The sequence below is a fragment of the Brucella pituitosa genome, from assembly GCF_003049685.1.
GTDB classification, from domain to species: Bacteria; Pseudomonadota; Alphaproteobacteria; order Rhizobiales; family Rhizobiaceae; genus Brucella; species Brucella pituitosa.
In genome coordinates, this window is the sequence record NZ_PYSY02000002.1 from 1,657,672 (window position 1) to 1,714,317 (window position 56,646).

Here is a 56,646-nt window from a genome sequence, read left to right on the forward strand (position 1 = left end):
GCGCTTGAGACGGCCGGGACTGTGTGCCGGTTGCAGCCATCCAGCGCGGCTCAAATCGCAATCGATCCTGTAACGGTTGGCGAGTTCATAAAGCTTGTCGGCAGCGCCCCTCACAAGCTCGATAAAACGTTCCGCCTGTTCTCCCGGCCAAACATTCCGTAAAGCATTGGGCCCATGGCGTGTTAGCGCCGAAATGACTTGCCCGTTGGCGCGCCCGGAAGCGCCATAGCCGACCTTGGTTGCTTCAAGTACGGTGACTTTGCGACCACGCCTCGCGAGCTCGATGGCTGCAGCAAGACCAGCAATGCCGCCGCCAATGATCGCGATCTCGGTTTTTACAATACCTTCAAGAACATTACCTTCAAACTGTTCGCGTGAGAGCGACATCCACAAGGATGAAGGTTTATTCGATGGCCAGGATTTCATGCGCGAACCATCACGATTTCCAATCCGCAGCTTTCCCGTAAATCGAAAACAGCATCACTGTTTCCGCTGATCGTCAGGCGATCCCTTCCAGCCGATATCGGTATATCTGCGAAGCTGTCGCTGGATAGCACTTCAAGTTCCGAGACGTTCGGTGCGGCAACAGATATCAGACGCTGCGCACCGTTGGGGTGTTCTATTGCGTCAGATGTCCAGAGAAGTTCAGGTGTGTGGTGCTGACAGAGCAAACATTGATAGGCTGGGGTAACGCTATCTTTGAAACGGCTTATCGAAAACCGTAACTCGCCAGCGTCGGTTTGTCGTGAAAAGTGCCTTACCGCTTCAGTTTCGATGTTCTTATCTTTGAAGGCTTGAGCGTCCGCCTCTACATCTTTGCTGCGCAGCGCAATCCCATGCAATCCAGAACCATTTTCGAGAAGTTTGCGCCATTTGGAATTGGCTTCTGTGTTCTCAATGATTGCAAGGATTTCGATATAGGTGTCATTGAGCATGACACAGCGATTGGCCGTACCCATGGCAGCGCTGTGTTTTGCGATTGGTGTGACATGGAATCCGGCTTTTTTCAAAGGCGGTTCCGGCAGCATCCAGATCGCCTGTGAGAACCACAACATGGTCGATGGGTAAGTGAAAAGTCATGCGGCCACCGTCATTTTTTCTGATGCCATAGATGCGGTCGACAATGATGAGCGTTGCAACCGCCATAAGCAGTTGCAGCGTACTGAGAGCTGCAATTGTCGGGTCGAACTGATGTTCGAGATAGCTGAGCATCACAACCGGCAAGGTGTTCGTGCTTGCGCTGGCAAAGAAATAACTCACAGGCAAGTTGTCGAACGAGGTGAGAAATGAAAACAGCGATCCAGCCATGATGCCGGGGCGTATGAGCGGCAATGTTACATGCCAGAAGACCTGCAAGGGATTGGCACCCAGAATGGCGGCCGCTTCTTCGTAGCTTTTGGGCAGACTGCCATAAACGCCCGCAACCGTGCGGACGACATAAGGAAGGCAGACTATAGTATGGGTGATCAACAGTGCGCTGAATGAAATGCCCAGCCCAAGCCTGCTCATGAAGAACAGCGATGCGAAGCCAATCACAATCATCGGCATCGACAAAGGTGACAGCAGAAACGCCATGACGGCGCTTGCCCAGCCTGTTCGTGAACGCGCCAGATAAAGGCACGCGGGGATGCCGATCAGACAGGAAAGAATGGTCGCGCCGATTCCAATCTTAAAACTGACGATAAGGGCATCCACGAAGGGCTGATAAGCGAAAATATTCGCAAACCATTTGAGCGACCATCCGGGAATTGGAAAGGCCACATAGCCCGCAGACGTGAAGGACACGAGTACCACAACAAGAATGGGTGCCAGCATGAAAATGAAGAACACGACCACGAAGGTGGTCAATGCAATGTCTGTCCAGTCTTTGCCAAAGAGTTTCATCGTTTAAGCTCCCCGGCGGCGCACGAGACGCAATTGCAGGAAGAGACAGGCAACTGCGATCACCAGAAGGATCGAACTCATGGCACTCGCCATGCCAAAATCACGTGTGGTGTTGAATTGCTGGTAAATGAGCAATGGCAATGTTTGAAGACCGCCGCCGAGCATTACCAGCGTTACGAAGCTTCCATTGGCAATCATGAAGACAAGTATCGCGCCGGTTCCGATGCCGTCGAGTGAGAGGGGCAAAGTCACCTCCCAGAAGGTGCGCAGACGCCCGGCACCGAGAATTTTTGCGGATTCCTCCAACCTGCGATCAATCCCTTGTAAAACCGTGCTGATCGAAAGAACCATGAAAGGCACGAGCACATGCACGAGAGCGGCTATGGTGATTTCCGGCGAGTTGGTGAACCGCAACGGCACCGAGATGAGACCGAGCTGGTCGACAAGCAGATTGTTGATGAGGCCACGGCGGGCAAACAGAACCTGCCAGCCGAAGGTGCGCATGATGATTGAAGTCAGGAGTGGAGCGATAAGCAGAAAGACAATCAAGCCAGCCCATCGGCCTGCTTTGCGCACCAGAAAATAGGCAACCGGATAGCCGATGATTACGCAAATCAGCGTCACACCACCTGAAAGCAATATCGTCTCGCCGATGACGCGCAGATAGAAGGGATCGGTCAGCAGCGTGGCGTAACGTGCGAAAGTTAAACCGCCTTCAGTATCGACAAAGCTGCGGACGCTGTTGTCAAACAGTGGCAGGACGAAAAAAGCCAGCAGGAACGCCAGAGCAGGCAAGACAAGTAGCCAGCCCGGTAGTGCCAGCCCCTTTCTTGTCGTAACCTTTGATGTTTCTGTCTGGCTCATATCCGTGCTCCGCGACCTTACTGACCGATTTCCCGGTTCCAGCGATCCACCCATTCATTGCGAACCTGAGCAATTTGCTCATATGGCGGGAAGGCGGTTTTCTGCCATGGCGTGATACGGGGCTTGAGCTTTTCGCTGTAAACCACATCCACATTGGTGACACCGTAATTCATGATGTCGGCAAATTGCGTCTGGTTGGCTGCGTCGAGCACTTCATTGATATAGTCCCAGGCGAGTGGGTTGGCGTTTTTCGCCTTCTGGACTGCCAGACCGTTGAGTGAACCGCCTTCTTCCGGATTGATGAAGTCGATCCAAGTTGCGCCTGCATCGTAATGGTTCCAGGTGCGGCCATCGAAATAAATACCGATATCCGCTTCGCCGGAAGAAAGATGATTGAAGAAATCGTTCGGCCCAGCCCAAAAGACGAGGTTGTCCTTCATCCGCTCGACGGCCTTGAAGAACGGATCGACGTTGTCAGCTCCGCCACCAAATGCCTTGGCCATGGCCCAGATCAGCATGATCGGTGTGACGGCATAGCTGATGGACGGGATAGAGGCCACGAATTCACCAGCTGCAACCCTGTCGACAAATTCGGCAAAAGACTTTGGAGGATTTTTTACGCGGTCTTTATTGTAGGTGATGCCAGCTACACCATAGTCGAACAGTGTACCTTTTCCCTCGACTGAGTCCGTCAGCTGCTGAGGAATTTTCGCGAGGTTCGGCAGCTTCTCGACCGTAAAGTCTTCAACAAGACCTGATCTTGCTGCGGTCAACGCAAGGTCCGGCGTCATGATGAGCACATCGACCGGCGGTTTCGCTGGCGACGCTTCGACCTGCGCCAGCCATTGCGGTGGGCCACCGAGAGAGACATTGGCTTTTGCGCCGGTTTTGGCTTCAAATGGTGCAACAAAGCACTTGCGAACAGCTTCTTCCCATATGCCGCCAAAGGCAGTCACGGTGATTTCTTTTGCGGCCTGCGCATTGGCGATGCGCGGGAATCCGCCTGCGGCAAGACTCAGACCAAGCATGGCGCCTGAGCCGAGGAAGTTTCGTCTGGTAATCAGTGTCATTGCGATACTCCTTATCTGGAACAATCAGGCGTTTGCGGAATTGGAAATTGTGATGAGCTTCTCAACTGCCGCCCGGAATGCGATAGCCGCTGTATGTGCGTTCGAGGCTTCTGCCTTTGTTCGTGGAAAGCCTTCGGGTAGAGCAGGCAAAACGGCGTCGAATATAGCTTTACGCTGGCGCTGCCGCACGGATCCGGGAAGCTGCACAAGCGCACGGTTCAGACTGTCCATCACGGCGGGTTCGAATACTTCATCCCAGTGCTTTCGCTCAGGGCCAAATCCGTCGGTGGCGCCGTTGTCTGTCAGTGATTGACGCTTGGCCTCGGTGGCATCCTTATCGATCGCGCCATTGTGTATCACCACGCCATACTCGGTATGAGCGGCGTCGCGCGTGACAAAACCATCCAGAACGTCGCCCAAAACGGCGTTTGGATCTCGTTTATGCGGATTGCCCCAACCACCCGCTCCGGGGGTCAGAAACGTTACCGTATCGCCTGCATTGACGTTGAGCACATCGATTTTGCCAAGCCTGCGTTCATCAGGACGTCCGCGATTAACGATCAACGCGCCGGGCAGACCTGCCTGGCCACCATAGGAACCCCATGGACGGAACAGCAGGCGCTCCATGCCTCGACCGAGTACATTGGTATCATCGGTCAATGCGCGAAAGGTCAGTTCCATGCCGCACCCGCCGCGCCATTGGCCGGGGCCACCGGAATCCGGACGCAGGCTGTAGTGCAGGATTTCAACGCCGAGCTCGGCTTCGACCGTTTCAACGGGATTGTTGGCGAGATTGGAGATACCGCTGTCTCGACCGTCAACGCCATCGCGACCAAAACGTGCGCCGGTGCCGCCGATCATCGGTTCGATGACCTGTACGCGACGCCCGCCTTTGCCATCTGGTTCCGCCATGACAACGGGAATGACTGTGCCGGATGATGCGGCAGGCATGACATCAGGCAATGCTTTTCCGAAGGCACCGTTCAAAACGTCATTGACGCGAATGGCTGCTGCATGACGGACACCTGTTGCGGCGGGTTCCTGCGGGTTGACCAGACTTCCCTCAGGTGCAGTGATCCGAACCGTATCAAGCAGGCCGACATTTAACGGTGCTGTTGGATCAAGCGTGTTGACCAATGCGAGTACCCTGAGTGTCAGCCATGCATGGGGGCGTCCGCGCGAAGGAATATTCATGGCGGTGGCCACTTGCGGATCAGTTCCGGTGAAATCCAGATGCACTTCTCCGTCTTCGAATGTTACGGTCAGTGCGATGCGAACAGGCAAGTTACCTGCTGCGTCATCATCAAGATAATCCGAAAACGCATAGGAGCCAGCGGGAACCTTGCGCAGAACCGAACGTGCCTTTTCAGCTGCGTAGGTAACAAGATCGGTGCTGGCTGCCGAAACCTCGTCTGCTCCGTGTTGGGCTATCGCCTGTTCGAAGCGACGACGACCGGCAGCAAGAGCTGCCAGCATGGCACGGATATCACCCATATTGGCTTCAGGCGTGCGGCTGTTTGCTTCCAGAAACAGGCGCACTTCGGGTGACATCTCTCCGCGCTTCAACAGCTTGACGGGCGGGATGCGCAAGCCTTCCTGAAAGATTTCGGTATTCATTGGGGAGATGCTGGATGGCACGCGTCCGCCGACATCCGAGCAGTGTACGAAACACCAGCCATAAGCAATCACGCGGCCCTCATGGAAGTAGGGCTCAATCATATGAAGGTCGGGCAGATGTGTGGCGAGACCTTCTGAACGATAGGGATCGTTGGTCAGGATGACGTCGCCGGGTTCGAGTGGTCCCACTGCTTCAATCGTCGGTCCGCATTCAAGGCCCACAAATCCTGAAACACCGATAGAACGCGGATAGGCGAAAAAGCGTCCGTCCAGCCCGGCAAGCGCACAGGCAAAATCCGCAGTTTCCTTGACATAAAGCGTGCGACCGGTGCGCTGAAGTGTCAGGCACATTTCTTCGCTGATAGCTGCAAGCTTGTTGCCGAGAATGGCAAGCGTGACTGGGTTGAGTTTCATTGTGCCAGCCTTTCAAGATGCAGATTTCCGGCTTTGTCGCAGTTGGCTATCCAGCCGGGAAGCAGAATAGTGGTGGTGTCATCCTGCTCGATAATTGCAGGGCCACTGACTTGATCATTTGCCCGGAAACTGTGACGGTCGTAGATATCTGCATCAAGCCATGCACCCTTGTGAAACAAGCGGCGCTTGCCTTTGATGCCCGGTTTGCCGTCACCTGTTGGAAACTCTTGCGCGGCAAGGTCCGGCGTGACGCCAATAACCGCGAGACGGGCTGTCCCCAACTCGACTTCGGCTGCGCTGTCGCGGAAACCATAGATGCGCTCATGTTCGCGGTGAAAAGCTTCGGAAATGGCATGAACGTCGGCATCGACATCATTTAATGCAACGCGCAGTTCATAAGCCTGTCCGACATAACGCATGTCAGCAGCCTTTTCGAAAAGGCGTCCGGTACTTTGCTCGCCTTCCTGATCCAGCCAGTCATTTCCTTCTGCTGCGAGAGCTTCGAATGTCTCAGCAAGCGTTGCTGCGGTTGCTTCATCAAGCTCTCTGCGCAGGCTGCGAACGAAATCACGCCGTAAATCTGCTGCCGCCGCACCCAATGCACAAAACGTTCCCGCTGCCGGGGGGACAACAATTCGGGCGATGCCCACTTCTTCTGCCAGAAGGTTGGCGTGTGTTGGGCCTGCGCCACCAAATGGAACGAGCGCAAAGGATGCCGGATCAAGGCCGCGTGCGGCGAGCGTTTTATAGAGTTCAGTCGCCATGCCCGCTGTGGTGACCGCAAGCGAACCCTGAGCGGCTTCCGCCGCAGCATTTTCATCCTGAAATCCGATGCGATTGCCAATCTGTGCAAGCGCTGCAGCAGCAGGCGCGCTCTCAAGCTGCATACGTCCACCAAGGAAACCGGCTGGATCGATATAGCCAAGCGTCAGATAACAATCGGTGACGGTTGGCTCTGTGCCGCCGCGACCGTAAGAGATGGGGCCGGGCATTGCACCAGCACTGCGAGGGCCGACTTTCAGCACGCCATGGTCATCAACCCATACGATTGAGCCGCCACCTGCACCGATGGCCGAGACATCCACCACAGGCAACACCAGAGGCAGACCGCCAATATCAGTTTTGGTGGCGAGCGCAGCAGAACCATCCTGTGCAACGGCGATGTCTGACGACGTGCCTCCCATGTCGAATGTGATGATTGCGCGCACGCCCGATGTTGCGGCCAAACGTGCGGCTGCCATCACACCGGAGGCCGGTCCGGAGAGGATCGTTTCAACCGGACGTTCCTGTGCAGAGCCGATGCTTAGCGAACCGCCATTAGAGGCTGTGACGAGGATCGGCGCATGAACACCATCGCGAGCAAGGCCCGTTTTCAACCCCTCAAAATAGCGCTGCATCAATGGCTGGATATAGGCGTTGAGACAGGCGATCAGTGTGCGTTCATATTCGCGGATTTCTGGCCAGATCGCTGCGGCGGATGTAATGGAAAGCCCATTCGTCTTGTCCGATATCTTCTGCGCCAGCTCTTTTTCAACCGAAGGATTGGTATAGCCATTGATCAAGACAAGTGCTGCCGCATCGACATCCAGTGTATTTAGCTGTGCTGCAACTTCTTCAAGAGCTGTATCGTCGGGGAGTTGGGTTGTCGTGCCGTTCGCCGAAAGTCTCGCGCCGACTTCGATGATGCGATGGCGTGGCACCAGTGGCTCTTCCTTGCTTGCATGAAAATCAAAGGAAGAGGGCATACGACTGCGCGCGATTTCCAGAATGTCGCGATAACCTTCGCTGACAATGAGTGCGATCTTTGCACCGCGCCGCTGGATTATGGCATTGAGACCGATTGTCGTGCCATGCATAAGCGTGTCGATCTGGTCGGCTCCGAGATCAGCTTTCTTCAGCAATGACTGCAGGCCCACGATCAGCGCCTGAGACGGATCTTCAGGCGTCGATGGTTCCTTGTAATGGATCAGGCTTTTGCGGTCGGGATCGAACAGAACAAAATCGGTAAATGTTCCGCCCACGTCGATGCCGATACGTGCGCCATTCTTCTGCATATTCGGAGCTTTCAGTTCATTCTGGTGTTACGACGACGGCATCCTGCGGGTTCCAGCCGAGTGTGATTTCTTCATTGAGATGATAAGCGAGCTCGCCAAGGCGGCTTTCAGCTTGCCGGTAGATGAATATTTCCCGGCCGAGGGCCAGAACGTCGATCTGATAGGCAGCATAATTTCCGCGGAACACCGCGCCGACTACCCGGCCATTCAACAGGCCATTGCCATCTGAGACCGGCACGATCCTCTCTGGCCTTATAGAAAGTGTTAGCGGCTGTGATGAGGGATACCGGGTGGCGAGGGGAATAGTTACACTTCCCTTGCGTCCGCCGATCAAGAGTGATGAGCCGTCCGGGGATGTCTCACCCTCGAAAATGTTGGAGGCTCCCAGAAATTCGGCAACGAAACGGCTCTGCGGTTTGTCGTAAATTTCCCCGGGCGTTCCAAGCTGAAGAATGCGCCCCTTGTTCATGACTGCGACTTGGTCGGCCATGGAAAGCGCTTCTTCCTGATCGTGTGTGACAAGAAGAGTGGTAATGCCAAGTCGCGCCTGCATGGCACGGATTTCAAACTGCATGCTTTCGCGCAAAGATTTATCGAGTGCGCTCAAAGGCTCATCGAGAAGCAAAACTTTTGGATTGACCACCAGTGAACGTGCAAGCGCCACGCGCTGCTGTTGACCACCCGAAAGCTGCGAGGGAAAAGCGTCGCCACGACCAGACAGCTGGATGAGATCAAGCATCGATTTGATGCGTTCATCGCGTTCTGCTTTTGCGGCACCCTGCATCTTTAGGCCGAAGCCGATATTTTCTGCGACTGTTCTGTGTGGAAACAGGCTGTAATTCTGAAAAACCATGCCGAGACGGCGCCGGTGAGGCGGAAGATTGGTTACATTGGTTCCGCCAATTTGGATCGTGCCTGAATCCGTGCTTTCAAATCCTGCAACCATGCGCAGCGTGGTTGTCTTGCCGCATCCCGAAGGACCGAGCAATGAAACGAGTTTTCCGGCCTCGATGGTCAGATCGAGACAGTCGACAGCAATGTTCGAGCCAAAACGCTTCGTGACGGCCCTAAGCACGAGCGCGCTTGCTCCGTCTTGCGAATGCAAACTCATGAGCACTTCTCGCGATTTGCCCTGTTGCCTGTCAGAAAGATCATGTGCATTTCCAGCATTACAATATATTGTAGCGCTACAATCGACCGTAAAGTCGATTTCGTCAAGGATGAGTTTTCTACAGATATCCTGTTTGTGAGTATAAAAAACCTTGGAAATTAGCATTGATGAGAATAATTTGTGCGCCAAGCCATGAATAACCTTGTTCGCAGCAAAAATATTATAACGATGCAGTCGGTCGCCCAGGCCGCTGGTGTGTCGCCTATGACCGTATCCAATGCATTCCGTTACCCCGAACGGGTGCTGGAGGAAACGCGGTTGCGCGTGTTTCAGGTCGCGGCGGAACTTGGTTATGTTCCGAACCATTCTGCAGGCATTCTTTCGTCCGGGCAAAGTCGGGTCATTGGCGCGGTCATTCCGTCGATGAAGAACTCAAGCTTTTATAAATATGTGCGCGGAATGCAGGATCGCGCCAGCGAGAGCGGTTATGAACTGATACTCAAACTTGCGGAAACCAGGCAGGATGAAACGGCTGCAATTCAGACATTCATCGGTCTGCGCGTCGCCGGTATTTCGCTGGTCGGAAATCAGCATTCCGAGGAAGCCATTGATCTGCTCAGGAAGACCGAGACGCCTGTCGTGGAAGGCTGGGTCACTGACAATGTCCTCGATATGGCGGTTGGCTATTCCATGACAGATGCAACACGGACAATGGCTTGTCTTCTGCTGAAACGCGGTTGCGAGCGTATCGGATTTGTCGGTTATGGTGGCGCGTCTGCGCGTCGATATAGTGATCGTCTCCCAGCTTTTGAGGAGGTTATGGCTGCGGCAGGTCTGGAACATCACCGGGTCTGTATTGTGGATGAGGCCGACGGTTTTGGTGCAGGCCCCAAGGCGCTTGAAGCGCTGCGTCGTATCGATCCCGATATAGATGGTGTAATCTGTCCCACGGATATCGTGGCAGCTGGTGTGATATTCGAATGCACGCGCCTTGGGTGGAAAGTACCGGAGCGTCTTGCTGTGACCGGATGGGGTGACTACGAAATCGCGTCGGAAATAACGCCGGGCCTGTCGACGATCCAGCCGAACGCCTATGAAATGGGTGTAAAGAGCATGGAAATGATTGTTGACCGCGTCTCTGGTGTGACGGCGGCCAATGCGATCATCGATATCGGTTATGATGTCGTGAAGCGCGAGAGTGCTTAAGCACTCAGCCGCTGCCGTTCGTTTATGTGGCGCCTTTTTTGCGGAATGAAGAAGCGTCTATGCCGAGTCGGTTCAATCGGGCGTAGAGACTACGACGCGGTAGCTGTAGCGATTCGGCAGCTTCTCCGACGTCGCCATTCAGGCGTGCAAGTGTGTCTTGCAGAACCTTGGCTTCAAACTGATCCATCTGCTCTGTGAGCGGCAGAGAGCTGGATTCACTGGCTGGATCGTAGCTTAATCCGAGCACCACTTGCTTGGCGAAATTTCGCAACTCGCGTACATTTCCCAACCACTCATCTGCATTGAGCCGGGCCTCTATCGTTGCATTGATGTCCGGACGCGGTTGGCCGAATTGGTTTGCAGCCTCATCGAGAAAATAAGCGAATAAAAGCCCGATATCTTTGCGGCGCTCACGCAAAGGCGGGATGCGAAGCCGCACGGTTTCAAGCCTGTAGAAAAGATCGGATCTGAAGCGTCCAGCATTGACCGAGCCTTCGAGATCTCCTTTGGCAGCAGCGATAACGCGCAGATTGACAGCGCGAGGCTCCCCCGTCATCGACGGCAATTCGCGTTCTTCGACGACACGCAAGAGTTTGCCTTGTAAGCTTGCTGACATGCTGTCGATTTCATCTAAGAAAAGGGTGCCGCGGTCCGCATCGGCTATGCGTCCGCGTTGAATTCTATTGCCGAAAAGCACGTCATCGGCAATCGCGTCGGGGAGTGCTGCACAGTCGATTGCGACAAAGCCGCGAGCATGGCGTGTGCTCCAGCGATGAAGCAGTCGGGCAACAAGTTCCTTTCCGGTGCCAGTTTCGCCTTCGATCAGCACATCTACATCGACACTTGCAAGCTGGCGGATAGTCTCTCGCAATCGCACCATAACGGGTGTTTCCCCCAGCAACGGGAAATCTTGCTCAGCTTCCGCAGCGGCTTTGCGAAGTCTGCGGTTTTCGAGAACCAGACGGCGCATTTCCAATGCCCGACGAACGCTTGAAACCATGTGATCGGCAGAGAAAGGCTTCGCAATAAAGTCGAAGGCACCTTTTTTGAGTGCTGCCACTGCCATGCTGATGTCGCCATGTCCGGTCATGAGGATGACTGGCAACTCGGGGTCGCGTGTCAGCAGCGCTTCCATCACGGCATGACCATCAATGCGTGGCATCCGGATATCTGTGACGACGATCCCGGGAAAGTCGGCACTCAGATTGGCAAGTGCCGATTGTCCATCACCATAGGTCTCTATATCCAGACCAGCGATCTCGAAAGAATCCGCAAGCGCTGTGCGAAATGCCACGTCATCATCGATCAACATGACGCGGAGTGGTTCAGTGCCTGTCATGCTTGTTTTGCTCGCTTTACCGTGGCTGAGAAGGCAGCGCCGCCCAATGGCGAAGGCACGATACGCAACGTGCCTTCGAGTTCTGTCATGATGTCGCGTGCAATACCCAGCCCGAGGCCCAAACCTTCCGGCTTTCCGGTTACAAAGGGGCTAAACACTTCATCGCCCAATGCCTGATCTATGCCGGGTCCATTATCCGCGACAATCAGGGACACAAGTTGTTCCTCTTCTGAGATGAACAAAGCGATGCGCGGTTCAGATTTTTCAGCAACTGCATCAAGCGCATTTTGCAGCAGATTGACCAACACTTGTTCCAGCCGGACGCGATTTGCGAGAACCTGAAAATTGGAACGGTTGGGCATTTCAAGTGTCACACCAGTATTGCGAAAGCGGTCGCCCATCAAAAGAAGCGTGCCTTCGATCAGCTCATCAAGACGGACCGGGGCCAAATCCCGGTGTCCGCGTCGGGCAAAGCGCCGCATTTCCTGCGTGATGGAACCAATACGGGAGGTAAGTTCGATGGAAGTGACCAAATTGGCTGCGACTTTGTCCAGCTTGCCCTTCGCCAGGTGATGTTGTGCATTTTCTGTAAGTGTCTGAATGGTGGCGACGGGTTGGTTGATCTCATGGACAAGACCTGCGGTGATAGACCCCAGTGATGCGAGCCTGTTTGCCTGCCCCAGCTCTTCACGTGCTTCCCGAAAGCGTTTGTCGGCGCGTTCGCGCTCTGCCATTTCAGCGCTGAGTTCGGCGGTGCGTTCTGCAACTGCAGATTCAAGAGCAGCGCGGTCTGCAGCCAGACGTGCCGCGCGCGTTATTCGCCAATAAACCGCACCGGCAATCACGATGAGGACCAGCAATGCCGACACAGTTATAAGTCGTGCCAGATCATGTGCTGCTCGCATTGATGGGGCTACGGGTTCAACATGGAGAAGTCTTAATTCTGTTCCGGCAATCGGCTCGCTCACAGTGAGAAACTTTGCACCGGATGGTCCGCGCATCATGCTTTCAGGCTCGAAAGCATAGTGACTGGGTTGCAAGTCTGCGACGTTGAACTGTCCGCTCTGGCCTATCTTTGTGCGTTCCGCTTCGGAGATTGGTAGAAACGAGCGAAGGTCTTCTGCCTTATCCGTGGATGCCAATATGATGCCACGAGGATCAACGACGAAAGTTTGGCCGGGATCGTTCGACCACGTTTGGACAAGCCGGTGAAACTCAAATTTGACGACTACAACACCAACCGGATTGGCTTCATCGCCAATGCGCCTTGCGAGGAATAGGCCAAAGCGCCTGCTAAGATCGCCTATGGCATAATATTCAGCAGCCCCTGCAGCCATCGCGCCTTGAAAATAAGGACGGTAGCCGTAATTGCGCCCAACGAAACTTTCAGGCGTATTGGCATTGGAAGAAGCAATGACGGTGCCATCGCGTTTGACGACATAAATGATCGGTGAGCCGATCTCATAGGCAAGGAATTTCAACTTTTCGTTTAGTCGTTCTGTAGATTCTCGCGTTTCACCAGCAAGGACGTCGTGAAGGTCGCTATATTCTTTCAGAACAACCGGAAGCAGGCGGAACTTGGCCAGTTCGCTATCGATAAGGCGGGTTTGCTGACGCGCTACAAGCGTCGCATCCTCGCTCAAACGATCAAGTGCACTTGTCTCCGTCCACGACCGTGCAGTCGTCCAGAGGCCTATCGCCAGCAAGAACGCGAGCGCAATCATCAGGATTCTGCTGAGCTGCCGCCGTTTTTTCATTTGTGCAGGATTATGCATTTATTTGAATAATGTCACGCAGATTTTTGCATAAATGGCGTGTTCAGAATGTGTCAAAATCGAGATTCTGCGAGTTAATTCAACAAACTAAAATTTTTAATCCACTGCTCTGGCGGTCGGCAGCCAGGTCCCGCATTTTGGTACCACTTCGAAAATGGGAGTTTCGTAGGGAGGAGCTAATCCGTGCAACCACAAAACCATGTCTTTGTTCTCGCCCAGTTTCTTGAAGGAGATTTGGGTGTTGCGATACAGGCTCAGGAAACTGAAAGTCGGCCTGACTAAGGGGCGCGGATCCAGAAACCAATCAATCAAGCCCATTTCCCAATAGGGGTTTTCGCCTTTTTAAGCCCGTCCTGGGCGCTGTCGCGACAATCCTCAAGGAAATCAGAAACACCCGGAAATATGTGCGGCTACTGACGCGCTCACCACGGGTGAACCTCAAAAATCGTGAGATTTGAAGGAGTGACCGCATGGTCTCAATAACGTCCGAACAGAGTGCTGCGCCGAGCACCAACAGCCGACTGAAATCCATTATTGGCGGATCGACCGGTAATCTCGTCGAATGGTTTGACTGGTACGTGTACGCAGCCTTCACGCTCTATTTCGCACCGCATTTTTTTCCGTCGGAAAGCCAGACCGCGCAACTTTTGAGCGCTGCTGCAGTTTTTGCCGTTGGTTTCATCATGCGCCCGATCGGTGCGTGGATCATGGGCATCTATGCTGATCGCAAGGGCCGTAAGGCAGGTCTGGCGCTGTCCGTGACGCTAATGTGCGCAGGTTCGCTTATTATTGCCCTGACACCCGGCTATGAAACTATTGGCCTTGTTGCCCCGGCGCTTCTGGTTCTTGCACGCCTGATGCAGGGTCTGTCTGTTGGCGGTGAATATGGTGCCAGCGCGACCTATCTATCCGAAATGGCGGGCAAAGCCGTCGCGGCTTCTTTTCGTCTTTCCAGTATGTGACGCTGATCTCCGGCCAGCTTTTGGCAATTCTGCTACTGATCGTGCTTCAGAGCACAATGGAAACTTCTGCTCTTGAATCCTGGGGCTGGCGTATTCCGTTCTTCATCGGTGCATTGCTTGCGGTTGTTGTCTTCTGGCTACGCCGTGGCCTTGCTGAAACCGAGAGCTTCAAGAATGCTAAAACCAAGGACGCCCCGAAGTCTGGCTTCTGGACGCTGATCAAGTATCATCCGAAGGAAACCGCACTGGTCATGCTTCTGACCGCTGGTGGTACGCTCGCCTTCTACGCATACTCAATTTATATGCAGAAGTTCCTGGTCAATACATCTGGCTTCAGCCGCGAAGTGGCGAGTCAGATCAACGCGGTCACTCTGTTCATCTTCATGTGCCTTCAGCCTGTCGCCGGTGCATTATCGGACAAGATTGGCCGCAAGCCGCTGATGATTGCCTTCGGTGCGGCGGGCGTACTGTTTACCTATCCGATCTTTGCGACGCTTGAGCAGACGCGTGACCCATGGGTTGCCGGGATGCTCGTCATGGGTGCTCTGATCATTGTAACTGGTTACACCTCGATCAACGCAGTGGTGAAGGCAGAACTCTTCCCAGCTCATATCCGCGCACTTGGTGTGGCGCTGCCTTACGCTCTTGCGAATACGTTGTTTGGCGGAACTGCGGAATATGTAGCGCTGAGCTTCAAGAATGGTGGTTGGGAGCGTGGCTTCTACTGGTACGTAACCGTCATGATCGGTATTTCACTGATCGTCTATCTTCGGATGCGCGATACCAGCAAAGACAGCATGATCAAGGAAGACTAATCGACACAAATACCGGGCTATTAGCCCGGTATTTTTTATTCCGCTTCCGCTCTTTTGCTGCCAAAAGGAGGGGACTTTTCTGAAATCGTTTGGGCTGCATTCTGAATGAGCGGCCCAAAACTTTCGCTGAAGCCTTCGGCCGTCCATTCCTGAAGGCTGCCTGCTACATGGATTGCGCCGACAGGGGCGCCCCTCCAATCAAGAATCGGAGCGCCAATAGCAACTTCATGATTGAGAAGCTGCTTGCACAATAGGGAGTGTCCGCGTTCACGCGCTGCGCGAACATGCTCCATCACCCCTTCCAGATCGCGGACAGTGTGCTGTGTGAATGGTGTCATATCCGACCGGTTAACGATGTCGGCAATTGTGTTGTCAGGCAGCCGCGAGAGAATGGCCACACCACCCGCCGTGCAATAAGTGGGAACTGCATTCCCGACGATGGTCGCACTGAAAACTTCGTGTTTTGACGGCATACGCAGGGCGTAAATTACGCGAACATCGTCAAAAAGAGACAGATCAACACGCTCGCTGACCCGGCGCCGGAGTTCCAGCATGACCGGATTTGCGCGCTGCAACATGGGGTTGAGCCGCAACAAATCGTAAGTCATGTCGAGAATACGCAAGCCCGGCAGATAACCACGATCTTCAGGGTCGCGTGCCAGCATATTCAACTTCAGAAGCGAATGAACAATGCGCTGGGCAGCGCTGCGATCAATGCCTGCTGCGGTTGCAACCTGACTGAGCGACAAGGGATGTCGCGCGCTTTGAAATGCAGACATGACTGCAACCGTTCGTGCGACCGAGCGCAAAAACAACGGGTCATCCTTGAAAGCTTCCGCTTCATCCGGATCGAAAGTGGATATGCCGCGCAGGTCTCGAAATGTGTTCATGGGAAAAAGCTTTAATCCAGATTCAAGGATTGACAAGGATCAAAATTGGTCCCTATCATAAAAAATCAATATAGATGTATCGCTGACAGATACACATCACAGCCCGAGGGGGCAAATCAGAAAAATGGGAGTACGCTCGTGTCAAAACGCGTGGCTGTAGCTGGCTTTTTGCATGAAACAAACACGTTTGCTGCCGCTCCTGCAACCATGGCAGCATTCGTTCAGGGCGGCGGATATATCCCGCTTTCGCGTGGTGAAGCGATTATCGAGAATGCTCAAAACGTCAATCTGGGCATTGCTGGTGCACTCAAGTTCGCACAGGAAGCCGGTTGGGAAATCGTGCCGATCCTGTGGGCCGGCGCTATTCCCTCTGCTCCGGTCACCAAAGACGCTTACGAGGCAATCGTCTCCGAGATTGTTGAAGGGTTGAAGGATTGCGGTCCGCTTGACGGCATTTTTATCGACCTGCATGGCGCGATGGTTGCCGAACATGTGGACGATGGCGAAGGCGAACTTCTTGAGCGCGTGCGTGCGGTTCGTGCAAGTGAGCCGTTGGCGGTAGCGCTTGACCTGCATGGCAACATCACGCGTCGTATGTTCGATCATGCCGATGTGATGGTCGGTTTCCGCACTTATCCGCATGTCGATATGGCCGAGACCGGCTATCGGTCAGCTAAAGCCTTACAGGCATTAATGGGCAAGTCCGATGGCTGGCACAAGGCGATGCGGCAGGGTGATTATCTCATTCCTATCGCATGGCAATGCACGGATGAGGAACCGGCCAAAGGCCTGTATGGCATGACGGTGGATGTGCCGGAAGATGTGCTGACAGCTTCTCTTTCATGGGCTTTCCGCTGCCGATTTCGCGGAATGCGGTCCTTCAGTCTTTGCTTACGGGTGGGATAAGCAAGCGGTCGAGAATTGTGCAGATGATATCATGGCGGCACTTTCTGCAGCCGAGCAGTCTTTCGCAGGTGTCTCTTATCAACCAGAAGAAGGGGTTGAGAAGGCAATCGAGCTGGCACGAGATGCTTCTCGTCCTATCATCATTGCTGATACACAAGACAATCCCGGGGCAGGCGGCAGTTCGGATACGACCGGGATGCTTCGTGCGCTTATTGCCTGCGATGCAAAACGTGCGGCGATTGGCTGTATCCACGATCCTGAAGCGGCAAACATTGCACATCAGGCAGGCGAGGGTGCGGAGATTGAAATCTCCCTTGGCGGCAAGTCGGGAATTGATGACGATCAGCCATTCACGGCTACGTTCACCGTAGAAAAACTCTCCGACGGCAAGGCCCATGCGACGGGACCTTATTACGGTGGCACCTGGTTAAACATGGGGCCATCTGCCTGCCTGCGTCTTGGCGGGACACGTGTCGTTGTAACAACCAATCTCGCGCAGATGGCCGATCGCGCGCTCTATCGGATGGTTGGTATTGAACCGGAACAGCAAGCCATTCTGGTCAATAAGAGCTCAGTACATTTCCGGGCCGACTTCGCCCCTATTGCTGAAAAGCTCCTTGTTTGCACAGCCCCCGGTGCAATGCCGCTCAGCCCGGCACAATTGTCATGGAAGCACTTGCGCTCAGGTATCCGGCTTGAGCCGTTGGGAGAAGAATTCAAATAAAACAATAATAACAACCTTCAGAGGAACCAAGTAGATGCAGTTTTTCAAATCAACACAGCCTGGCCCCATCCTCCGCAAACTGAAATATGGGATAGCTGTTTCCCTGATTGCGCTTGGCGCAGGCAATGCATGGGCGGAAACAACGCTCACTGCAGTCATGCATTCCGATTTGCGTATTCTCGATCCGATCATCACCACCGCACATATCACGCGTGATCATGGATATATGATCTATGACGTGCTGATTGCTGTTGATGAAAATTTCAAACCACAGCCACAGATGGCAGATTGGACCGTTTCGGATGACGGTAAGACTTACATTCACGCTACGCGATGGTTTGAAATTCCATGATGGCGCACCGGTAACGGCTGCAGATGCGGTGGCTTCACTTGAACGCTGGGCCAAGCGCGATGCCGGTGGCCAGCTTATCATGGATATCACAGATTCTCTGAAGGCCACTGACGACAAGACCCTTGTCTGGACATTAAAAGAACCGTTCGCTCCCTTCCTCGATACGCTTTCCAAGCAGGCAGCTTTGCCTCCGTTCATTATGCCAGCGCGGATTGCAGCAACGCCCGCTGATACTGCGATTACCGAACATATCGGCTCTGGCCCGTTCAAGTTGGTACCGGCAGAATTCCAGCCCGGCGTTGGCGTCAGCTATCTCAAGAATGAAGATTATGTACCGCGCAGCGAGCCTGCCAGCTGGATGGCAGGTGGTAAGGTTGTCAATGTCGATAAGGTGCGCTGGGTTACAATGACCGACGCCCAAACCGCTGTGAATGCGCTGACAAGCGGTGAAATCGACTATGTCGAACAGATCCCGGTCGATCTCGTGCCGCTGTTTGATGGCGATGATTCCGTTGTTCTGGAACAGCGCGATCCGCTTGGCTATCAGACAATGGGACGCCTCAATTTCAAGCATCCACCTTTCGACAATCCTGACATTCGCCGTGCCGCCTTCCTTACCATGTCGCAGGAACCAGTGCTTGCAGCGCTGATGGCTGATCCGAATTACTACAAGGTTTGCGGTGCGATTTTCGGCTGCGGCACGCCCAATGCTACCAATGTCGGCGCGGAAAGTATCATCGCGCAGGGCAATGTTGAAGAGGCAAAGGAACTGCTCAAAAAGGCTGGTTATGATGGCAAGCCGGTTGTGTTGATGCAGCCGACCGATGTTACCAGTCTGTCGCCTCAGCCAGTCGTTGCAGCACAGCAACTCCGCGCTGCCGGATTCACCGTCGACATGCAGCCGATGGACTGGCAGACGCTCGTCGGTCGTCGTGCGTCAAAAGATGAGCCTTCAAAGGGCGGCTGGAATATTTTCTTCACGAATTGGCAGATTCCAGAAATCGCGACACCGCTTAATTCAGTGATGCTGAATGGCCGCGGCGATCAGGGTTGGTTCGGCTGGCCGAAGGACGACAAGATCGAAGAGTTGAAAAAGGAATATATCGCCGCCAAGACGCCTGAAGAGCAGAAGGCCGTTGTCGAAAAGATACAGGCTCATACGTTGGAGAACGTGCTCTACATTCCGCTTGGTGAATATAACCCACCACAGGCACGCCGCTCCAATGTCATTGATATGCTCGGCTCACCCGTTCCCGTTTTCTGGAACGTGAAAAAGACCGAAGAATAATCTGCCCGCCGCTATCGCGTTCAGTGCGGTAGCGCCCAGTTCAACGCGGAGTCGGTTTTGTACCGGTTCCGCCTCAAGCGGGACGCGCATATGGCTGTCTATCTGTTAAAACGTATCTTTGCGCTCGTGCCGGTGCTGCTGCTGGTATCGGTATTTGTGTTCCTCCTCCTCAGACTGACGCCGGGTGATCCGGCAGCAATTCTGGCAGGCGATGCCGCGACCACCGAACAGCTCGAACGCATCCGCGAGGCAATGGGCCTTAATGAGCCGATCCTCACTCAGTATTTTACCTGGATGGGCAAGATATTGCAGGGTGATCTCGGTGTTTCGCTGATTTCCGGCGTTCCAGTGCTCGATATGGTTTCACAACGTATCGGCCCGACGATTTCGATCGCTGTTCTCACCATTATCATTGCAGTTCTCGCTGCAATTCCGATGGGTGTGATCGCCGCCTGGCGTCATCGTTCATGGATCGACTATCTCGTCATGAGCTTTTCGGTTCTGGGTTTCTCCGTTCCGGTCTTTTTGGTCGGCTATGTTTTGCTGCTCATTTTTTCGGTTAATCTGGGCTGGCTTCCAGTGCAGGGTTTCAAGCCGATTTCATCGGGCTTTGGCGGCTTTATGGAGCGCGCAATATTGCCCGCGCTGACACTGGCTTCGATCTACATCGCACTCATTGCTCGCATGACTCGCGCAGCAATGCTGGATGTTCTGGGCGAAGACTATATTCGCACAGCACGTGCGAAAGGTGTCAGTGATCGCCGTCTTCTGTTCGTCCATGCGCTGAAAAATGCTGCTGTGCCGGTCGTAACTATTGTCGGCACCGGCTTCGCATTGCTGATTTCTGGCGTGGTCGTGACGGAGAGCATCTTCAATATTCCCGGAATTGGCCGCCTGACGGTCGATGCTGTGCTGGCGCGCGATTATCCGGTCATCCAGGCCATGATCCTTCTGACGAGTGCACTCTATGTTTTCGTCAACCTTCTGATTGACCTTTCCTACACACTGTTCGACCCAAGGATACGCTATTGATGCGCTCAGAACCGACATCGGCAGGCATGCACTGGATGCTCCGTCTGTTCTCGCTGCCGCGCGTTACACGTGTTGGTATCGGGCCAATGATTGCCGCTTTTCTTCTCGCCGCAATCCTCCTCCTAACCCTTGTTTCCCCCTGGATCGCTCCCCACGATCCGCTGGCAATGAATCCACTGATGCGGCTGAAGCCGCCTTCCGATGAATACCTGCTCGGAACAGATAATTATGGCCGCGATCTCTTCTCGCGCATGATCCTTGGGGGGCGCATCTCGCTGCTGATCGGATTGTTTGCTGCGGCTGCTTCAATTGGCGTCGGTGTGTTTATCGGGTTGATTGCCGGCTTTTTCCGCACGGCCGATGCAATCATCATGCGCATGATGGATGCCTTGATGGCGATGCCATCGATCCTGATCGCTATCGCGCTGGTTGCGTTGAATGGGCCTTCTATTGGCTCAGTGATTGTCGCCATCACCATCCCGGAGATCCCGCGCGTGGTGCGCCTTGTGCGTTCTGTCATCCTGACTGCGCGTGAAGAGCCTTATGTGGAAGCGGCACTGGCGCTAGGTTCAAGCACACCGAAGATCCTGTTCCGGCATCTTCTTCCTAATACGATGGCACCGCTCATCGTGCAGGGCACTTATATTGTCGCTTCTGCGATCCTCACGGAAGCGATCCTGTCGTTCCTGGGTGCTGGCATCAGCACGGAAATTCCAACCTGGGGGAACATCATGGCTGAAGGCCGTCAGTTCTTCCGCATCAAGCCATCGATCGTGCTCTGGCCGGGCCTGTTGCTGACGCTTTGCGTTCTGTCGATCAATCTGCTGGGCGACGCTGCACGCGACACACTCGACCCACGTCTGAAAAAGCGGGAGGGCTGATATGGAACTGCGTAATCGTGATTTTACACATGAGTCCGTCGTTCTGGAAGTGGAAAACCTTGTGGTGGCGCTTCCCGGTGGTACACCCGTGCTTCGCAGCGTGAGCTTTGATATTCGCAAAGGCGAGACGGTCTGTCTCGTAGGCGAATCCGGCTCAGGAAAGTCGGTGACGTCGCTCACAGCCATGGGACTTTTGCCGAAAGATGCCCTGCTGGTCAAATCAGGTGCAATAAGGCTGGATGACACTGATTTGCTCAAGCTTTCACCCTCTGACATGAAAAGATGCGCTACGCGCATCTCCATGATCTTTCAGGAGCCGATGACTGCGCTCAATCCGGTTATGCGGGTAGGTGAACAGATCACAGAGGTTCTGGACGTTCACACCAGCCTTTCGGCAGAGGCCAAGCGCGCTAAAGTTATCAACATCATGGAGCAGGTGCATCTGCCGGATGTGGAGCGCATTTATCAAAGCTACCCGCATCAGCTTTCGGGCGGTCAGCGTCAACGCATCATGATCGCCATGGCGCTCATTCTTGAGCCTGTGGTGCTGATCGCTGATGAGCCAACTACGGCACTCGATGTGACGACACAGAAGCAAATCCTGTCGCTGATTGCGGAATTGCAGGAAAAGCACGGCACTGCGGTTTTGTTTATCACGCACGATATGGGGGTGGTGGCGGAAATCGCTGACCGTGTCTGTGTTATGCGTCATGGTGAAATCCTGGAGCGCGGAACAATCCGGGACGTTCTGTCGTCACCGCAGCAGCAATATACCAAGGACCTGTTGGGCTCTGTTCCCAGCCTCGTTCCGCGTCTGGCGCGTGAGCCGCAGGGAAGTGAAGCTGTGATCCGCGTTCGCGATCTTGGCATGACCTATCGCAGTGGCGGGATTTTCAGCGCAAAGCCGGGAGTCCATGCCTCTCGCGAGGTGAACTTCGAGCTTCAGCCGGGGCGTACACTCGGTATTGTAGGGGAATCCGGTTCGGGTAAAACTACCGTTGCCCGCTCAATCATGCGGTTGATCGAGCCCACAGAAGGTGAGATCGTCGTGGACGGACGAGACATCGCACATCTCGGAAAACGCGAGATGAAGCCGTTTCGCAAGAAGCTTCAGGTCGTGTTTCAGGACCCGTTTCGGTCATTGAATCCGCGCTGGACGATTGAGCAAAGCCTGACAGAAGGGCCACTTAATTACGGCGTCCCTTATGACGAGGCAGTAGCGGAAGCGAAACGCTTGTTGAAGATCGTCTCGTTGCCCGAAGATGCCCTGAAACGCTATCCGCATCAGTTTTCAGGTGGTCAGCGCCAGCGTATTGCCATCGCGCGCGCGGTCGCGCTCAGACCCGATATTCTGGTGGCCGACGAGGCCGTCTCTGCGCTTGATGTTTCGGTTCAGGCGCAGGTTCTCAATCTGCTTGCCGAGCTGCAGCGTGATACCGGCATCGCTATCATCTTCATCACGCACGACCTGCGTGTTGCCGCACAGATTTGCGATGAAGTGCTGGTGATGAAACGCGGACAAGTGGTTGAGCAAGGCGATGCCGCCGACGTGCTTGGTAATCCATCGCATGAATATACGCGATCATTGATTGAAGCGGCTCCCGGCCGTTTCTGGGACTTTGCGGCTGGACGTCCTGCCGCCTGATCGAAGGGCCGCACGCTGCGGCCCCGGTTATCTTCAATGTTTCAAACAGGAATGAAATCATGCCCGTCATACCGTTTATTGAGGAGAAAGCCGGCGAGATGCGCGCGGTTTTCGAAGACCTTCATCGTCATCCGGAAATCGGTTTCGAGGAGCAACATGCTTCCGGTGTCGTTGCGTCATTACTGGAAAAATGGGGCTTCGATGAAGTCCATACCGGCATTGCGAAGACTGGTGTTGTCGGCATATTGAGAGGTCAAAACGCGGGTAACCGCCGTGTTGGTCTGCGGGCCGATATGGATGCGCTGCCGATTGATGAGATTTCCGGTGTTCCTTATACATCGCAAAATCCGGGCCGAATGCATGCCTGTGGCCATGATGGCCATACGACCATGTTGCTGGGCGCTGCGCAGTATCTTGCGGCGACACGCAACTTCGAAGGGACCGCGGTTTTCGTCTTCCAACCAGCTGAGGAAGGTCTGGGCGGCGCGCGCGGCATGATTGCGGAGGGCCTGTTCGAGCGCTTTCCTTGCGATGAAATCTACGGGATGCACAATCAGCCGCTGGGCACTCTAGGCAAAGCTGTCATTCGTAAGGGTGCTGCCATGGCCGGTGCCAGCTTCTTCGATATCAAGTTGACAGGTAAAGGCAGTCACGCCGCCCAGCCGCACAATGCCCGTGATGTGCTGGTGATCGGTGCCGATCTGGTCGGGCAATTGCAGACCATCGTGTCGCGCAATATTCCGGCAACCGATTCCTGTGTTGTGTCCTGCACGCAGTTTCATACTGGAAGCGCGTATAACATCGTCCCGGAAGTGGCGACTATCACCGGCACAATTCGTTATTTCGAGCAGCGTGTCTGCGATCTTGCAGAAAGCCGTCTGCGCGAAATTTGCGCAGGTGTGGGTGCAGGTTATGGCATCAAAGTTGATGTCGAGCTGCGTAATGTTTTCGATGTCTTGCGCAATGATAGCGAGCTGTCCGATGCCTATATTGCGGCTGCGCGCGATGTGTTGGGTGAGGAAAATGTAACCGACGACTGCCCGGCTTTTATGGGCAGTGAGGATTTTGCCGACATGCTGGCGCGTGTGCCCGGTGCATACATCAATGTGCTGCATGGCGGCAAAGCAGCCTTGCACAATCCTGCCTTTGTACTCGAACCGGAAACGCTGCCAATTGGCGCGTCTATCTATGCCCGGATCGTAGAAACTCGCCTGCCAGTAAACAAGGATCTCGCAGCATGAGCGCGCATGAATTGCCATTTGATCTCGATGATATGATCGCGCGTCTGCGCCCATGGATCGAAACGGAAAGTCCCACATTTGATGCGGATGCGGTTAATCGCATGGTCGATGCAGCCGCCTATGACTTTGCGGCTGCAGGCGCCAGCATTGAGTTTATTCCGGGACGTATGGGCTTTGGTGGCTCACTGCGTGCGCGTTTCCCGCACAAAGATCAGGGCAAGCCCGGCATTCTGGTGTCCGGCCATCTTGATACGGTTCATCCACTTGGCGTGATCGATATCAATCCGTATCGTCGCGAGGGTGGAAAGATTTACGGCCCAGGCATTCAGGATATGAAGGGTGGTAACTTCGTTGCCCTTGAAGCCATGCGACAGATTGCAAGAAGTGGGCTTGTGACCAAGCTTCCAGTTACATTTCTGCTGACACCAGATGAAGAAGTGGGAACGCCTTCGACGCGTGATCTGATCGAGCAGGAAGCACTCAAGAACAAATATGTACTGGTGCCAGAACCTGCGCGCCGTGATGGTGGTGCTGTTGTCGGACGTTATGCGATTGCGCGTTATAATCTTGAGACAGTTGGCAAACCAAGCCATGCGGGCTGGTTGCTGAAGGAAGGTCGTTCTGCAATCCGACGTATGGCTGAAAAGATTATTGAAATTGAAGCGCTCACAACCGATGACTGCACTTTCTCGGTAGGCGTTATTCAGGCCGGGCAGTGGGTCAATTGCGTTTCGTCCAGTTGTAATGCGGAAGCGCTCAGTATGGCCAAAACCCAGAAAGATCTGGAAGACGGCGTTGCACGGATCATGGCTCTTGCGGGAACCAAAGATGATGTCGAGCTGATCGTCACGCGTGGCGTAACACGACCTGTTTGGGAGCCGGGACAACCACAGGATTTGAAGCTTTTCAACTTAGCCAACGAGATCGCAAAAGAGATCGGCTTTACCATGACGGCTCAGAGTTCGGGTGGCGGGTCGGATGGTAACTTTACCGGCGCGCTTGGTGTCCCGACGCTCGATTCCATCGGTGTGCGTGGTGAAGGACTGCATACATTGGGCGAGCATATTTTCGAGGATAGTCTGGTTGAACGTGCCCGTCTTCATGCGGGTCTGTTTCTCTCACTGGAATAACAACCAGAGGTGCGGCCATGGCCGATGCTACAAGATTAACTGCAACCCGCGTACCGGGCTTGCAGAACGATGTCGCGATCAATGTGGATCAGTGGGGGGTTGCCCATATCAGAGCGGAGAACCTGCACGATCTGTTTTTCGCGCAAGGTTGGAACGCTGCGCGTGATCGTCTCTGGCAGATCGATATTGCCCGCAAGCGCGGGCTTGGTCTGTTGGCGCGGGATTTTGGTCCCGGCTATCTTGAGCAGGACAGGGCCGCTCGATTGCTTCTTTATCGCGGTGATATGGCACCGGAATGGAAAGCATATGGGGCGGATTCCGAGGAAATCTGTACCGCTTTTGCTAAAGGCATCAACGCCTATGTTGACGCCTGCAATTCAGGAGAGATAGCACTTCCACCTGAGTTTACGCTGCTCGGTCACAAGCCAGATCGATGGGTGGCGGAAGATGTGGTGCGCGTGCGCACCCATTCGCTGACACGCAATGCATCGTCCGAGCTACTCCGTTCCAAGATTATGGCAATCGCGGGTGTGGAGCTTGGTGCACAGCTTGATTTGCTGCGCAAGGAATTATCGCATGGCGTGATCCCAAAGCCGGTTGAGGGTTTCGACCCGAGTATCATGACCGACAGGGTGTTGCGTGATTTTCAGCTTGCTGTCAGTCCCGCAACCTTTTCGAAGGAACGTCTAGCTGCAACGTTGGATGAAGCTGATCAATGGACCACAATCACTTTATCCGGCGAGATTGTTCGAGCCTCTTTTGAAGAAGGCTCAAACAATTGGGCGATATCAGCGGAAAAGGCGACAACCGGTCGCCCTATATTGGCGCTTGATCCGCATCGCACACATGTTTTGCCTTCGATCCGTTGTGTGGTTCACCTGGCCATGCCGGGTCTTGACGTGGCCGGTGCGGGCGAACCCATGGTGCCCGGAATATCCATGGGGCATAACGGAACCGCCGCCTTCGGTCTCACGATTTTTGGCGCGGATCAGGAAGATATTTATGTCTATCAGACAAAGGCGGGAGACACTGATCAGTATGCCTATCAAGGTGATTGGGAGACCGTTAAAACGATAACGGAGACAATTCCCGTCAAAGGATATCCTGATCAGAAAGTCGAGCTGAAGTTCTCACGCCATGGACCAATCCTCTATGAGGATAAGGAGAACAATCGCGCATTCGGATTGAGAACTGTCTGGATGGATGCAGGCATGGCGCCATATATGGCGAGCCTGTCTGTGATGAGAGCGAAGAACTATGCTGACTATGCAAGTGCGCTGGAAGGCTGGGGTTGCCCTTCCGTCAATCACATCTATGCTGATACAACGAACACGATTGCATGGAAGCCATCGGGTGCCACACCTGTTCGGAACAATTGGGATGGTCTTTTACCTGTTCCCGGTGATGGACGCTACGAATGGCAAGGTTATCTGTCACCAGAAACAGGGCCGTATGAAATCAATCCATCGCGGGGCTTTGTAGCGACGGCCAACGCCATGAATGTGCCGTATGATTGGACTGCCTCGAACCCAGCTATCGGTTATGAGTGGCTGGATAGCAGTCGTCATGACAGGCTCCACAGCGAATTGTCCCGCCAAGAACCCATTTCGCTTGAAGATTGTGCACGACTGCAATGCTCAACATTTTCACCAATCGCTGCCCGCGTATTGAAGTGTCTGAGGGCGTTGCCTGTTCACGACAATGAAATCGAAGCTTGGAAGCTTCTTCAGAATTGGGACGGCAACTTGTCTGCGGACTCTGCAGCTGCCGCCCTTCTCGAGATATGGTTCAGCAAACATCTTGGTCTGCTTGCAGCAACGTCTCAGGGGGCTGTTCCCGGGGTTATGCCGCTGCTGGTGCCATTTGATGCACCAAGCATTGCTTCATGGTTAGAAAACTCCGCCCAGACAGCCGAACATATGGATGCCGTTCTCCAAAGCCTCGCTGATGCATGGGCGGAGTGTGTTTCATTGATGGGAACAGATGCGGAGAAATGGACATGGGGAAGCATTCATAAGCTTACGCTTCGTCATCCCCTTCAGTCACTGACAGACAACAATTGGTCGTTAGAACCCATCGCTTTAGGTGGCAGCAGCTCAACACTCAATTACGCCAATTATCGATTGAGTGATTTCTCGGTTGTCGTGGGACCTTCGGTGCGAATGATTATCGATGTTGGAGCTTGGGACAACAGCCTGTTTGTCAACAATCCGGGCCAATCGGGATCGCCATTGTCGCGGCATTATTCCGATCTTCTGGAGAACTGGCACGAAGGGAAATATGTTCCGCTGGTCTATTCGAAAGAGCGTATTGATGATGCGACGGTCATGAGAATAATGTTGAGTGCGGGCTGAGGAAGTCCGCCTCTCAATAGGATTATTTCATCGTAATGACGACATAGGTCGGATAGACCTCGACGAAAATCAATGGTGTCGCGTTGATGATTGTCGCCTGATCGATTGGTGAAATGCGGACATTGGCAAGCATGTTCTCGAGCTTGGCGCGGTTGTCCTTACTGCTGAAGAATTTGTCTTTTTCATCTTCTGCATCGACTTTGCCAAACTGGTGGACGTTGGCGCGGTCCTGTCTGACAATGCCCGCTACTTTGGTGAGGCGTTGACCGGATGAGCTGTAATGATCGCGCTCGCTTAAACGGGCGTAATAGGTGTCGATTGGTTTCTCAGCGGCTGTCGCCGTTCCTGTAGTCGCCAGCACCATCGCTGCCATCATAGTCGAGCGCATGATATCTCCTTATATCCACCCCAACCACTAGCAGTTTCAGGCGAGTTATTCAGTCTGTTCCTGGCGTTTTACCCGATTTTTTATTGCAATGTAGCAATGGGAGAGTAATCAGCGTCATGACGCATTGTTGCAGGTCAGTTTATTTAGCAACATGACTGAATTTCTGGTTGTCAAAAACTCAGTCGCATTTTTCTGTACGCTATCATCCTGGATTTACAAATTACGTTTCGCCACCGTCTGGCGCTCAATGAGTTTGAAGCCGACATCAACGAGTGAAGATGATACAGGACGTTCATCTGCATCACCTTTTTTCGAAAAGATTGAGCAGTAATTCTCCAGTTTTCACTCCAATTCCAATCGCGTCGACACGTATTGTTGTTATCGCAGGAACCGATTGGCGTGCGATATCGAAGTCACCAAAACCCATCAACGACAATTGCTCGGGCACTTTAATGCCACGACGATGGCATTCCATCAGAGCACCGAAGGCAGAAATATCTGACACGGCAAACACGGCTTCGACATCGGGTGCGCGTTCCAGCAATGTGGAGATGGTGCGCGCACCGTGATCATGCGAAACAGGAGCGGTTCCTTCGCGCACGATCAGTTCATCACTCACCCCCCGCTTCGCGTAGTACTGAGGTAAAGCCCATTAACCGGCTTTCACCACGCAAGTCGATAGCATCGGCGTCAGTGCGTGAACCGAGCGCGCCAATGCGCCGATGTCCGAGCGATAAGAGATATCGTGCGGCAGCGCGTCCAACCTCATAGTTGGAAAATCCGACCGAATGATCAATCGGCTTGTCAGGCTTACCCCATATTTCAACAATCGGAATATCGGCACGCAGCAGCATTTCAGTGGCAGCTTTTGTATGAACTGTTCCCGCGACTACAATCGCATCAGGGCGCCGCTCAAGCATGGCTCGAATAATGCGCTCTTCTTCCTCCAACTTATACATCGTGAAGCCGATCAGCAGTTGATAGCCTTTCGGCCGTAAGGATTCTGCCAGTCCTTGTGCAGTATCGGCGAAGTTCGAGTTCGTCAGGGTTGGCAGAATAGCCGTGATGAAGTTGGTGCGCCGGGAAGAGAGGCTGCCAGCAACACGATCTGGTACGTAACTCAGCTGCTCGATGGCTTCCATTACCCGCTTGCGGGTGGCTTCAGACACCAGATCCGGGTCTGCGAGAACGCGAGACACAGTCATTTGCGATACGCCCGCGAGGCGGGATACGTCTCGCATGGTTGCTTTTCTGGCGGGCGAGGTGATCATGCAAAGTCCTGTTTGATCGGTTGGTTTATCACACGGTCTGGGCCGTGTCGGTTGTTGGTATCTGCTCATAGACGACATGGTAGAAACGGCCGTCAAACATTTCCATCATTCGGTCTGTGATGACGCGCCCCTCAAGCCGTACCGGCGAAGCCAAGGCTTCCTCGACCGCCGCCATCGACGGATAATCTATTTCCTGCACCATGGCGATAGACGGCGAACCGGGGTCCACATTCAACATGCGCATGACCCGCACGGCTTGTGCGTTTGGCATGCGCTTCCAGACTGGAAGCAACTGTTCTTTCACGATGCGAAAGAATTCTTCCTCGCGCCCGGGATGGATCGTGCCTTCAAAAATTGCTGAACGTGTATGCATGATGGGTTCCCTAGTGTCCGTTTTTGTGTTGCAATGATATCGATAACATGCACTATTGCAAGCAACAAGAATGGGAATGAATTACTTCACAACCGGTATTTGGATTTTGGTGCTGATATTCAGCTCAATCAAACTATCAGAAGCATTTTACCCGCTGTCGCTGTGGAAGGGGAGCTTGATATCGCATACGATTTAAGGGGTGCAATCTCGTGAATTGACGATGTTATCGAAAACATCGATCAATAACATAAGAGCGAATGTCAACGTATAACGATGATGTCTTGTTTTCATTCAGGGAGGATTGAGTGAAGGCGGGAAACTGGAGGAGAAATCATGCGTATTCTGAAAACAATTCGTAATTTAGCCATCGGTTTAACAATGGCTGGTATGTTCGGCATGGCCGATGCCCATGCTGTATCCATTAGTGATATTACGGCTCGTGGTACGGTCAAGATTGGCGTGCTGACAGGTGCCCCGCCAATGGGTATGGTTGATGAAAAGGGTAATCCAACTGGCTACGACGTCGATGTCGCCAATCTGTTGGGTACATATCTCAATTTGCCTGTGGAACTTGTCCCATTGACGCCGCCGGCACGTATTCCTGCGCTGCAAACCGGCAAGGTCGACTTCCTCGTTGCGACGCTTTCTCCGACGGGTGAGCGCGCGAAAACGGTGATGTTCACGCAGCCATATAATGCCTTTAATATGGACATCATTTCCGGCCCAGACCAGAACCTTACCAAGCTTGAAGATCTGGCTGGCAAGCGCGTGTCGGTGAACCGTGGTTCGACGCAGGAAACAGCACTCCGCAAAGCCGCGATCCAGGGTCTCGAAATTGTTGTTTACGAAGACGACTCGACAAGCGCACAGGCATTGATTGCCGGACAGGTGGATGCTGTGGCATTGCCTTCAACGGTTGGCGAAGCGATCATCAAGCAGCGCCCTGAAGCAGGGTTAAAGGTTGGCTTTACCTTCTTCCAGCAGGGTAATTCCATGGCGACCAAGCTTGAAGATTTCGAGTTGCGTCAGTGGCTGAATACGGCCATTTATCTGATGAAGATTTCTGGCGATCTGGACAAGATTGCGGTGAAATGGACAGGCCGTCCGATGCCTGACCTGCCATCGTTCTGATTGTTTCACCGTCGGTGCCTCAATGCACCGACGGATTTCTTCACATCGTTGCATAAAAGAATCCGCACAAGCGCTGTTATTCAGCGGGAGGCCGGACCATGTCCTACACTTTTCAGTTCGGGGTCATTGCCCAGTATCAGGATGCCCTGCTGGCAGGCATTTGGCTGACAATCAAACTGTCAATCATGTCTATCGTCTTGGGTTGCGCGGGTGGCGTTTTGTTCGCCTCGCTGCGGTCGATGAACAGCGGAATAATTCGTTTTCTGATTGATGCCTATGTCGAGATCATCCGCAATACACCGTTTCTGGTGCAATTGTTCATCATCTATTTCGGGCTGCCTGCCATAGGCTTCCGTGTGGGTGCCGAAGTTGCGGCCCTCATTGGCATGACAATTAATCTCACAGCCTATTCTACGGAAATCATCCGCTCAGGTATTGAGGCTGTCCATAAATCGCAGATTGAGGCAGGTGAGGCACTCGGTTTCACTCGGCTTCAGATTTACCGTCATGTGATCATTCTGCCGGCTTTGGCAAAGGTCTATCCGGCCTTATGCAGCCAGTTCGTGTTGATGATGCTCGCATCCAGCGTTTGCTCTGTTATTTCAACGCAGGAGCTGGCCGCATCTGCCGCCTTCGTTGAATCCCAAACCTATCGTTCATTCGAGGTCTATATCGTCGTGACCCTGATTTATCTGGGACTGGCATTGTGCTTGCGCGCTGTCCTTGCACTGGTCGGGCTTTGGCTGTTTGGTCGCCGTGTTGCCCGCCGCACTGTAGTAGCAATTCCGGAGGCGTCAGCATGACTTTTCGCAGCTTCGGACCAGACGAATTTCTGTTTCTGCTTACGGGCTTGCAGTGGACGGTACTATTGACTGCTATCGCATTGATCGGCGGCGGCATTGCCGGGTTTTTGATCGCGCTAGCCCGTGTTTCTACGATCAAATGGCTGCGTGTGGTCGCTGGCACTTATATCCAGATCATTCAGGGTATCCCCGTGCTGATGATCCTGTTTCTCTCTTACTATGGTTTGAGCCTCGCAGGATTTGATCTGCATCCGCTGATTGCCGCCGGGGCATCGATGTCGATATATGCATCGGGCTATCTGGCAGAAATCTGGCGCGGTTGCATTCAGTCAGTTCCCAAACAGCAATGGGAAGCATCTGAGTCACTCGCTATGACGCGCGCTCAGCAGTATCGTTATGTGATCCTGCCGCAGGCTGTCCGCATTTCCTTGCCGTCAACGGTCGGTTTCGCTGTGCAGGTCGTCAAGAACACCTCGATCGCGTCGATTATCGGCTTTGTCGAACTGGCCCGGGCAGGCACGCTCATCAACAATGCAACGTTCCAACCATTCCGCGTTTTTGTGGTGGTCGCAGCGCTCTATTTCGCTGTTTGCTACCCATTGTCATTGCTATCGCGCTGGCTGGAAAGGAGGCTCAATGTCTGAAGTCGTCATCAATAATGTTCACAAGAGCTTCGGCAATGTCGAAGTCCTCAAAGGTGTCTCTCTTGCAGTTGAACGCGGTGAAGTTTTTGCCCTCATCGGTCGCTCAGGCTCGGGAAAAAGCACATTGCTGCGCTGCATCAACGGGCTCGAGAAGATCAACTCTGGCGAGATCGAAATCGCTGGTCATAAAGTGACCAGTGACGCCGCTCAGTTGCGTAAGCTGCGCAAAGACGTGGGCATCGTCTTCCAAAGCTACAACCTGTTTCCGCATCTGACAGTTGGGGAAAACATCATGCTCGCGCCGAAAATCGTGAAGGATGTCCCAAAAGCCGATGCGCGAAAAAAGGCCGAGGAGGTTTTGAAGCTCGTCGGGCTTTCAGAAAAGTTCGATGCCTATCCGGATCAATTGTCGGGCGGCCAGCAGCAGCGTGTTGCTATTGCGCGTTCTTTGGCGATGCAGCCTAAGGTTATGCTGTTCGACGAAGTGACATCCGCACTTGATCCGGAACTCACGGAAGAAGTGTTGAATGTGATGGAAGAACTGGCGCGCGGCGGCATGACGATGATCCTTGTCACGCACGAAATGGCCTTTGCCAGACGCGTCGCGACGAAAACCATTTTTATGCATCAGGGCACGATCTGGGAAGAGGGGCCTTCAGCCGAGCTGTTTGCCAACCCCAAGACTGCTGAACTTCGTCAGTTCGTTAAATCGGACGTCAAATAGCTCCCGAAATATCCATTGAAGAGAAATAGTATGTCCGTTGAAATACTCCAGCTTTGCCCATTGATCCCCGCGATGGAGCAAAGCCTGAACGAGCAGTATAAAGTCCATCGCTGGTTCGAGATTGCAGATCAGAATGCGTTCCTGAATGCACATGCTGACAAGGTTAAAGGCGTTGTCACCGGCGGTCATATAGGCATTCCAAATGAACTGGCAGATCGTTTGCCCGCGCTTGAAATTGTCGCCATCAATGGCGTTGGGTTTGACAAGGTCGATCTGCCAAAGGCACGCCAAAGAGGATATGGCGTTTCAAATACGCCGGATGTTTTGACAACCGATGTGGCCGATACAGCGATTGGTCTCATTATAGCTCAGGCGCGCCACATTGCGAGTGCTGATGCCCATGTGCGTAAGGGAAATTGGCCAAAAGCCGAAATCGGGCTTGGCACACGCGTCAGTGGGCGGCGGTATGGGATCTTTGGCTTGGGTCGTATCGGCAAGGCAATTGCCCGGCGGCTGGAGGGCTTTGATGGGCAGATCAGCTATACTGGCAGGGCAAAGCAGGATGTTGATTACGACTATTACCCAAGCCTTCTGGAGCTTGCGCAGAACTGCGATGTTCTGGTGATAGCTGCCGCAGCAAGTGCTGAAACCCGCCATGCGATCAATGCCGATGTGCTCGCAGCCCTCGGATCAAATGGTGTGTTGATCAATATCGCGCGTGGTTCGCTTGTCGATGAAGTGGCGCTGGTTAAGGCGTTGCAGTCCGGGCAACTTGGCGGTGCCGGGCTTGATGTCTTTGAGAATGAGCCAACGGTTCCTGCCGAACTCTATGACATGCCGAATGTGGTACTCACACCGCATATTGGCAGTGGAACGCATCAGACCCGAAAGGCAATGGCTGATCTCGTTTTGGCAAATCTGAGCGCGCACTTCAGCGGCAAAGAACTGGTGACTCCGGTCGTATAGAACGCCGTGCGCCCTCTTGGACGCACAAAGGTCGCTCTAACAGTTTAAATTATGCAGTAGCCGAGCATTTCGAGTAGGCTGAAAACAATGAAGGCGGCCAATGGCCGCCTTTCTTACGATAACTTGCCGTCGAGCAGGCGCATCATCTCGGCGGAATCCCTGTCACCCAATCCTGCTGCACAGAGAAGCCTGTGGATTTCAACAGCCTGCCCTGTCATTGGCAGCGGGGTCTTCGTCTTCATGGCAAAAGCTTGGAGTGCGTCCAAGTCTTTCAGCATGTTGTCGATGCGTCCGGTAGGTGTGTAGTCGCGGGCCGCGAACTTTCCCATGAACTCCTGCATGATACGGTTGTCGGCTCGCCCGCCTGCCAGTGCTTGTGGAATAATTGCCGGGTCCACACCGCCAGCTTCTGCGAGCTTAACGGCTTCTGCTACGGCCTGAAACGCCACAGCGCAGAAAAGCTGGTTGATGAGTTTGGTCGTCTGGCCCGCTCCACTTGGGCCCATCAATGTGTAGTTGGTGCTAAGATGTTGCATCACGGTATAGGCGTGATTGAAGTCTTCTTTTTCACCGCCCGCGACGATGGTCAGCTCCCCAGTCAGTGCGCGCGGTGCACCACCAGACAGTGGGCAATCAACCCATTTCATGCCCGTTTCAGAAGCGAGTTTCTCTGCCATTTTTGCAGTTTCTGACGGATCTATGGACGACATGTCGATGAGGGTTTTCCCTGCGGATGCTGCTTGTGCAACGCCACCCTCTCCAAACACAACGCTGCGCACGATATTGGCATGGTTGAGGCTCAGAATGACAAAGTTACTCTCTGCGGTAGCTGTAGCCGGAGATTCTGCGGCTGTTGCACCTTTCTCGACAAGCCTGGCTACCTTATCGGCGTCCAGATCAAAAACTCGCACTCTGTTGCCAGTTTCAAGCAATCGGGTGGCGATCGCCGTGCCCATGATGCCTGCACCGATGACCGCGACATTTGAAGTCTTGCTCATCAATCTTCTCCCATGATTGACGTAGAATCCATGCTCAGACGCTGGCGGTCATACCACCATCGACATGGAGCACCTGACCATTGACGAAGGACGAGGCATTGCTGCTCAGATAGACTGCAGCCCCACCAGCTCTTCCACGTTACCCCATCGGCCTGCGGGTGTGCGCTTTCAAGCCAGCCAGTGAACTCTGGATTGTCGACCAGTGCCTGATTGAGCGGCGTTTTGAAGTAACCGGGAGCGATAGCATTGATCTGGAGGCCATATTTGGCCCAGTCGGTGGCCATGCCGCGCGTTAGATTGCGCACAGCGCCTTTCGTTGCGGTATAGGGTGCAATGGATGGACGTGCCAATTCACTCTGAACTGAGGCAATATTGATAATCTTGCCGTGCCTACGACCGATCATATGGCGCGCCACAGCAGCCGACGTAAAAGACGCTGGAAACATTGGTTGCAAGCAACTGCTGCCATTTGTCGTCGGGAAAGTCTTCAAGTGGCGCACGAAACTGCATGCCTGCGTTATTGATAAGAATTTCGGTGGGGCCGATTTCGCGTTCAATCGCGTCGACACCTGCCTTCACCGCTTCAATATCAGTGACGTCAAAATAGGAGGCATGTGCCTTGTGGCCTGCATCTCTCAAATTTTTTACCGCTGTGTCGACTTTGGTTTGATCGCGACCGTTGATAACTACTTCGGCACCATGCTCGGCGAGGCCTTGAGCCAGAGCCAGGCCAATGCCCTGACTTGAGCCGGTTATCAGGGCCAGTTTGCCCGTCAGGTCGAAGAGCGGAAATGTCATTGGTTCCTCCCAGATATCGAAATGCTTTATCAGTCATTGACAGTATTGTTCTTGCATAAATGTTATCGATAACATATGCAAGTTAGATCAGGGAGGACCGCATGAAAACTGTCGTCATTCACGCCGCTAAAGACCTCAGAATTGAGGAGCGCGAACCTGAAGCTGTCAGCTCAGGTCAGGTTGAGATTGCCATTGAGGCAGGTGGGATTTGTGGTTCCGACCTCCACTATTATAACCACGGCGGTATCGGGGCCATTCGCCTGCGCGAACCGATGATACTCGGTCATGAAGTGGCGGGAACCATCACAGCTCTGGGGAATGGTGTGAGTGGTCTGGCTATTGGCGATCAGGTGGCTGTCTCGCCGAGCAGGCCTTGCAATGCTTGTCAGTATTGCCTCAAGGGCATGCAGAACCACTGCCTGAATATGCGCTTTATGGCAGCGCCATGCCCATGCCACATATTCAGGGTGCCTTTCGTCAAAGACTGGTCGCCGAAAGCTGGCAATGCCACAAGGTCGGCGACGGTATCTCCATTCACGAGGCTGCATTTGCTGAACCTTTGGCTGTGACACTTCACGCTGTCGCACGCGCTGGATCACTGCTGAACAAGCGCGTGCTCGTGACACTCTGGACCAATTGGTGCTTTGATTGTCATTGCTGCACGCGCCCATGGTGCGCGCGAGATCGTCGCGACCGACGTGATGGAGCCAGTGCTCAAAAAGGTCAGGGAAGTTGGCGCAGATCGGACCATTAATGTGGCGGAGAACCCGGAGCAGTTGACGAGCTATGCGGCAAACAAAGGCTACTTCGATGTCATGTTTGAAGCATCTGGCAATGAGCGCGCAATGCGGGCGGGATTAGAAGTGCTGAAGCCGCTTGGCATTCTGGTACAGGTCGGCCTTGGGGGCGATGTTTCCATTCCACAAAATATTGTGGTTTCAAAAGAAATCGATATGCGCGGCTCATTCCGGTTTCATGAGGAGTTTGGTCTTGCGGTCGATATGATCAACCGCAAAACCGTCGATGTGAAGCCACTTCTAAGTTCCGTCTATCCGCTTGAAGACGTTCTCTCAGCTTTTGAGATTGCCGGGGATCGCAACCAATCCATGAAGGTTCAGTTGACGTTTTAGAGACTTATTGGCGGGGAGTTCTCGCATAGCGGTTCATGCCGATATCTTTTGACGTTGCCCGGCGATGGATTTCGGCCATGGTCGAATGAAACGCGGCGTTGCGTTGTTCCAGCTTGGCATGTTCCGCGAGATGTGCCGGCACAAGTTCACGGATTTCAGCAAGGATAGTGGCCTCATTGATTGAGCGCATACGCCCCTGATGAACGACGATTTCACCAGCCACCATAACAGTCTCGATCGATGAGCCATTCTCTGAATAGACCAGATGCCGCGCAACGTCATTGAGCGGTGTAAAGCTGAGGGTGGTCAGATCGAGGATCAATAAGTCTGCTGCCTTGCCGACTTCAAGTGAGCCGGTGACGTTTTCGAGCATCGCGCTGCGCGCACCATTAATCGTGGCCATCTTGAGTATCTCGTCGGCATAGATCCATTGCTTGTAATCAGGGCCGGATACACTGTGGATCAGTCCTGCCACACGCATAACGTCGAAAATGCGAGCGGTATCGTTCGAAGAAACACCATCCGTTCCAAGTCCAATGGTCACGCCTGCATCGATAAGCTGGCGAATGGGCGCAATGCCCGCGCCAAGCTTTTGATTGGAAATCGCATTATGTGCAACTGAACATTTGGCCGCGCCCATTAGTTCTATGTCTTGCTCGCTGACCCAGACAGAATGGGCAACAGTGGTGTTGCGCGAGAGAACCCCCAAATCGTGCATATAGGCGATGAGACTCTTGCCATAGAGCTCGTGGCCAGTAACGGCCTGGGTTTTTGTTTCAAGAATATGGGTATGCAAAGGCACACCCATTTCTACTGCAAGGGCATGACAGGCCTGAAGCAACTCCGAGGTACAGCGCTGCGGTGCAGACGGTGCCAGCATAAAATTGATACGACCAGCCGCGCCATGCAGCGCAGAGAAGGCAGAACGGCAATAATCCATATAGGCGTTGGCTGACATCGGCGATCCGAAATCGAGCTGTTTCTGCAAATCGAGCGGCATTACCTCTCGGGCATAAGGCAGTGCGTCCAACGTATGGATATTCATCGCAGCGCTCGACACATTGGCCCTAATGCCAGCGTCTTCATATGCTTTGAAAACGGCTGAAAGCCGGGACAGATCATGTACAGGCGGGTCGAAAAAATCGTCGCATATCGTTGTGACGCCATTGCGCAACGACTCCATCGCTAACAGCAGGCTGCGAAGATAAAGCAGTCTTTCATCAATGACTGGCCCCATTAGCAACGGATAGGCGTAGAGCAACCAGATTTCGAGCGGCATGCCTTCATAGCGCCCGCGAAAGAATGTCTCGCTGGAATGTGTATGAGCGTTGATAAGACCAGGCATGATGAGCCGGTTCTTGCCATCAATAATAGTTGCATCGGGAGCAGACAAGAGATTCTGCCCGATAGCAGAAATCCGCCCATTCTCAATCAGGAGGTCGCCCTGAATTGGGCGACTTCCATGTTGCGCGCACATTGTCAGGACAGTCGCGTTCTTGATTATCGTCTGCTTCTGTTTCATGGTCATCGATCCGTCCTGATTGTTGCGACTACTGATCTCGTAGTTCACTAAAGCCGCTGGCGGCCTTTGTGCCACCGCGCAACTGAGTACTGACCCAGATTCCGACAACGGTGGCGATATAAGGAAGCGCAAGCAGGAGATCATGGGGGGACACGATCGCCGAAAGCGAGCTGTGCCCTGATGCCGAGCGCGCCCACAACCGCGAAGAACGTGGCTGCCAGACTTGCACCAATCGGATGACCCGCGCCAAAAATAACGGCGGCAAAACCCATAAAACCACGACCGGCAGTCATGTTCTGAGTAAAGATCTGAAGGCTACCGGCTGCAAGCTCTGCGCCTGCGAGTGCACATAGTATCCCACCAATCATCAGTGCTACGAGACGCATAACGGCTGGATTGACACCAACACTGCGCGCTGCAAATGGATGTTCGCCCGCTGCCGCCAGACGCAGACCGAAACGCGTCCTTCGCAAGACGACCCACATGGCGAATACGACAAACGGCATCATCAGGACGAGGATCGAAAGTGAGCCATATGCCCCGAAAGCCGGCCCAATGCGCGGCAGGCCAAAGGGAGCACTAACGGCTGCTTGTGTTCCGAAAATCGATTGTACAGCAAGAGCAGTGCCGCCTAGACCCAATCCGGTAAGCCCGAGACCTGCGATGATCTGATTGGCTTTGAGTTTTTCGACCACAAACCAGAAGAGGATCGATCCGACGACACATACGACAATGGCAATCAAAAGCGCAAACCAGATTGATTGTGTGAGTACAATGCCGATGATTGTCGCGCAGGCACCTGCAATCATCAGGCCTTCAAGCCCCAGATGCCAGATACCGGTTCGCTGAGCGATGACGCCTGCAAGGGTGACATAAATCAGCGGTGTGCCTGAACGCAGGATCGCGATTACGAAGTCTTCCATATCCGTCCTCCGAGTTTTGCTATCCGGTCGACGACACTGGATTTTGCGGTGATGAAAAGAGCAATGGCTGCATTGATGATGTCGATTGCCGAGGAAGGCAGGCCAGCCATAATCGGGAGATAAAGAGCGGCTGAAGCGAGACCACCGAAAAACAACGCTACGAAAGCCGTTCCGACAACGGAGAAATTGGCGACAAGTGCGATCAGGATTGCCGTAAATCCATGCCCCGGCAGGAAGCCGCCAGTCAGACGGCCATTGGGGCCCATGAATTCAATTGTACCTGCAAGACCTGCAAGGGCACCGCTCAGAAGGAAGCTGGCAAGCCCGATGCGCCATGTTCGGGCACCCTGCCATTGCACCATTGTCGGGTTGCGCCCGCAAGTCCCGAAAGCACGCCGAAAGCGGTTCGGTTGATCAGAAACCACATAGCCAGACCAACAATAACGGCGATGGCAATGATGGTGGGCGATAGTCCGAGAGAGTCACTGATGCGGTAGACGCCTGCCAATGGGCGGCTCGATGCCTGCTGTCCTGTACCGGAGGGGTCTTTAAGAGGCCCCGCCGTGACATAGAGGAGAAACAGTCCCGCAATGAAATTACCCATAAGGGTGGTGATGACTTCATCAGCGCCGGATTTTAGTCGCAACAGTCCGGGCCAGAGAGCCCACAACGCGCCACCAGTCATGCCAGCAAGGAAACAAGCGGTTATGAGGACTGGCGCAGGCGCACCATTCAGCCATTCGGCCATGAATGCGGCTGCAATGGCACCCATATAGAATTGTCCTTGCGCACCGATATTGAAGTAGCCTGCGCGAAAGGACACAGCAACGCCAACCGCTGTGATGAACAGTGGCAGGCCCCATCGCAAAGCTTGTTGCAGCGCGCCGGGCCGCAGGAAGGCTCCTCGGCAATAGACTGGAACATCAGCCCGGTTGAATAGCCTGCGGCCTGAAAGATGATGCCGCATAGTGCGAGGCCGATCAGAATGAAGATCAGCGCGCGAAAAACGGAAACGAGCCGGTCAATCATTGATGGACTCCTGTCATAGCGGCACCAACCGCTGCAAGGTCGTAAGGTGGTCGGAATTCGGCAACGATACGCCCGGACAACATGACGATTACGCGGTCAGAAATGTCGAAGATTTCATCGAGATCAGACGAGATGAACATCAATCCACAACCGCGCGCCCGTGCTTTGCGCATCGAATCCCAAACAAAGGAAGTCGCACCAATGTCCAGGCCACGGGTTGGCTGTGCTGCGAGTATGAGTCGCGCGTCCTGATCCATTTCGCGAGACAGAATGACCTTCTGTGCATTGCCACCGGATAGCGAGCCAGCGCGCTGTCCTACTTCTGAATAGCGCACGTCCCATTCTTTGAGAGCTGCATCGCATTGTTTACGGATGGCGGCGGGGCTGATAGTCGATAGCAGCGACTTCTGAAGAAGACTGCGTGCAGCCCAGTTTTCCCAAAGCGAACTGGTCAGGCTCAGGCCTTCTACATTACGCTCGAAAGGAATGATGCGCAGGCCTGCAGCTCTTCGTACAGCAAGAGGTGCGCTGGTCAAATTCTTACTGTCGATAGCAATGTTGCCGTCAGTCACATCAGCCATCGCTGCAATTGCGCGGACCAGCGTTCGCTGTCCATTGCCTTCAACGCCAGCCACACCGATGATCTCACCGGGGTGAATGTTGAGGCTGATCTGATTAAGTGCCGGACCTTCCGGGTCGGGGCGCGTTGAAACATTGGTCATACGCAGAATTGGGTTGAGTGTTGGCGCGCTGCCCTGAGCGTCCACATCCTCATGAGCGTGTGTAGCGATTGTTGTGCCTGTCAGTGCGGCTTTATCGTCTGCATTGAGGCTTTTTTGCAGCAGCAGCACCTATAATCAGCTCGGCCAGCTTATCGGCATTGATCCCTTCACAGGGCAGTGGTCCATCAACAAGCTTTCCACCACGCAGGACTGTAACGGTATCGGCAATCGCCAGAACCTCTCTGATCTTGTGCAGAATAAGGATCACGGTAACGCCGCGTTCTTTAAGACGGCGGACGCGCTCGAAAAGCTTATCTGCACCTTCGGGTGACAGAACCGCAGTCGGCTCATCGAGGATGAGAAGTTTGGCGTCGGAGACGAGGGCGCGCGCGATTTCAACGCCTTGCTGGGTTTCCACCGGCAGGTCGCGGATACGCTGCTTGGCTTTTACTTTTACATCAAGTGCGTCGAGATGCGGTTGCCAACGCTTTTCAGACGCGTTTTGAGAAGAGGCCTCCACCTTCCGCACCGAACTGCATGGCCTCGGCAACGGTGAAGGATGGTGGAAGCGCAAAACTCTGATGTACAAGCTCGACGCCCGAACGACGGGCATCCCTGACATTGCCGCCCAGTAATGGGCGGCCATCAATTTTCAGTTCGCCTGATGCTGGACGAACGAGGCCAGCCAGAACTCTGGCGAAGGTCGTTTTTCCGGCGCCGTTCTGACCCACAACGGCGTGGATCTTGCCACGTTCGAAAACGGCTCCGACATCGGAGAGCGCAACGATGGAACCGTATCGCACGGTCACATCGTGGCATTCAAATATGGGGGGGCTGGCCTTGTTCATAGCAGCATGATCCAGTCGGAAATCAGAGCGTTGTGTTGAACGGAACTTTCAGTGATCCGTTAAGGATCGCTGTGCGTGCCGCTGCTATTTCCGGTTCAACTTCTTTTGCCTTGGCCACAAGATCTGCTGGTCCCTGTTCGGCGAAAAGCGGCGACGGGATAAAGTCGATTACGCCGGTTCCAAGACCTGTATGCTCGTGTGTGCCGCCAGCAAAATCGTTGCCGACAGCCTTGCTGACTTCATTATAGAGCGAGTTGCCGAAGTCGAGGCCGACGATCGAAATCACGTTCTTCGGCCCTTGCGGGAACTGGGCAGGATCAAGCACACTTACGAGGCGTCCTTCGCCTTCTTTCGCTGCAGCAATAATGCCGAAATCGGTTGCTGCAGCGTCCGTCTGAATGAAGTCGATGCCGCTTGAATACATCTGCGTCGCAATTTCCTGGCCCTTTGCCGGGTCCTGGAATGAGCCTGCAAAAGCAACTGCAACTGACGCATCGGGACGCACAGACAAGGCGCCAGCCTTGAATGCATTATAATCGGCATTGATTGGTGGAATGGACACGCCGCCGATGAAGCCAAGCTTGCCGGATTTGCTTAAGCGCGCTGCAAAAAATTCCCGATAGATAGCAGCCGAGATAATAGTCATACGAAACTGTTACGACATTCGGAAATCGCTGGCTCAAAAGGATCGGCGAAGAGCTGGACCCATTTCGTATTTGGATAGGAAGGGGCCAGGGCCTTGAAGGGTTCTGCAACTTCGTTGAACGTTGAAACAATTACGGAAGCGCCCGCATCGCCCAGGGTGCGGAAGATGGTTTCGTAGGTTGCCGGGTCCTGCGCATAGACAGCGCGTGACTGAAAGCCGTGTTCGTCGGCAAGTTGCTTGAGCTTGGCGATCATGGAGTCCACAGCACTCGCATCACCTGCAGCCTGCGTATGCACAAGCGCGACGAGACCGCCTGCGGCATAGGACGCTGCGGTCAGCAGGCCATTGGTCATGCTGAAAGCGGCCAGGCCGGCCGTCGTCTTCAGAAAGCTTCTGCGGTCGACGGAACGGCGCAGCAGATTGATTTGATTTGAATCTTTGTTCGTCATGTTCCCATTTCCTTGCTCTGGAAGTTCGGTATCCGAATTTTTATTGGGGCGGCTCATGCGCCGCCCTTGGACTTACGGATGCACTGTTGCATCCGGCTGCTTTATGCGCCCGGCGAAAATGATGCCGGGTTCATAATCATCACGTCCTGAGTCTGGATTGCATCGAGCGCCCAGACACCGGAGATAAATGTTTGCCATTCGGGATCAGCATACATGGCGGTACGCCGCGCTTCGCGATCTGCGAGACTGTCATAGCGCCACATCAGAACAGTCCGGTGCAGATGCCCGATTTCACTGACATAGAGCCCTAGAAACGTATTGAGGAGCCGTTTCTGGATCGGCAGACCTTCGGTTTCATATTTCTTGAGCCAGCCGTCGACCGTGCCGGGCTTGAAGGTATAAGTGCGATGCTCGACGATCATTAAGAGGCCTCCTTGAGAATGAATTCAGCGGCGCGCTCCCCGATCATGATCGCCGGAGCATTTGTGTTGCCGCTGGAAATGATTGGCATGATTGAAGCGTCCGCAACGCGCAGGCCTTGAATGCCGTGAACTTTCAGCTGAGCGTCGACAACAGCCATCGGATCGTTGCCCATCTTGCATGTGCCAACCGGATGGAAGGTCGTCATTGCGTTGGCGCGCAGCCATTTGGTCAGTTCTGCATCAGTTTCGACCGCTGGGCCGGGCGCAAGTTCCTTGCCACGATATTTGTCGAAAGCTTTCTGCTTGATGACATCCCGCGTCATGCGGATGGCGTTGATCATGGTGCGAATGTCAAACTCGGTTTGCAGATAGTTGGCTTTGATGCGGGGGCGGTCCATCGGATCGCTTGAACGCAATTTGATTTCGCCACGGCTTTCCGGATTGACCGGACCAACACGTAGAGAGAAACCATGATTGGCTTCCACACGTTCTTTCTTGAACGGATTAGGAAAATGCAGGTTGGCAGTCTTTTCAAGCGCAGGCATGAAATGCAGCTGGATATCGGGTGCCGCAAGATCGGCGCGCGACTTGACAAAAGCCCGGCCTCATAAGGGAAGGTCGTGGTGATACCTTCCCAAACAACATGCCCTGAATAACAGACAATGTGAGTTTGTCGGCGCGCAGATCGGAATAGAGCGTGACCGGTTCGCGGCATTCATAGGCCATGACGCAATCAACGTGGTCCTGAAGGTTCTTGCCCACACCGGGCAGGTCCTGCACGACCTCGATGTTGTGTTCGGCGAGTTCGTCGGCAGCGCCAATGCCAGAAAGCATGAGGATTTGCGGGGGAGTTGACCACGCCTGCCGACAGGATCACTTCACGATCAGCGTGGACTTTGGTGACATTGCCTTTTCGGCTGTACTCGACGCCGACGGCGCGACCATTTTCGATCAACACGCGTCTTGTATGGGCGCGGGTGATGATCGTCAGGTTAGGCCGCTTTTTTTTGCCGGACGCAGGAAAGCATAGGCTGCAGAGCAGCGCTTGCCTTTAGTGATGGTAAAGTCATACCGGCCGAAGCCTTCCTGTTCTCCACCGTTGAAATCGTCGTTCAATGGATAACCGGCTTGTTCACCAGCTTCGTTGAAAACGTCGAGCAAACCATTCCAGCCGCGTGCACGGCAGACGGTCAATTCGCCTTTAGTGCTGTGAAAGTCATCCTTGCGCTGCACATGGGTTTCAGAACGCAGGAATGCTGGGAGCACCTCATCATACGACCAGCCTGTTGCACCCATTTGCGCCCAGCGATCATAGTCGTGACGGTTTCCGCGTACATAGATCATGCCGTTAATGGTGGAGGTGCCGCCAAGCACTTTTCCACGCGGCCAGTAAAGCGAGCGATCATTGAGATGGGGTTCAGGCTCTGTGTGATAGTGCCAGTTGTAGATGCCCGAATGAAACAGCTTGCCCATCAACATGGGGAGCCGGAACAACGGGTTGAGGTCCTGTCCTCCAGCCTCCAGCAAAAGCACCTTGTTGGCCGGATCGGCGGAAAGGCGATTGGCGAGAACACAGCCAGCCGAACCGGCACCGATGATGATGTAATCGAATGTCTTCGTTGCGGCCATGTTACCAAGCGATGGGCTGAGCACCCATCTCCTCCAGAAAATCGTTGCAAAGAATGAATGGATTAGGGCGGGAGAGCACTTCGTCAGCGCGCGCCGGATGATCGCGCAGAACGCAGCGCAGATTTCCGCCAACGGTTTCGTCAATGCCTGCCAGTGCGAGGGCCTGCGCAGCCGCGTCGCCAAACCCAGAAACACCAGCGGCTTTCCACGCGCTGCAAGAGTACGCAGTGTTTCTATGATCAAAGGCTGCCAGAGAACGAGATGCCCCTGTGATTGATGAGGGTCAATATCGACCTTGAAGCGCGTAAGTGTGAGTGAAGCATTGAGGAGCAGGGCACCTTCAGAAATCCATCGGTCGGCAATTTTGGAAGGGTGTTCCAGCTCGACCGCACTGCTTTCAATTGCGGTCAAAGTCTTTGGCCAATCGTCAAAACTCCGCGCATAAGACATGTCGCCTGTACGCGCTGCAACGATTTGCTGTGTGTAAGCGCGAATGCTTTTGGAGAACATTTTGTTGAGTTCGTTCCAACCCGCAAGGTTTCCTGCTTCAAAAGCGCGTCCGGTTGCAAAGCCCGGCTCGGGATAGGGATCCTGACCAAGAACAACGCAAGTCACGTCGTCTGGAGAAATTCCGTCGAAAGCGCGTAAGCAATGGGTTCCAGCAGGCATTCCCGGAAAATGTTTTCCACGACGAACGGGAAAATCGGTTCCCAGACTTCGAGTTCCAGTTCGGAAGCGATTCCATCAAAATCGAGAGCAACATGTCCGAGCAGAGCGCGCCATGGTTCAGGCAGATCGGTGGACCAATCTGACAGAAACTCCTCCATTGCAACCCGTAGCAGCATAGCCATTCGCACCCTCCCCAAGGTGGCGGTCATCAGGTCATTTTCAGGAACCTGACCATTTTGTCAGCTTTTTATGAAAAGAAGTTGACCATATTGTCAACTTCTTTTTTATTAGTGCTTCGATTCCAAAGGTCTCATACAGTTGTATTGATAGGCCTGTGGATGATTGCGCATTACTGACCGGGGCGGTAAGCCCGGGAAAAAATATTTAAAAATAATGGGATAACCAATGGTAGAGCAAAGCAGATCGGTTGAAGTGGAGCCTGCAAATCAGGTGGCTTCTGATGAGCCGATCCGAGCGCGAAACGTTCTCAAGATACTCACAGCCGCTGTTGAGATTTTTTCTCGCAAGGGTCTTGATGGCGCGCGTATCGTTGAAATTGCGAAGGCTTCAGGACTGCCGAAGGGCAACGTCTATTATTATTTCTCGTCCAAAGAAGAGATTTACAACGCAGCGATCGACCAGCTGATTCACAGCTGGGATGATGCGTTCAGGCATATATCAGCTGACCGTGAGCCGGCGGAGGCGATTGAAGCCTATGTTCGTGCAAAGCTTAATCATGCATGGGAAAATGCAGCCGAAACGCGCCTTTTTGCCAATGAGATTTTGCAGGGTGCGGAGCATCTATCTATGGATGCACGCGAACATATGCGGCGCGTTACGTCAGAAAAAGCGGGTGTGATCGATGCGTGGGCGGCTCAAGGCAAAATTGTGCCTGTGGATGCTCGGCATTTGTTCATTCTGCTTTGGTCGGCAACACAATTTTATGTCGAGTTTGAAGCTCTGGCTTGCGATGCGCTTGATGTCAGTGAGCTGAAAGAAGCCGACTATGCGAATGCAGCAAAAACAATAGCCGGGACGATCCTGCGTGGGCTCTTAGTGGCGTAGAGTGTACTTGGCGCTGATATCGACTGCGCCAAGTGGTTGCATTTTCATCGGTGGATTTAATGCTTTTGCTGGCTGAGTGTATCGCGTAGTTTCAGCATATCTGCACAAACTTCTTCCAGATCGGCCACATCAAAACCATTCGCGTAGCGGAAGCCATGTCGTGTAAGGGCGGCTTTCAGAGCGCCCGTATATTCTGCACGACCATCCTTGATGATTAGCCCTTTCTCCTCTTCAAAGGATGAGTTCCAGTCAATTGCTTCCTGTTGGCTGACACTTTCCGGCAGGTTCAGCTGCAAGATTCTGTTTTCCAGTTTAACTGGGTAGCCACCCGGTAAACCATTTGGTCCCGGGACATGACCTGTCCATGACTTATTGGCCGCATAAGCAGCGATCAGGGTGACACCGCTTGCACCGGAAATTTCGATCGCCGGTTCTGTAGTTAGTTTCACGGCTTCAAATTCCTTGAAGATGTCAGCGATTTCCTTGCCGTCGATGAACACACGGCAAGGGCGGGTGCCGACGCGTTCAGAAGCGTGTTTGCGCCATGCAGCAAGGTTCTGATAATGTGCGATGACCTGAACGCGCTTCTGATCGGTGATGCCTTTTGCTCCAGCGAAAACGTTGGAGAGAATGGCAACATTGCCCGTGCCGCTCAGAACTTTATAGCCCATCGCAGTGATCATGCCGTTCACAACGTCTGGAAAGCCACAATTGATGAGTGCCGTTGCTGGCGAAAATGTGCTTATTGATCGCGCCATTCTGCTTGAGATGAGTGCTTGAAACACCGCAGTAGCGGAAAGGCCACCTTCAGCTACGAGGGCCGTCCACTGATTGCCTGTATCCGAAATGACGCTGGAAGTTTGTATCGATGCGCCCTGCACAGCGATGGTTGGTTTTGTGTCTGCAATCAGCTGATCAGTTGCGCCTTCCTTCACCAGATCGATTTCATAGGTGTCGAAGGTGATCGGCTTGCTGAACATGGATGCGCGTGCGTTGCATGCCGTTTTCAGCCAGCTGAGACGATCACGATTGCGGCCAGCAATCACCACATGCAGCGCCTCTTCAGATGTTGCGGCAAGGTCAAGCGCGATGCGTCCGGAAAAGGCCCCGGTACCGGAAATAAGAATGTCAGTCTTCGCTTTTTCGACTGAAGTCATGGGCTTGTTCCTCCTTCTTATTGATTGAGCCGGTCCCAACAACCATCAGTGGCTTTGGGTAGCTTGTGTTTCATGATGCGCTGGCTTGGCGTGCGTTCAAATGCATCGACGAAAGCGATGTAACGCGGCAGCTGATAGTGAGTGAGGCGGCTTTTCAGCCAGTCGCTCAGGACGCTGGCATCGGGTACGGTGCCAATTTTGGGTTGCACGAAAGCGATGTCTTGCTCGCCAATCTCGGCGGCAACTCCGATCATTGCGCAATCTTCCACATCAGGATGGTCTGCGGCGACATGCTCAACTTCCCAGGCAGAAACATTTTCGCCCTTGCAGCGCACGCTGTCCGTCATGCGACCGTGAAAGAAGAGGTTGCCGTCTTCGTCCCGAGACCCCAGATCGCCTGTGAAGAAACCGTCGGCGCGCAAAGCCTTGGCCGTGGCTTCCGGGTTGCGATAGTAGCCGGGAAAATAGCACCTTCGATTGAGGTGGTTACGACGATTTCACCTTTCCCCTCTGTAACGGGAGCACCATGTTCATCGACGAGTTTGACGGTGAACCATGGAACCGTTCGCCCACTGAGCCAACAATGCCGCTATCATTGAAGGTGGTGAGACTGGAGGCTTCGGTCATGCCGTAGCATTCGCGAATTTGAATGCCGAAACGCTCTTCAAAAGCCCGCCAGACTTCCGTTGCACATCCGCCTCCCCATGCAATGCGCACATTGTGATCATGATCTTTTCCGACGGTGGTTGCTTCAAGAATCTGAATGATGCCGCCGAGATGGTGGATATGGGTTGAGCCCGCCTGTCGCAGTTCATCCCAGAAACGGCTGGCACTGAATCGGTCAGAGATGGTGAGGGTGACGTTGCGTACAAGAGGCAGGAGCAAGACTTGAGCACCGCCAATGTGGAAGAATGGCTCCCACATATAAAAGTCGTCGTGGTCTTTGGCGTCCGAGCAAACTGCGACTGCTTCTGCTGCGAGACGTAGCATCCGGTGCGTCACCAGAACGCCTTTTGCTGGGCCGGTAGTACCGGATGTATACATGATTGCGGCAATATCATCAGCAGTGGGGAGCGCTGCTTCAAACTACACACCTGCTTCATATGCTGGCATTGCCGGGTTGTCGATTTCGAGAATGGCGGGCAATTGTGCTGCGCCGCAATCGGCAATGACCGAGCAATATTCGCTGTCAGCAACAATCAGTGCCGGTTGGCTATGGCTTATTATATAGTCCAGCCCTGAGCCTTTGAGTGCGGTGTTAACAGGAATCCATGTCGCGCCGGAACGCGTAACGGCGTAAATGACTGCCAGCGCTGCCGGGCTGTTGCGCATCATGACTGCAACGCGATCTTTTGGGCCTATGCCGTTTTCGCGCAGCTTTTTGGCGATTATTGCAGATGCGTTTTCCAGCCTTGCAAGGCTGATATCGCCTGTGGGGTGCCGGGCAAACAGGTTATCAGGTGTGTTTGCAGCCTTTTCCAGTAATAGATCGATGAATGTATGGGAGGTCGGCATGGTCTTTAAACCTGTAAATTTGGATTAGCCTGTCTCACATTGCTGGCCTGTCAATCAGGCCAGCAATCGGGAGGAAATGGTGAGTGTTTGGTTGGAAGCTTGCCGGGATCAGCTCCGCTTCAGTTTGTCTGCCAGAAGCAAGACAACTGTGACGATGGTCAGAACCACAACGGAAACGGCAGCCAGTGTCGGATTAAGCTGCAGGATCATATCGTCCCACATCTGTTTCGGCAGCGTTGATTTCAGTCCACCACTTACGAAGATCGCAATGGTCAGTTCGTCAAAGGATGTGACGAAGGCGAACAGAAATGCAGAGACGATGCCGCCGCTGATCAGTGGGACGGTGATAAGCCGCAATGTCTGGAAACGACCGGCACCCAAAGACAAAGCCGCCTGATCGAGCCGCCAGTCATAACTCTTCAATACTGCTGCAATCGCAACGAAAGTGAAGGGAATTGACAGAACCGTGTGGCCAATCACCAGACCTGTGTTGGTTGCGACTAGGCCAATCTGTGCAAACAGATAGAACAGGCCCACGGCGATCACGATGCGCGGAACGATCATCGGTGCCAGCATGAAAGCGAAGATCAGTCCACTCCAGCGTGAGCGGGAACGTGCAACCGCAAGCGCTGCAAATCCACCGATAAGCGTTGCGAGAATGGCTGTAACGAAGGCGACGCCGAATGATCGTACAGTGGCGGACGTCCAGATTGGAGAGTTGAAATAGGTCTCAAACCAGCGAAGGCTGTAGCCCGGAGGTGGAAACTCCAGGAAGTTGGAACTGGTGAATGCAATTGGTATCACAAGCAATGTAGGTGCAATGAGAAACACCAACACTGCTGTTACATAGGCCGGAAGAACACGCAGGCGCGATGGCAGATGATCGCTGAAAATTGCTGTTACGCTTGCAAGCTTTTCGAGAAACACGAGGCCCCAACGGCGCAGGATACTGTCTGAAGTCGCATCACGGGTGCCCGCACCCGATGAGAGTGAAGACAGGCCGAAGAGGTGATTGTAAATCCAGCAGGCAAGCATGGCCGTAACCAGCAGCATGGTGGCAAGCACTCCAGCAAAGGCCCAATTTACCAGTTCCTGCACCTGCACGATGATTAGTTGAGCCAACATTGTTTGCTGACGTCCGCCGAGGAAAGCCGGAACAATAAAGAAGCCGAGCGAGGTGATGAAGGTGAGCAATCCACCCGCAGCCATTCCGGGAATGGACAGAGGGAAATAGACCATCCAGAACCGGTGCGAGTTTCCGGCACCAAGAGTGCCAGCCGCCTGACCGAGCCTGCGGTCGATGCCTGCCATAACTGGCATCATAGTGAGCACAGCCAGCGGCATCATCGCATGGACCATGCCCACGATTACGCCGAACTCATTATACATCAATGGCAATGGCCCGTTGATCAGCCCGGCACCGCTCAACAGCCGGTTCAAAATGCCATCATTGCCCAGCAGCAGCATCCAGGAAAACGTCTTGACGAGATAGCTGGTCCAGAAGGGAACGAGCACCAGCAGAAGCATCTGGTTTCGACGGTTTTCCTTCAGACCCGAGAGCCAATAGGCGAGCGGATATCCCAACAGCAGAGAAAACAGGGCTGTCAGCGCGGCAATGCGAAATGTGATGCTGAGAATGCGCCAATACACTTCCGTGTCAATCAGGCGTGCATAGTGAACAGTTGTCAGGGTTCCACTGGTGTCCTGAACGCTCAGTGCGAGAAGACGGAACACCGGCACGAGAAAGAAGATGCACAGAAAAGCGATTGCCGGAAGTGCCAGCCACAAAGGTCCGAATTTGAATGGGCCTGATTTCATAAAGGCCGGCAGGCGAGACGTGTTTGTTGCTGTATTCATGCCACCAACACCGCTTGCTGATTGTGCCAGTGATAGGTGATCGGATCACCCGCAGATGGCATCGTGCTTACACCATCATGAAGGACGATGATTGTCTCGCCGTCCTTCAGCGTGACAAGAAGGCGCGTATCGGAACCAACATAGATGACTTCGGAAACAATTCCGGTGATGTTGCTGACATCCGTGCTGTCGCTCCGGCCCTGTTTCATCTGCTCAGGGCGCAGAACAATGTGCGCATCGCTGCCTACTGGAAGCTTGTGCTTGTTGTGAACGGGGAACTGACCATGTTGAGTATCAACAAGGGCGTGATCGCCGGAGACTCCAGTGATTTTACCACCAAGAATATTGGACATGCCGATAAACTTTGCCGCAAACACGGTGGACGGTTCACTATAAATCTGGCGGGGTGTGCCTAGCTGTTCGATCTTGGCATGGTTCATCAGGCAGATGCGGTCGGACAGAACCAGCGCTTCTTCCTGATCATGCGTTACATAGATGACCGTTGTGCCAAACTCGCGATGCAGACGCTTGATTTCAAACTGCATATGTTCGCGCAGATTTTTGTCCAATGCGCCAAGCGGTTCATCCATCAGAATAATCTGCGGGCGGTAAACGAAGCATCGGGCGAGAGCCACGCGCTGCTGCTGCCCACCAGAAAGCTCGCGCGGAAAGCGCGAGGCGAATTTTTCGAGCTGCACTTTAGCGAGTGTTTCCGAAACGCGCGCACTTACTTCTTTCGATTCCGTGCCGCGCATTTTCAGCGGAAAGGCGATATTCTCGCTGACCGTCATATGCGGGAACAGAGCATAATGCTGAAACACCAAACCCATGTCGCGCTTGTTCACAGCTGTACGGGTATAGTTTTTCCCATCAACCCACAGTTCGCCATGGGTCGGCTCGACCAAACCGGAAATCATCTGCAAAAGCGTCGTTTTTCCTGAACCGGAAGGACCAAGAAGGGTGACGAATTCGCCGGTATTGACGGTCAGGTTGCTGGGCTCAAGAGCTGTGACGCTGCCATACTCTTTGCCAAGTCCCTGAATCAGCATCTTCGGGTTTTCTTGTGGCGTTTCTGCATTCATGTGGGAACCCTGATACGCTGATAGCAGCGCAAATTAGTGTAATGGTCGTCGGGGAGGATGCAGACAAACACTTTGCGGGCTGCTTCCAAATGTGGCGTGAAAGCAGCGCATTGTGTTTGTCTGGAAGCTTGTGCAGGTGTTCTTAGAACAGTAGCCAGCTATTGAACCGCTCAGTCATTTCGGCGCGGTTCGCACTCCACCAGTCTTCATCTGCAAGGCGCATTTTGCTGATGTTTTGTGGGGCGGTCGGCAGAATTTTCGCCCGCTCAGCCGGGATGAAGTCATAAGCTTTCTTATTCGTCGGACCGTAGGCGAGTTCTTCAGTAAACAGGGCCTGCTGTTCTGCGCGGGAACAGAACTTGATGAACTCGCGTGCCTGATCGGCGCGCGGATTGCCTTTTGGAATGGCCCATCCTTCGATCGAGTAAAGCCCCTGATCCCAGTGAATTTCTGCTGGTACATTGCCATCGATCGCCGATTGCAGACGGGCATTCCATCCGCTGATCATCGAAACTTCACCGCTTTGCAATAGCTGTGTCGATTGCGCGCCGCCTGTCCACCAGACTGAGATATGATCCTTGATCTTGTCGAGACTGGCAAAAGCGCGGTCCACGTCCAGCGGATAAAGCTCTGCGAGCGGAACGCCATCAGCAAGCAATGCTTGCTCCAGTGTATCGATTGGGTTTTTGCGCAAGGAACGGCGGCCAGGGAATTTTTCGACATTCCAGTAGTCGGTCCAGCTTTGCGGAATATTGTCTTTCAACAGGTCCGTGCGGGTTGCAAAGATGTGGCAATAAATCGTTATGCCGAGGAAGTCGTCAAAGACGGCTTCCGGCATGATATCCGGCACCTGTTCTTTGGTGATGCCTGTCGGTTCCAGCAGCCCTGACTCGGAGAGGATCTTACGTGCTGAAAGTGTCAGCGTGCTCAAATCCCAAATGTAGCTCTGCGTTTCAACGATGGACTTGAACTGTGCTGTTGGCTCTGCTTCGCGAGCGACATTGACAATCTTGATGCCGGTATCTTTTTCAAACGGATCGTAAAACGCCTTGCGGAAAGCGCTGTTAAACGGGCCACCTGGATCAGCCAGTGTCAGCGTTGTCTGAGCATAAGCAGGGCGTAGAATAGCGGGCGTTGCAAGTGCTGCTGTCGCGCCTGCAAGCAAGCTGCGGCGGGTCAGCGTAAATGGCGATTTCATAGTCATGATGCTCCCTTTATTATTCTTTCAAAACAGGTTTGGTGTTTTGAGTAGGTTCCCCCTGCCTAAGCAGTTTTGATGATGATCGGTGTGCCGATCTTATGTGTGGGATAGGGTTTTTCCCCATCCCGCGATGCTTACTCACATTGTGAATTAGGACGCCTTGCGGGCCTGACGGGCCGCAAAAAAATGCTTCCATCATGCGGGCAGGTTCGCCTGTTGCGTAAGCTTCACGCTGAATGCGAACGCCAGCTGAAAGCGCATCCTGCAAGCCCGGTTCAGTCATTTCATAGAAACGCTGGCGGTTAAGGCGCATTGCTACCGGCGGTTTGGCTGCAAGTTCCTCGCCCAAAGCCTGTGCCGCAGCATGGACCTGATCCTGCGGGACGATGGTGTTGATGAGGCCGATATGATGCGCCTCGTCTGAATCAAGCAGGCGTCCGGTGAGAACCAGATCGACCGTGCGGGCAAAGCCGATCATTTCACGCATGATCCACGAGCCAGTGGTCGTTGGAATACCGGAATTGATTTCCGGCTGTCCGATCGAACACCTGCATGAGCAATGCGGATATCGCAAAGAAGAGCGACCTGAAATGCCGAACCTGCCGCAACACCATTGAGTGCTGCGATGATCGGCTGGATAGGGTTCTGATCCGTGTGTAGAGCTTTTCCCACTCGCCGATCCAGACTTCGGCACGATCAGCATCGAATGTCTTGGTTTCGTTCAGATCCTGGCCAGCACCGAAAGCGCGGTCTCCAGCCCCGGTCAGAATTACGGCTTTCACCGCCGTATTTTCTTCTGCAGCCTGAAAAGCTTCGATCAGCTGATTACGCATCGCAGCGTTCCACGCATTCATCACTTCTGGTCGGTTCAACGTGATCGTCATAACCGAATTTTTTAGTGAGGTGAGGATGAACTCAGACATCTATGTGTTCCCATCGACTATTGTAATGCAATAATTGTTATTGTATTTTGAATTTTGTAATTGCAGTTTGTCAAGGCTGTTTTAGTAATTTATGGAAAAGGCATGACGAAGCGGGAGCGATGCTCGACCGTTTCAAGGCGAGTTTGTTTGTGTATAGATAGGCGGAAATTTGCTCTTAGGTCAGGGCGTGGCAATGAAAGAACCAGTGGATTTGACAAAAGAAAAGCAACCGAAATCGCCGGAAGATTCAGCAGATTTGAGCGGCGAAAACTCTGGTCGTGGCGACGCGCTTATGGTGCGGTCTGTGGAAAAGGCTTTTCGCGTTCTGGGCGCCTTCAACTCAGATCAGTCGACGTTGAGCCTCTCCCAGATTGTTAGCCTGACCGACCTCGATATGAGTGCGGCGCAACGTTTTACGCATACGCTGATGAAGCTAGGATTCCTCGCGAAAGACCCAGTCACGCGCCAGTTCGAGTTGACGGCAAAGACGCTGGATTTGGGCTTTCACTATGTTCGGGCAAACAAACTGATTGATCGGGCGATGCCCTATTTGCAGCATCTGAGCAAGGAAACTGAAGAGACGATCAATCTTACAGTGCCCGATGGCACCGAGATTGTATTCGTTTCGCGTTTTCTGAGCCGTCATGTGCTCAATACTGATGTTATCATCGGCACGCGAATGCCTGCCTATTGCACAGCTCCGGATTGGCGATGCTCTCGCTTGCCTGAAGACGAAGCGCAGGCGATTCTCGATCAGACCCATTTCCGTAGCTTCAACGCCAATACGATCATCGATCCGAAAGCTATCATGGATGATATTCGTCGCTTTCGCGAAGATGGTTATGCCACGGCTTTCGAGCAGGTTTATCACGGCGATGGTTCGATTGCTTCGGCGATTACCGGACCGAACGGGCGGCCCATTGCTGCAATCAACATTGCTGCATCTCTTGCACGCTATTCGCGCGAGGATATCGTCTCGCGTTTCAGTCCCTACGTAATTGCAGCCTCAGGACGATCTCCAAAGCCTGAGGCCACCGCGCGCCGATACTGTCGTCACAACAGACGATATCCCACTCTGTCGCAGTTTTTAAAAACACCGTTGACAGAATTGTTGCCATGCGAAATGTTTGTATAAAAATAACAAATATTGCATTGCAATAGTTAATGGGAAGTCTGATGAACGCCACGCCTCCAAAAGGGCAGCTTGTTGCCGCGGTCGCGCCGAAGGGCAGGCCCCTGACTTTTACTTTTGACGGAGTTGAATTTCAGGGATTTGAGGGGCAGTCGGTTCTTGCGGCACTTCTGCAGAGCGGCCATGTGCTGCGCTATTCGGAATTCGACGGAATGCCGCGCGCGGGATTCTGCCTTATGGCTGCATGTCAGGATTGCTGGGTCTGGACATCCGAGGGCAAACGTCTGCGTTCATGCTCAACCCTATTACATCAGAACATGAGCTTGCTGAGCCGCTTTGATGCCTGGGGCCGGTCATGATCCGTCCTCTCATCATCGGATCGGGTCCTGCTGGTATCAGCGCGGCCCAAACCCTTGTCGATAATTCGAAGCTGATTGAACAACTGACCGGGCAGGTCGTGAAGCCTGTTATGCTCACGGAAGCAGCGTTTCCCGGCGGGCAGGGGCTGCGTCGGCTCAATCCGCAGATGGGTTTTGAGCCTCGAAAATTATACAAAAATGAAGAAGCGAAGTATCGGAACTTCCATGGAAATGCCGACGCGCTGATCGACCAGATTGATTACCGTCCGTTTACGACCGTCTGGTCACTTTATGAAGGTACAGCCTTCATAGAAAGTGCGGGAGAAGTGGATGAGCTACCTTATTCGCACGTCATTATCGCGACTGGTGCAACGGATAAAATCATGCCGGTGAAAGGCTGGACCCTGCCGGGTGTTTATTCGCTTGGAGGATCACAGGTTGCCTTAAAGGATCAGGGCAGTTTTATTGGTCGAAAAGTGGTGTTTGCAGGCAGCTCGCCGCTGCTCCTGTTGGCGGCTTTGCAATACCATCGGCTGGGCGCAAAAAACATTGTGGTACTGGATACGACACCGTTTCGCGCGAAACTGAGTGCCTTGCCAGGGCTGCGACACAGTCTCAAAACGGCGTGGCAAGGTGCGCGCTATATGACTGAGCTGAAGAGCGCGGGAATTCCAATTCACAGTGGCGTCGCACTCGAAGAGGTTCGAGGTAAAACT

54 protein-coding genes and 6 pseudogenes (2 of these 60 cut by a window edge) are annotated in these 56,646 nt (G+C 53.6%); 20 read left to right on the plus strand and 40 right to left on the minus strand.

The features are described 5' to 3' along the window. The 8 genes in view from C9380_RS20060 to C9380_RS20095 are tightly spaced (at most 24 nt apart) and all read right to left on the minus strand, a layout consistent with a single transcriptional unit that may run on beyond the window. Positions 1-426, minus strand: partial view of an NAD(P)/FAD-dependent oxidoreductase gene (locus C9380_RS20060; protein WP_024898041.1) — the 5' end (the start) only. 864 nt of this gene lie to the left of the window's left edge; 426 of the gene's 1,290 nt are visible here — the first part of the coding sequence; its start codon is at positions 424-426; the stop codon falls past the left edge of the window. Continuing rightward, entirely contained in the window at positions 423-959 is a 537-nt protein-coding gene (locus tag C9380_RS20065) for a VOC family protein (protein ID WP_252869791.1), read from the minus strand. Before C9380_RS20065 ends, C9380_RS20060 begins: the two co-directional genes overlap by 4 nt. Then, complete coding sequence (locus tag C9380_RS20070; protein WP_252869792.1) at positions 925-1,884, minus strand: ABC transporter permease; 960 nt, start codon at positions 1,882-1,884, stop codon at positions 925-927. Before C9380_RS20070 ends, C9380_RS20065 begins: the two co-directional genes overlap by 35 nt. Before the next feature lie 3 nt (positions 1,885-1,887). Further along, positions 1,888-2,748: an ABC transporter permease gene (locus tag C9380_RS20075; protein ID WP_024898038.1), complete on the minus strand. Its 861-nt coding sequence runs from the start codon at positions 2,746-2,748 to the stop codon at positions 1,888-1,890. Positions 2,749-2,765: 17 nt separating this feature from the next. Then, positions 2,766-3,818 carry an extracellular solute-binding protein gene (locus C9380_RS20080; protein WP_128094408.1) on the minus strand — a complete coding sequence of 351 codons (1,053 nt, stop codon included), beginning with the start codon at positions 3,816-3,818 and terminating at the stop codon, positions 2,766-2,768. Positions 3,819-3,842: 24 nt separating this feature from the next. Further along, positions 3,843-5,849: a hydantoinase B/oxoprolinase family protein gene (locus tag C9380_RS20085; RefSeq protein ID WP_128094409.1), complete on the minus strand. Its 2,007-nt coding sequence runs from the start codon at positions 5,847-5,849 to the stop codon at positions 3,843-3,845. Further along, entirely contained in the window at positions 5,846-7,903 is a 2,058-nt protein-coding gene (locus C9380_RS20090; RefSeq protein ID WP_111787792.1) for a hydantoinase/oxoprolinase family protein, read from the minus strand. Before C9380_RS20090 ends, C9380_RS20085 begins: the two co-directional genes overlap by 4 nt. 16 nt (positions 7,904-7,919) lie before the next feature. After that, a complete protein-coding gene (locus tag C9380_RS20095) occupies positions 7,920-9,014 on the minus strand; it encodes an ABC transporter ATP-binding protein (RefSeq protein ID WP_128094410.1) in 1,095 nt (364 codons plus the stop codon). Positions 9,015-9,242: 228 nt separating this feature from the next. Here C9380_RS20095 and C9380_RS20100 point away from each other — a divergent pair, with 228 nt between their 5' ends. Then, complete coding sequence (locus C9380_RS20100; protein WP_128094411.1) at positions 9,243-10,220, plus strand: LacI family DNA-binding transcriptional regulator; 978 nt, start codon at positions 9,243-9,245, stop codon at positions 10,218-10,220. Positions 10,221-10,242: 22 nt separating this feature from the next. Here the strand turns inward: C9380_RS20100 and C9380_RS20105 are convergent, their stop codons facing one another. Together C9380_RS20105 and C9380_RS20110 are read right to left on the minus strand one after the other, a co-directional pair. Further along, a complete protein-coding gene (locus C9380_RS20105; protein WP_128094412.1) occupies positions 10,243-11,559 on the minus strand; it encodes a sigma-54-dependent transcriptional regulator in 1,317 nt (438 codons plus the stop codon). After that, positions 11,556-13,283 (minus strand): sensor histidine kinase, encoded by a 1,728-nt coding sequence (locus C9380_RS20110; protein WP_247877648.1) that lies wholly within the window; start codon positions 13,281-13,283, stop codon positions 11,556-11,558. Before C9380_RS20110 ends, C9380_RS20105 begins: the two co-directional genes overlap by 4 nt. 521 nt (positions 13,284-13,804) lie before the next feature. Between C9380_RS20110 and C9380_RS20115 the strand changes: the two are divergent. Next, positions 13,805-15,111: pseudogene (locus C9380_RS20115) on the plus strand (MFS transporter). Positions 15,112-15,146: 35 nt separating this feature from the next. Here the strand turns inward: C9380_RS20115 and C9380_RS20120 are convergent. Then, positions 15,147-16,001, minus strand: coding sequence for an IclR family transcriptional regulator (locus tag C9380_RS20120; RefSeq protein WP_024898028.1), 855 nt, complete (start codon positions 15,999-16,001; stop codon positions 15,147-15,149). 138 nt (positions 16,002-16,139) lie between these two features. Here C9380_RS20120 and C9380_RS20125 point away from each other — a divergent pair. From C9380_RS20125 to C9380_RS20160, 8 genes and pseudogenes are all read left to right on the plus strand, one after another. Beyond that, a pseudogene (locus C9380_RS20125) lies at positions 16,140-17,631 on the plus strand (M81 family metallopeptidase). Positions 17,632-17,665: 34 nt separating this feature from the next. Next, positions 17,666-19,271: pseudogene (locus C9380_RS20130) on the plus strand (ABC transporter substrate-binding protein). 90 nt (positions 19,272-19,361) lie between these two features. Further along, entirely contained in the window at positions 19,362-20,303 is a 942-nt protein-coding gene (locus C9380_RS20135) for an ABC transporter permease (protein ID WP_024898025.1), read from the plus strand. Between the two features lie 35 nt (positions 20,304-20,338). Further along, complete coding sequence (locus C9380_RS20140; RefSeq protein WP_374844467.1) at positions 20,339-21,184, plus strand: ABC transporter permease; 846 nt, start codon at positions 20,339-20,341, stop codon at positions 21,182-21,184. 1 nt (position 21,185) lies between these two features. Then, on the plus strand, positions 21,186-22,829 hold the full coding sequence (locus C9380_RS20145) for an ABC transporter ATP-binding protein (RefSeq protein ID WP_128094414.1): 1,644 nt from the start codon (positions 21,186-21,188) through the stop codon (positions 22,827-22,829). 59 nt (positions 22,830-22,888) lie between these two features. Then, complete coding sequence (locus C9380_RS20150; protein WP_100556730.1) at positions 22,889-24,070, plus strand: M20 aminoacylase family protein; 1,182 nt, start codon at positions 22,889-22,891, stop codon at positions 24,068-24,070. After that, positions 24,067-25,200 (plus strand): M20/M25/M40 family metallo-hydrolase, encoded by a 1,134-nt coding sequence (locus C9380_RS20155; RefSeq protein ID WP_024898021.1) that lies wholly within the window; start codon positions 24,067-24,069, stop codon positions 25,198-25,200. The genes C9380_RS20150 and C9380_RS20155 overlap by 4 nt, the downstream gene beginning before the upstream one ends. Before the next feature lie 17 nt (positions 25,201-25,217). Next, positions 25,218-27,554, plus strand: coding sequence for a penicillin acylase family protein (locus C9380_RS20160; protein WP_128094415.1), 2,337 nt, complete (start codon positions 25,218-25,220; stop codon positions 27,552-27,554). 22 nt (positions 27,555-27,576) lie between these two features. On the opposite strand, the gene C9380_RS20165 is transcribed toward C9380_RS20160, so the two are convergent. The 3 genes and pseudogenes from C9380_RS20165 to C9380_RS20175 all read right to left on the minus strand — a co-directional run bounded on the left by C9380_RS20165 (position 27,577) and on the right by C9380_RS20175 (position 29,586). Further along, complete coding sequence (locus tag C9380_RS20165) at positions 27,577-27,942, minus strand: hypothetical protein (RefSeq protein ID WP_100556733.1); 366 nt, start codon at positions 27,940-27,942, stop codon at positions 27,577-27,579. Between the two features lie 213 nt (positions 27,943-28,155). Next, positions 28,156-29,183 (minus strand): annotated as a pseudogene (locus C9380_RS20170) (LacI family DNA-binding transcriptional regulator). Positions 29,184-29,241: 58 nt separating this feature from the next. After that, positions 29,242-29,586 (minus strand): hypothetical protein, encoded by a 345-nt coding sequence (locus tag C9380_RS20175; RefSeq protein WP_100556734.1) that lies wholly within the window; start codon positions 29,584-29,586, stop codon positions 29,242-29,244. 378 nt (positions 29,587-29,964) lie between these two features. On the opposite strand from C9380_RS20175, the gene C9380_RS20180 reads away from it, so the two are divergent. The 5 genes from C9380_RS20180 to C9380_RS20200 all read left to right on the plus strand — a co-directional run bounded on the left by C9380_RS20180 (position 29,965) and on the right by C9380_RS20200 (position 33,854). After that, a complete protein-coding gene (locus tag C9380_RS20180) occupies positions 29,965-30,717 on the plus strand; it encodes a transporter substrate-binding domain-containing protein (protein WP_374844468.1) in 753 nt (250 codons plus the stop codon). A 98-nt stretch (positions 30,718-30,815) separates the two neighbouring features. Beyond that, positions 30,816-31,520, plus strand: coding sequence for an amino acid ABC transporter permease (locus C9380_RS20185; RefSeq protein WP_024898015.1), 705 nt, complete (start codon positions 30,816-30,818; stop codon positions 31,518-31,520). Beyond that, positions 31,517-32,164 (plus strand): amino acid ABC transporter permease, encoded by a 648-nt coding sequence (locus C9380_RS20190; RefSeq protein ID WP_024898014.1) that lies wholly within the window; start codon positions 31,517-31,519, stop codon positions 32,162-32,164. The genes C9380_RS20185 and C9380_RS20190 overlap by 4 nt, the downstream gene beginning before the upstream one ends. Continuing rightward, a complete protein-coding gene (locus C9380_RS20195) occupies positions 32,157-32,888 on the plus strand; it encodes an amino acid ABC transporter ATP-binding protein (protein ID WP_024898013.1) in 732 nt (243 codons plus the stop codon). The genes C9380_RS20190 and C9380_RS20195 overlap by 8 nt, the downstream gene beginning before the upstream one ends. A 30-nt stretch (positions 32,889-32,918) precedes the next feature. Beyond that, entirely contained in the window at positions 32,919-33,854 is a 936-nt protein-coding gene (locus C9380_RS20200; RefSeq protein ID WP_128094416.1) for a 2-hydroxyacid dehydrogenase, read from the plus strand. Positions 33,855-33,967: 113 nt separating this feature from the next. On the opposite strand, the gene C9380_RS20205 is transcribed toward C9380_RS20200, so the two are convergent. Both C9380_RS20205 and C9380_RS20210 read right to left on the minus strand, forming a co-directional pair. After that, complete coding sequence (locus C9380_RS20205; protein WP_105706097.1) at positions 33,968-34,852, minus strand: NAD(P)-dependent oxidoreductase; 885 nt, start codon at positions 34,850-34,852, stop codon at positions 33,968-33,970. A gap of 34 nt (positions 34,853-34,886) precedes the next feature. Then, positions 34,887-35,650 (minus strand): annotated as a pseudogene (locus C9380_RS20210) (SDR family oxidoreductase). 101 nt (positions 35,651-35,751) lie between these two features. Here C9380_RS20210 and C9380_RS20215 point away from each other — a divergent pair. Continuing rightward, positions 35,752-36,780: pseudogene (locus C9380_RS20215) on the plus strand (L-idonate 5-dehydrogenase). 4 nt (positions 36,781-36,784) lie between these two features. On the opposite strand, the gene C9380_RS20220 reads toward C9380_RS20215, so the two are convergent. From C9380_RS20220 to C9380_RS27640, 15 genes are all read right to left on the minus strand, one after another. Further along, positions 36,785-38,308 carry an amidohydrolase family protein gene (locus C9380_RS20220; RefSeq protein ID WP_128093669.1) on the minus strand — a complete coding sequence of 508 codons (1,524 nt, stop codon included), beginning with the start codon at positions 38,306-38,308 and terminating at the stop codon, positions 36,785-36,787. Between the two features lie 134 nt (positions 38,309-38,442). After that, the gene (locus tag C9380_RS20225) at positions 38,443-39,225 is read right to left on the minus strand and encodes an ABC transporter permease (protein WP_252869793.1); all 783 of its coding nucleotides are present in this window, start codon (positions 39,223-39,225) and stop codon (positions 38,443-38,445) included. After that, entirely contained in the window at positions 39,210-39,587 is a 378-nt protein-coding gene (locus tag C9380_RS28550; RefSeq protein ID WP_353954645.1) for an ABC transporter permease subunit, read from the minus strand. The genes C9380_RS20225 and C9380_RS28550 overlap by 16 nt, the downstream gene beginning before the upstream one ends. Beyond that, positions 39,530-40,192: an ABC transporter permease gene (locus C9380_RS20230; protein ID WP_353954646.1), complete on the minus strand. Its 663-nt coding sequence runs from the start codon at positions 40,190-40,192 to the stop codon at positions 39,530-39,532. Before C9380_RS20230 ends, C9380_RS28550 begins: the two co-directional genes overlap by 58 nt. Positions 40,193-40,250: 58 nt before the next feature. Beyond that, positions 40,251-41,105 (minus strand): ATP-binding cassette domain-containing protein, encoded by an 855-nt coding sequence (locus tag C9380_RS27595; protein ID WP_252869794.1) that lies wholly within the window; start codon positions 41,103-41,105, stop codon positions 40,251-40,253. Then, entirely contained in the window at positions 41,068-41,496 is a 429-nt protein-coding gene (locus tag C9380_RS27600) for an ATP-binding cassette domain-containing protein (RefSeq protein ID WP_252869795.1), read from the minus strand. Before C9380_RS27600 ends, C9380_RS27595 begins: the two co-directional genes overlap by 38 nt. Then, on the minus strand, positions 41,468-41,824 hold the full coding sequence (locus tag C9380_RS27605) for an ATP-binding cassette domain-containing protein (RefSeq protein WP_252869796.1): 357 nt from the start codon (positions 41,822-41,824) through the stop codon (positions 41,468-41,470). The genes C9380_RS27600 and C9380_RS27605 overlap by 29 nt, the downstream gene beginning before the upstream one ends. 22 nt (positions 41,825-41,846) lie before the next feature. Further along, complete coding sequence (locus C9380_RS27610) at positions 41,847-42,470, minus strand: BMP family ABC transporter substrate-binding protein (protein ID WP_252869797.1); 624 nt, start codon at positions 42,468-42,470, stop codon at positions 41,847-41,849. After that, the gene (locus C9380_RS27615) at positions 42,467-42,919 is read right to left on the minus strand and encodes a type 1 periplasmic-binding domain-containing protein (protein ID WP_252869798.1); all 453 of its coding nucleotides are present in this window, start codon (positions 42,917-42,919) and stop codon (positions 42,467-42,469) included. Before C9380_RS27615 ends, C9380_RS27610 begins: the two co-directional genes overlap by 4 nt. Positions 42,920-43,020: 101 nt before the next feature. Continuing rightward, complete coding sequence (locus C9380_RS20245) at positions 43,021-43,341, minus strand: NIPSNAP family protein (RefSeq protein WP_128093670.1); 321 nt, start codon at positions 43,339-43,341, stop codon at positions 43,021-43,023. Next, positions 43,341-43,886, minus strand: coding sequence for a GMC family oxidoreductase (locus C9380_RS27620; protein WP_252869799.1), 546 nt, complete (start codon positions 43,884-43,886; stop codon positions 43,341-43,343). The genes C9380_RS20245 and C9380_RS27620 overlap by 1 nt, the downstream gene beginning before the upstream one ends. Then, the gene (locus tag C9380_RS27625; RefSeq protein WP_252869800.1) at positions 43,873-44,175 is read right to left on the minus strand and encodes a GMC family oxidoreductase N-terminal domain-containing protein; all 303 of its coding nucleotides are present in this window, start codon (positions 44,173-44,175) and stop codon (positions 43,873-43,875) included. Before C9380_RS27625 ends, C9380_RS27620 begins: the two co-directional genes overlap by 14 nt. Then, positions 44,075-44,299 (minus strand): GMC family oxidoreductase N-terminal domain-containing protein, encoded by a 225-nt coding sequence (locus C9380_RS27630; RefSeq protein WP_252869770.1) that lies wholly within the window; start codon positions 44,297-44,299, stop codon positions 44,075-44,077. The genes C9380_RS27625 and C9380_RS27630 overlap by 101 nt, the downstream gene beginning before the upstream one ends. A 29-nt stretch (positions 44,300-44,328) precedes the next feature. Further along, positions 44,329-45,585, minus strand: a complete 1,257-nt coding sequence (locus C9380_RS27635) for a GMC family oxidoreductase N-terminal domain-containing protein (protein ID WP_252869801.1) — start codon at positions 45,583-45,585, stop codon at positions 44,329-44,331. After that, positions 45,582-45,821, minus strand: a complete 240-nt coding sequence (locus C9380_RS27640) for a hypothetical protein (RefSeq protein ID WP_252869802.1) — start codon at positions 45,819-45,821, stop codon at positions 45,582-45,584. Before C9380_RS27640 ends, C9380_RS27635 begins: the two co-directional genes overlap by 4 nt. A gap of 223 nt (positions 45,822-46,044) precedes the next feature. Between C9380_RS27640 and C9380_RS20260 the strand changes: the two genes are divergently transcribed. After that, complete coding sequence (locus tag C9380_RS20260) at positions 46,045-46,704, plus strand: TetR/AcrR family transcriptional regulator (protein ID WP_051514772.1); 660 nt, start codon at positions 46,045-46,047, stop codon at positions 46,702-46,704. 56 nt (positions 46,705-46,760) lie between these two features. Here the strand turns inward: C9380_RS20260 and C9380_RS20265 are convergent, their stop codons facing one another. From C9380_RS20265 to C9380_RS28565, 9 genes are all read right to left on the minus strand, one after another. Then, entirely contained in the window at positions 46,761-47,861 is a 1,101-nt protein-coding gene (locus C9380_RS20265) for a hypothetical protein (RefSeq protein WP_128094417.1), read from the minus strand. A gap of 17 nt (positions 47,862-47,878) precedes the next feature. After that, the gene (locus tag C9380_RS27645) at positions 47,879-48,283 is read right to left on the minus strand and encodes an AMP-binding enzyme (protein ID WP_252869803.1); all 405 of its coding nucleotides are present in this window, start codon (positions 48,281-48,283) and stop codon (positions 47,879-47,881) included. Between the two features lie 64 nt (positions 48,284-48,347). Further along, positions 48,348-48,905, minus strand: a complete 558-nt coding sequence (locus tag C9380_RS28885; RefSeq protein ID WP_252869804.1) for an AMP-binding protein — start codon at positions 48,903-48,905, stop codon at positions 48,348-48,350. A 42-nt stretch (positions 48,906-48,947) separates the two neighbouring features. Then, positions 48,948-49,376 carry an AMP-binding protein gene (locus tag C9380_RS28890; protein WP_252869805.1) on the minus strand — a complete coding sequence of 143 codons (429 nt, stop codon included), beginning with the start codon at positions 49,374-49,376 and terminating at the stop codon, positions 48,948-48,950. 108 nt (positions 49,377-49,484) lie between these two features. Then, the gene (locus C9380_RS20275) at positions 49,485-51,233 is read right to left on the minus strand and encodes an ABC transporter permease subunit (RefSeq protein ID WP_024897997.1); all 1,749 of its coding nucleotides are present in this window, start codon (positions 51,231-51,233) and stop codon (positions 49,485-49,487) included. Next, complete coding sequence (locus C9380_RS20280) at positions 51,230-52,315, minus strand: ABC transporter ATP-binding protein (RefSeq protein WP_128093673.1); 1,086 nt, start codon at positions 52,313-52,315, stop codon at positions 51,230-51,232. The genes C9380_RS20275 and C9380_RS20280 overlap by 4 nt, the downstream gene beginning before the upstream one ends. Positions 52,316-52,457: 142 nt before the next feature. After that, positions 52,458-53,519, minus strand: a complete 1,062-nt coding sequence (locus C9380_RS20285; protein WP_181151612.1) for an ABC transporter substrate-binding protein — start codon at positions 53,517-53,519, stop codon at positions 52,458-52,460. Between the two features lie 13 nt (positions 53,520-53,532). Further along, on the minus strand, positions 53,533-54,090 hold the full coding sequence (locus C9380_RS28560; protein WP_353954647.1) for an enoyl-CoA hydratase/isomerase family protein: 558 nt from the start codon (positions 54,088-54,090) through the stop codon (positions 53,533-53,535). Beyond that, a complete protein-coding gene (locus C9380_RS28565) occupies positions 53,996-54,439 on the minus strand; it encodes an enoyl-CoA hydratase/isomerase family protein (RefSeq protein ID WP_353954648.1) in 444 nt (147 codons plus the stop codon). Before C9380_RS28565 ends, C9380_RS28560 begins: the two co-directional genes overlap by 95 nt. A gap of 193 nt (positions 54,440-54,632) precedes the next feature. Between C9380_RS28565 and C9380_RS20295 the strand changes: the two genes are divergently transcribed. The 3 genes in view from C9380_RS20295 to C9380_RS20305 are tightly spaced (at most 41 nt apart) and all read left to right on the plus strand, a layout consistent with a single transcriptional unit that may run on beyond the window. Next, positions 54,633-55,574, plus strand: a complete 942-nt coding sequence (locus C9380_RS20295; protein ID WP_252869806.1) for an IclR family transcriptional regulator — start codon at positions 54,633-54,635, stop codon at positions 55,572-55,574. Positions 55,575-55,615: 41 nt separating this feature from the next. Then, a complete protein-coding gene (locus C9380_RS20300) occupies positions 55,616-55,930 on the plus strand; it encodes a (2Fe-2S)-binding protein (protein WP_128093674.1) in 315 nt (104 codons plus the stop codon). Then, positions 55,927-56,646, plus strand: the 5' portion of a protein-coding gene (locus C9380_RS20305; RefSeq protein WP_217284094.1) for an NAD(P)/FAD-dependent oxidoreductase. It continues 501 nt past the right edge of the window; 720 of the gene's 1,221 nt are visible here — the first part of the coding sequence; the start codon lies at positions 55,927-55,929; the stop codon falls past the right edge of the window. Before C9380_RS20300 ends, C9380_RS20305 begins: the two co-directional genes overlap by 4 nt.

What these genes read in the sequence shown, in the direction of transcription:
- C9380_RS20110 (WP_247877648.1), bottom strand. Translation starts at nt 13,283, where the DNA reads ATGATTGCGCTCGCGTTCTTGCTGGCGATAGGCCTCTGGACGACTGCA.
- C9380_RS20275 (WP_024897997.1), bottom strand. Translation starts at nt 51,233, where the DNA reads ATGAATACAGCAACAAACACGTCTCGCCTGCCGGCCTTTATGAAATCA.
- C9380_RS20230 (WP_353954646.1), bottom strand. Translation starts at nt 40,192, where the DNA reads ATGCGGCATCATCTTTCAGGCCGCAGGCTATTCAACCGGGCTGATGTT.
- C9380_RS20260 (WP_051514772.1), top strand. Translation starts at nt 46,045, where the DNA reads ATGGTAGAGCAAAGCAGATCGGTTGAAGTGGAGCCTGCAAATCAGGTG.
- C9380_RS20180 (WP_374844468.1), top strand. Translation starts at nt 29,965, where the DNA reads ATGGCTGGTATGTTCGGCATGGCCGATGCCCATGCTGTATCCATTAGT.
- C9380_RS20135 (WP_024898025.1), top strand. Translation starts at nt 19,362, where the DNA reads ATGGCTGTCTATCTGTTAAAACGTATCTTTGCGCTCGTGCCGGTGCTG.
- C9380_RS20245 (WP_128093670.1), bottom strand. Translation starts at nt 43,341, where the DNA reads ATGATCGTCGAGCATCGCACTTATACCTTCAAGCCCGGCACGGTCGAC.
- C9380_RS20080 (WP_128094408.1), bottom strand. Translation starts at nt 3,818, where the DNA reads ATGACACTGATTACCAGACGAAACTTCCTCGGCTCAGGCGCCATGCTT.
- C9380_RS20165 (WP_100556733.1), bottom strand. Translation starts at nt 27,942, where the DNA reads ATGCGCTCGACTATGATGGCAGCGATGGTGCTGGCGACTACAGGAACG.
- C9380_RS20195 (WP_024898013.1), top strand. Translation starts at nt 32,157, where the DNA reads ATGTCTGAAGTCGTCATCAATAATGTTCACAAGAGCTTCGGCAATGTC.
- C9380_RS20085 (WP_128094409.1), bottom strand. Translation starts at nt 5,849, where the DNA reads ATGAAACTCAACCCAGTCACGCTTGCCATTCTCGGCAACAAGCTTGCA.
- C9380_RS27625 (WP_252869800.1), bottom strand. Translation starts at nt 44,175, where the DNA reads ATGCTTTCTGGCATTGGCGCTGCCGACGAACTCGCCGAACACAACATC.
- C9380_RS20160 (WP_128094415.1), top strand. Translation starts at nt 25,218, where the DNA reads ATGGCCGATGCTACAAGATTAACTGCAACCCGCGTACCGGGCTTGCAG.
- C9380_RS20220 (WP_128093669.1), bottom strand. Translation starts at nt 38,308, where the DNA reads ATGACCATGAAACAGAAGCAGACGATAATCAAGAACGCGACTGTCCTG.
- C9380_RS20070 (WP_252869792.1), bottom strand. Translation starts at nt 1,884, where the DNA reads ATGAAACTCTTTGGCAAAGACTGGACAGACATTGCATTGACCACCTTC.
- C9380_RS20200 (WP_128094416.1), top strand. Translation starts at nt 32,919, where the DNA reads ATGTCCGTTGAAATACTCCAGCTTTGCCCATTGATCCCCGCGATGGAG.
- C9380_RS28890 (WP_252869805.1), bottom strand. Translation starts at nt 49,376, where the DNA reads ATGCCGACCTCCCATACATTCATCGATCTATTACTGGAAAAGGCTGCA.
- C9380_RS20145 (WP_128094414.1), top strand. Translation starts at nt 21,186, where the DNA reads ATGGAACTGCGTAATCGTGATTTTACACATGAGTCCGTCGTTCTGGAA.
- C9380_RS20175 (WP_100556734.1), bottom strand. Translation starts at nt 29,586, where the DNA reads ATGCATACACGTTCAGCAATTTTTGAAGGCACGATCCATCCCGGGCGC.
- C9380_RS20095 (WP_128094410.1), bottom strand. Translation starts at nt 9,014, where the DNA reads ATGAGTTTGCATTCGCAAGACGGAGCAAGCGCGCTCGTGCTTAGGGCC.
- C9380_RS27620 (WP_252869799.1), bottom strand. Translation starts at nt 43,886, where the DNA reads ATGCCTGCGCTTGAAAAGACTGCCAACCTGCATTTTCCTAATCCGTTC.
- C9380_RS28885 (WP_252869804.1), bottom strand. Translation starts at nt 48,905, where the DNA reads ATGTATACATCCGGTACTACCGGCCCAGCAAAAGGCGTTCTGGTGACG.
- C9380_RS20150 (WP_100556730.1), top strand. Translation starts at nt 22,889, where the DNA reads ATGCCCGTCATACCGTTTATTGAGGAGAAAGCCGGCGAGATGCGCGCG.
- C9380_RS20100 (WP_128094411.1), top strand. Translation starts at nt 9,243, where the DNA reads ATGCAGTCGGTCGCCCAGGCCGCTGGTGTGTCGCCTATGACCGTATCC.
- C9380_RS20140 (WP_374844467.1), top strand. Translation starts at nt 20,339, where the DNA reads ATGCTCCGTCTGTTCTCGCTGCCGCGCGTTACACGTGTTGGTATCGGG.
- C9380_RS20155 (WP_024898021.1), top strand. Translation starts at nt 24,067, where the DNA reads ATGAGCGCGCATGAATTGCCATTTGATCTCGATGATATGATCGCGCGT.
- C9380_RS28565 (WP_353954648.1), bottom strand. Translation starts at nt 54,439, where the DNA reads ATGTCTGAGTTCATCCTCACCTCACTAAAAAATTCGGTTATGACGATC.
- C9380_RS27640 (WP_252869802.1), bottom strand. Translation starts at nt 45,821, where the DNA reads ATGGCTATGCTGCTACGGGTTGCAATGGAGGAGTTTCTGTCAGATTGG.
- C9380_RS27605 (WP_252869796.1), bottom strand. Translation starts at nt 41,824, where the DNA reads ATGAACAAGGCCAGCCCCCCCATATTTGAATGCCACGATGTGACCGTG.
- C9380_RS20190 (WP_024898014.1), top strand. Translation starts at nt 31,517, where the DNA reads ATGACTTTTCGCAGCTTCGGACCAGACGAATTTCTGTTTCTGCTTACG.
- C9380_RS20105 (WP_128094412.1), bottom strand. Translation starts at nt 11,559, where the DNA reads ATGACAGGCACTGAACCACTCCGCGTCATGTTGATCGATGATGACGTG.
- C9380_RS20265 (WP_128094417.1), bottom strand. Translation starts at nt 47,861, where the DNA reads ATGACTTCAGTCGAAAAAGCGAAGACTGACATTCTTATTTCCGGTACC.
- C9380_RS20280 (WP_128093673.1), bottom strand. Translation starts at nt 52,315, where the DNA reads ATGAATGCAGAAACGCCACAAGAAAACCCGAAGATGCTGATTCAGGGA.
- C9380_RS20090 (WP_111787792.1), bottom strand. Translation starts at nt 7,903, where the DNA reads ATGCAGAAGAATGGCGCACGTATCGGCATCGACGTGGGCGGAACATTT.
- C9380_RS20205 (WP_105706097.1), bottom strand. Translation starts at nt 34,852, where the DNA reads ATGAGCAAGACTTCAAATGTCGCGGTCATCGGTGCAGGCATCATGGGC.
- C9380_RS20120 (WP_024898028.1), bottom strand. Translation starts at nt 16,001, where the DNA reads ATGAACACATTTCGAGACCTGCGCGGCATATCCACTTTCGATCCGGAT.
- C9380_RS20295 (WP_252869806.1), top strand. Translation starts at nt 54,633, where the DNA reads ATGAAAGAACCAGTGGATTTGACAAAAGAAAAGCAACCGAAATCGCCG.
- C9380_RS20065 (WP_252869791.1), bottom strand. Translation starts at nt 959, where the DNA reads ATGGGTACGGCCAATCGCTGTGTCATGCTCAATGACACCTATATCGAA.
- C9380_RS28550 (WP_353954645.1), bottom strand. Translation starts at nt 39,587, where the DNA reads ATGGTGCAATGGCAGGGTGCCCGAACATGGCGCATCGGGCTTGCCAGC.
- C9380_RS20075 (WP_024898038.1), bottom strand. Translation starts at nt 2,748, where the DNA reads ATGAGCCAGACAGAAACATCAAAGGTTACGACAAGAAAGGGGCTGGCA.
- C9380_RS27610 (WP_252869797.1), bottom strand. Translation starts at nt 42,470, where the DNA reads ATGACTATTATCTCGGCTGCTATCTATCGGGAATTTTTTGCAGCGCGC.
- C9380_RS20225 (WP_252869793.1), bottom strand. Translation starts at nt 39,225, where the DNA reads ATGGAAGACTTCGTAATCGCGATCCTGCGTTCAGGCACACCGCTGATT.
- C9380_RS20285 (WP_181151612.1), bottom strand. Translation starts at nt 53,519, where the DNA reads ATGACTATGAAATCGCCATTTACGCTGACCCGCCGCAGCTTGCTTGCA.
- C9380_RS20185 (WP_024898015.1), top strand. Translation starts at nt 30,816, where the DNA reads ATGTCCTACACTTTTCAGTTCGGGGTCATTGCCCAGTATCAGGATGCC.
- C9380_RS27615 (WP_252869798.1), bottom strand. Translation starts at nt 42,919, where the DNA reads ATGACGAACAAAGATTCAAATCAAATCAATCTGCTGCGCCGTTCCGTC.
- C9380_RS20300 (WP_128093674.1), top strand. Translation starts at nt 55,616, where the DNA reads ATGAACGCCACGCCTCCAAAAGGGCAGCTTGTTGCCGCGGTCGCGCCG.